At 67.6% G+C, this 55791-nt stretch carries 55 protein-coding genes and 1 pseudogene (2 of these 56 cut by a window edge); 21 read left to right on the top strand and 35 right to left on the bottom strand.

Annotation, left to right across the window (positions count from 1 at the left end):
- Together ABD848_RS04910 and ABD848_RS04905 are read right to left on the bottom strand one after the other, a co-directional pair.
- Positions 1-46: the 5' end (the start) of an ATP-binding protein gene (locus ABD848_RS04910; protein ID WP_344967749.1), read on the bottom strand. 506 nt of this gene lie to the left of the window's left edge; 46 of the gene's 552 nt are visible here — the first part of the coding sequence; it begins with the start codon at positions 44-46; the stop codon falls past the left edge of the window.
- 18 nt (positions 47-64) lie between these two features.
- Positions 65-412: an STAS domain-containing protein gene (locus ABD848_RS04905; RefSeq protein WP_133739892.1), complete on the bottom strand. Its 348-nt coding sequence runs from the start codon at positions 410-412 to the stop codon at positions 65-67.
- Positions 413-703: 291 nt separating this feature from the next.
- On the opposite strand from ABD848_RS04905, the gene ABD848_RS04900 reads away from it, so the two are divergent.
- Complete coding sequence (locus tag ABD848_RS04900; RefSeq protein WP_344967744.1) at positions 704-2932, top strand: DEAD/DEAH box helicase; 2229 nt, start codon at positions 704-706, stop codon at positions 2930-2932.
- A gap of 287 nt (positions 2933-3219) precedes the next feature.
- On the opposite strand, the gene ABD848_RS04895 is transcribed toward ABD848_RS04900, so the two are convergent.
- The 5 genes and pseudogenes from ABD848_RS04895 to ABD848_RS04875 all read right to left on the bottom strand — a co-directional run bounded on the left by ABD848_RS04895 (position 3220) and on the right by ABD848_RS04875 (position 6292).
- A complete protein-coding gene (locus ABD848_RS04895; RefSeq protein WP_344967742.1) occupies positions 3220-3696 on the bottom strand; it encodes a hypothetical protein in 477 nt (158 codons plus the stop codon).
- Between the two features lie 103 nt (positions 3697-3799).
- Positions 3800-4135 (bottom strand): annotated as a pseudogene (locus ABD848_RS04890) (Rv3654c family TadE-like protein); the annotation flags it as partial.
- Positions 4136-4147: 12 nt separating this feature from the next.
- Positions 4148-4519, bottom strand: a complete 372-nt coding sequence (locus ABD848_RS04885) for a TadE family type IV pilus minor pilin (RefSeq protein ID WP_344967740.1) — start codon at positions 4517-4519, stop codon at positions 4148-4150.
- A 1-nt stretch (position 4520) separates the two neighbouring features.
- Positions 4521-4742: a DUF4244 domain-containing protein gene (locus ABD848_RS04880; RefSeq protein ID WP_344967738.1), complete on the bottom strand. Its 222-nt coding sequence runs from the start codon at positions 4740-4742 to the stop codon at positions 4521-4523.
- A 1118-nt stretch (positions 4743-5860) separates the two neighbouring features.
- Positions 5861-6292 carry a PPOX class F420-dependent oxidoreductase gene (locus ABD848_RS04875; protein ID WP_344967736.1) on the bottom strand — a complete coding sequence of 144 codons (432 nt, stop codon included), beginning with the start codon at positions 6290-6292 and terminating at the stop codon, positions 5861-5863.
- Positions 6293-6631: 339 nt separating this feature from the next.
- On the opposite strand from ABD848_RS04875, the gene ABD848_RS04870 reads away from it, so the two are divergent.
- The 7 genes from ABD848_RS04870 to ABD848_RS04840 all read left to right on the top strand — a co-directional run bounded on the left by ABD848_RS04870 (position 6632) and on the right by ABD848_RS04840 (position 13962).
- Positions 6632-7810 (top strand): ATP-binding protein, encoded by a 1179-nt coding sequence (locus ABD848_RS04870; protein ID WP_344967734.1) that lies wholly within the window; start codon positions 6632-6634, stop codon positions 7808-7810.
- A complete protein-coding gene (locus ABD848_RS04865) occupies positions 7807-8835 on the top strand; it encodes a ParA family protein (protein WP_344967732.1) in 1029 nt (342 codons plus the stop codon). Before ABD848_RS04870 ends, ABD848_RS04865 begins: the two co-directional genes overlap by 4 nt.
- 210 nt (positions 8836-9045) lie before the next feature.
- Positions 9046-10359, top strand: coding sequence for a hypothetical protein (locus ABD848_RS04860; RefSeq protein WP_344967731.1), 1314 nt, complete (start codon positions 9046-9048; stop codon positions 10357-10359).
- Between the two features lie 352 nt (positions 10360-10711).
- A complete protein-coding gene (locus ABD848_RS04855; RefSeq protein ID WP_344967729.1) occupies positions 10712-11266 on the top strand; it encodes a sigma-70 family RNA polymerase sigma factor in 555 nt (184 codons plus the stop codon).
- Entirely contained in the window at positions 11263-11976 is a 714-nt protein-coding gene (locus ABD848_RS04850; protein ID WP_344967727.1) for an anti-sigma factor family protein, read from the top strand. Before ABD848_RS04855 ends, ABD848_RS04850 begins: the two co-directional genes overlap by 4 nt.
- Before the next feature lie 816 nt (positions 11977-12792).
- Entirely contained in the window at positions 12793-13110 is a 318-nt protein-coding gene (locus ABD848_RS04845; protein WP_344967725.1) for a helix-turn-helix domain-containing protein, read from the top strand.
- A gap of 207 nt (positions 13111-13317) precedes the next feature.
- A complete protein-coding gene (locus ABD848_RS04840) occupies positions 13318-13962 on the top strand; it encodes a class II aldolase/adducin family protein (RefSeq protein ID WP_344967724.1) in 645 nt (214 codons plus the stop codon).
- Positions 13963-14029: 67 nt separating this feature from the next.
- Here the strand turns inward: ABD848_RS04840 and ABD848_RS04835 are convergent, their stop codons facing one another.
- The 7 genes from ABD848_RS04835 to ABD848_RS04805 all read right to left on the bottom strand — a co-directional run bounded on the left by ABD848_RS04835 (position 14030) and on the right by ABD848_RS04805 (position 19925).
- On the bottom strand, positions 14030-14320 hold the full coding sequence (locus ABD848_RS04835; RefSeq protein WP_344967723.1) for a helix-turn-helix transcriptional regulator: 291 nt from the start codon (positions 14318-14320) through the stop codon (positions 14030-14032).
- A 75-nt stretch (positions 14321-14395) separates the two neighbouring features.
- Positions 14396-15271, bottom strand: coding sequence for an ABC transporter permease (locus ABD848_RS04830; RefSeq protein ID WP_344967721.1), 876 nt, complete (start codon positions 15269-15271; stop codon positions 14396-14398).
- A gap of 1 nt (position 15272) precedes the next feature.
- A complete protein-coding gene (locus ABD848_RS04825; RefSeq protein WP_344967719.1) occupies positions 15273-16241 on the bottom strand; it encodes an ABC transporter ATP-binding protein in 969 nt (322 codons plus the stop codon).
- Positions 16242-16679: 438 nt separating this feature from the next.
- On the bottom strand, positions 16680-17036 hold the full coding sequence (gene crcB / locus ABD848_RS04820; RefSeq protein WP_344967717.1) for a fluoride efflux transporter CrcB: 357 nt from the start codon (positions 17034-17036) through the stop codon (positions 16680-16682).
- Positions 17033-17551: a fluoride efflux transporter FluC gene (locus ABD848_RS04815; protein ID WP_344967715.1), complete on the bottom strand. Its 519-nt coding sequence runs from the start codon at positions 17549-17551 to the stop codon at positions 17033-17035. The genes crcB and ABD848_RS04815 overlap by 4 nt, the downstream gene beginning before the upstream one ends.
- A 153-nt stretch (positions 17552-17704) precedes the next feature.
- The gene (locus ABD848_RS04810) at positions 17705-18469 is read right to left on the bottom strand and encodes an alpha/beta fold hydrolase (protein ID WP_344967712.1); all 765 of its coding nucleotides are present in this window, start codon (positions 18467-18469) and stop codon (positions 17705-17707) included.
- Between the two features lie 553 nt (positions 18470-19022).
- Positions 19023-19925, bottom strand: coding sequence for an ArsR/SmtB family transcription factor (locus tag ABD848_RS04805; RefSeq protein ID WP_344967710.1), 903 nt, complete (start codon positions 19923-19925; stop codon positions 19023-19025).
- Positions 19926-20763: 838 nt separating this feature from the next.
- Here ABD848_RS04805 and ABD848_RS04800 point away from each other — a divergent pair.
- Entirely contained in the window at positions 20764-21615 is an 852-nt protein-coding gene (locus ABD848_RS04800; protein ID WP_344967708.1) for an SURF1 family protein, read from the top strand.
- Here ABD848_RS04800 and ABD848_RS04795 read toward each other — a convergent pair.
- On the bottom strand, positions 21582-21944 hold the full coding sequence (locus ABD848_RS04795) for a DUF3817 domain-containing protein (protein WP_344967706.1): 363 nt from the start codon (positions 21942-21944) through the stop codon (positions 21582-21584). The genes ABD848_RS04800 and ABD848_RS04795 overlap by 34 nt on opposite strands.
- Before the next feature lie 81 nt (positions 21945-22025).
- On the bottom strand, positions 22026-23591 hold the full coding sequence (locus ABD848_RS04790) for a glycosyltransferase family 2 protein (protein WP_344967705.1): 1566 nt from the start codon (positions 23589-23591) through the stop codon (positions 22026-22028).
- Positions 23592-23959: 368 nt separating this feature from the next.
- On the opposite strand from ABD848_RS04790, the gene ABD848_RS04785 reads away from it, so the two are divergent.
- The 3 genes from ABD848_RS04785 (at position 23960) to ABD848_RS04775 (ending at position 26551) form a co-directional block, all read left to right on the top strand.
- Positions 23960-24676, top strand: a complete 717-nt coding sequence (locus ABD848_RS04785) for a WbqC family protein (RefSeq protein ID WP_344967703.1) — start codon at positions 23960-23962, stop codon at positions 24674-24676.
- A 109-nt stretch (positions 24677-24785) separates the two neighbouring features.
- Positions 24786-25499: a PIG-L deacetylase family protein gene (locus ABD848_RS04780; RefSeq protein WP_344967701.1), complete on the top strand. Its 714-nt coding sequence runs from the start codon at positions 24786-24788 to the stop codon at positions 25497-25499.
- Between the two features lie 62 nt (positions 25500-25561).
- Positions 25562-26551, top strand: coding sequence for an NAD-dependent epimerase/dehydratase family protein (locus ABD848_RS04775; RefSeq protein WP_344967699.1), 990 nt, complete (start codon positions 25562-25564; stop codon positions 26549-26551).
- Between the two features lie 29 nt (positions 26552-26580).
- On the opposite strand, the gene ABD848_RS04770 is transcribed toward ABD848_RS04775, so the two are convergent.
- Both ABD848_RS04770 and ABD848_RS04765 read right to left on the bottom strand, forming a co-directional pair.
- The gene (locus tag ABD848_RS04770) at positions 26581-26964 is read right to left on the bottom strand and encodes a DUF202 domain-containing protein (RefSeq protein ID WP_344967697.1); all 384 of its coding nucleotides are present in this window, start codon (positions 26962-26964) and stop codon (positions 26581-26583) included.
- On the bottom strand, positions 26961-27329 hold the full coding sequence (locus tag ABD848_RS04765; RefSeq protein WP_344967695.1) for a YidH family protein: 369 nt from the start codon (positions 27327-27329) through the stop codon (positions 26961-26963). The genes ABD848_RS04770 and ABD848_RS04765 overlap by 4 nt, the downstream gene beginning before the upstream one ends.
- A gap of 238 nt (positions 27330-27567) precedes the next feature.
- On the opposite strand from ABD848_RS04765, the gene trxA reads away from it, so the two are divergent.
- Positions 27568-27942, top strand: a complete 375-nt coding sequence (trxA, locus tag ABD848_RS04760) for a thioredoxin (RefSeq protein WP_344967693.1) — start codon at positions 27568-27570, stop codon at positions 27940-27942.
- Positions 27943-27984: 42 nt separating this feature from the next.
- Here trxA and ABD848_RS04755 read toward each other — a convergent pair whose 3' ends face one another.
- From ABD848_RS04755 to ABD848_RS04740, 4 genes are all read right to left on the bottom strand, one after another.
- Positions 27985-28701 (bottom strand): spermidine synthase family protein, encoded by a 717-nt coding sequence (locus ABD848_RS04755; protein WP_344967691.1) that lies wholly within the window; start codon positions 28699-28701, stop codon positions 27985-27987.
- Positions 28702-28985: 284 nt separating this feature from the next.
- Positions 28986-29840, bottom strand: coding sequence for an ATP phosphoribosyltransferase (gene hisG / locus ABD848_RS04750; protein WP_344967689.1), 855 nt, complete (start codon positions 29838-29840; stop codon positions 28986-28988).
- 94 nt (positions 29841-29934) lie between these two features.
- Positions 29935-30198, bottom strand: a complete 264-nt coding sequence (locus ABD848_RS04745; protein ID WP_425567432.1) for a phosphoribosyl-ATP diphosphatase — start codon at positions 30196-30198, stop codon at positions 29935-29937.
- Positions 30199-30358: 160 nt separating this feature from the next.
- Positions 30359-31177 (bottom strand): SDR family NAD(P)-dependent oxidoreductase, encoded by an 819-nt coding sequence (locus ABD848_RS04740; RefSeq protein WP_344967684.1) that lies wholly within the window; start codon positions 31175-31177, stop codon positions 30359-30361.
- 345 nt (positions 31178-31522) lie between these two features.
- On the opposite strand from ABD848_RS04740, the gene ABD848_RS04735 reads away from it, so the two are divergent.
- Positions 31523-32215 carry a class I SAM-dependent methyltransferase gene (locus ABD848_RS04735; protein ID WP_344967682.1) on the top strand — a complete coding sequence of 231 codons (693 nt, stop codon included), beginning with the start codon at positions 31523-31525 and terminating at the stop codon, positions 32213-32215.
- 185 nt (positions 32216-32400) lie between these two features.
- On the opposite strand, the gene ABD848_RS04730 is transcribed toward ABD848_RS04735, so the two are convergent.
- From ABD848_RS04730 to ABD848_RS04720, 3 genes are all read right to left on the bottom strand, one after another.
- Positions 32401-33234: a class I SAM-dependent methyltransferase gene (locus tag ABD848_RS04730; RefSeq protein WP_344967680.1), complete on the bottom strand. Its 834-nt coding sequence runs from the start codon at positions 33232-33234 to the stop codon at positions 32401-32403.
- A 48-nt stretch (positions 33235-33282) separates the two neighbouring features.
- Complete coding sequence (locus ABD848_RS04725) at positions 33283-34155, bottom strand: SURF1 family cytochrome oxidase biogenesis protein (protein ID WP_344967678.1); 873 nt, start codon at positions 34153-34155, stop codon at positions 33283-33285.
- Between the two features lie 159 nt (positions 34156-34314).
- Entirely contained in the window at positions 34315-35400 is a 1086-nt protein-coding gene (locus ABD848_RS04720) for a chaplin (RefSeq protein WP_344967676.1), read from the bottom strand.
- Between the two features lie 803 nt (positions 35401-36203).
- Between ABD848_RS04720 and ABD848_RS04715 the strand changes: the two genes are divergently transcribed.
- On the top strand, positions 36204-37385 hold the full coding sequence (locus ABD848_RS04715; protein WP_425567431.1) for a CapA family protein: 1182 nt from the start codon (positions 36204-36206) through the stop codon (positions 37383-37385).
- A gap of 257 nt (positions 37386-37642) precedes the next feature.
- Positions 37643-38230 carry a pyridoxamine 5'-phosphate oxidase family protein gene (locus tag ABD848_RS04710; protein WP_344967961.1) on the top strand — a complete coding sequence of 196 codons (588 nt, stop codon included), beginning with the start codon at positions 37643-37645 and terminating at the stop codon, positions 38228-38230.
- A 210-nt stretch (positions 38231-38440) separates the two neighbouring features.
- On the opposite strand, the gene add is transcribed toward ABD848_RS04710, so the two are convergent.
- A complete protein-coding gene (gene add / locus ABD848_RS04705; protein ID WP_344967674.1) occupies positions 38441-39484 on the bottom strand; it encodes an adenosine deaminase in 1044 nt (347 codons plus the stop codon).
- 190 nt (positions 39485-39674) lie between these two features.
- On the bottom strand, positions 39675-41153 hold the full coding sequence (locus ABD848_RS04700; protein WP_344967672.1) for an aldehyde dehydrogenase (NADP(+)): 1479 nt from the start codon (positions 41151-41153) through the stop codon (positions 39675-39677).
- Positions 41154-41796: 643 nt separating this feature from the next.
- Between ABD848_RS04700 and ABD848_RS04695 the strand changes: the two genes are divergently transcribed.
- Positions 41797-42369, top strand: coding sequence for a TetR family transcriptional regulator (locus ABD848_RS04695; protein ID WP_344967959.1), 573 nt, complete (start codon positions 41797-41799; stop codon positions 42367-42369).
- Between the two features lie 364 nt (positions 42370-42733).
- Complete coding sequence (locus tag ABD848_RS04690) at positions 42734-43609, top strand: alpha/beta hydrolase (RefSeq protein ID WP_344967671.1); 876 nt, start codon at positions 42734-42736, stop codon at positions 43607-43609.
- Between the two features lie 16 nt (positions 43610-43625).
- Here the strand turns inward: ABD848_RS04690 and ABD848_RS04685 are convergent, their stop codons facing one another.
- The 3 genes from ABD848_RS04685 to ABD848_RS04675 form a co-directional block, all read right to left on the bottom strand.
- Positions 43626-44999: an FAD-dependent oxidoreductase gene (locus ABD848_RS04685; RefSeq protein WP_344967669.1), complete on the bottom strand. Its 1374-nt coding sequence runs from the start codon at positions 44997-44999 to the stop codon at positions 43626-43628.
- A 124-nt stretch (positions 45000-45123) separates the two neighbouring features.
- Positions 45124-45885 (bottom strand): sulfite exporter TauE/SafE family protein, encoded by a 762-nt coding sequence (locus ABD848_RS04680; protein ID WP_344967667.1) that lies wholly within the window; start codon positions 45883-45885, stop codon positions 45124-45126.
- A 256-nt stretch (positions 45886-46141) separates the two neighbouring features.
- On the bottom strand, positions 46142-46927 hold the full coding sequence (locus ABD848_RS04675) for an ABC transporter ATP-binding protein (protein ID WP_344967665.1): 786 nt from the start codon (positions 46925-46927) through the stop codon (positions 46142-46144).
- Positions 46928-47428: 501 nt separating this feature from the next.
- Between ABD848_RS04675 and ABD848_RS04670 the strand changes: the two genes are divergently transcribed.
- The 3 genes from ABD848_RS04670 (at position 47429) to serB (ending at position 50478) form a co-directional block, all read left to right on the top strand.
- A complete protein-coding gene (locus ABD848_RS04670; RefSeq protein ID WP_344967663.1) occupies positions 47429-48064 on the top strand; it encodes a GAP family protein in 636 nt (211 codons plus the stop codon).
- Positions 48065-48485: 421 nt separating this feature from the next.
- Positions 48486-49121, top strand: a complete 636-nt coding sequence (locus ABD848_RS04665; protein WP_344967957.1) for a DUF1707 SHOCT-like domain-containing protein — start codon at positions 48486-48488, stop codon at positions 49119-49121.
- Positions 49122-49233: 112 nt separating this feature from the next.
- Entirely contained in the window at positions 49234-50478 is a 1245-nt protein-coding gene (gene serB / locus ABD848_RS04660) for a phosphoserine phosphatase SerB (protein WP_344967661.1), read from the top strand.
- 64 nt (positions 50479-50542) lie between these two features.
- On the opposite strand, the gene ABD848_RS04655 is transcribed toward serB, so the two are convergent.
- The 5 genes from ABD848_RS04655 to ABD848_RS04635 all read right to left on the bottom strand — a co-directional run.
- Positions 50543-51013, bottom strand: a complete 471-nt coding sequence (locus ABD848_RS04655; RefSeq protein ID WP_344967659.1) for a SixA phosphatase family protein — start codon at positions 51011-51013, stop codon at positions 50543-50545.
- A 188-nt stretch (positions 51014-51201) separates the two neighbouring features.
- Entirely contained in the window at positions 51202-53607 is a 2406-nt protein-coding gene (locus ABD848_RS04650) for a sodium-translocating pyrophosphatase (RefSeq protein ID WP_344967657.1), read from the bottom strand.
- A 678-nt stretch (positions 53608-54285) separates the two neighbouring features.
- Entirely contained in the window at positions 54286-54780 is a 495-nt protein-coding gene (locus tag ABD848_RS04645; protein WP_344967655.1) for a DUF309 domain-containing protein, read from the bottom strand.
- Positions 54777-55691, bottom strand: coding sequence for an alpha/beta fold hydrolase (locus tag ABD848_RS04640; protein WP_344967653.1), 915 nt, complete (start codon positions 55689-55691; stop codon positions 54777-54779). The genes ABD848_RS04645 and ABD848_RS04640 overlap by 4 nt, the downstream gene beginning before the upstream one ends.
- Before the next feature lie 45 nt (positions 55692-55736).
- Positions 55737-55791, bottom strand: partial view of a phage holin family protein gene (locus tag ABD848_RS04635; protein WP_344967651.1) — the end only. Its footprint extends 386 nt past the window's final position; the window shows 55 of its 441 coding nt (coding positions 387-441); its start codon lies beyond the right edge, outside the window; the stop codon is at positions 55737-55739.

Here is a 55791-nt window from a genome sequence, read left to right as displayed (position 1 = left end):
GCACGTGGGCCGGTAGCGCACTGATCGTGAGCTGGACGATTGCCATCGCTCGCTCGTTACGTGACTACTTCGACTTACGCTTGTCGATGGCTTCTCGCACCGACTCGTATATACCGAACACCTTGGTCAAGCCGGTGATACGGAAGATCTTCAGGATGCGCTCCTGAGTGCAGACCAGATCGAGCGTACCGTCGTGAGCTCGCACGCGCTTCAGACCGCCGACGAGGACGCCGAGCCCCGTCGAGTCGAGGAACTCCACCTTCTCCATGTTGACGACGAGGTGGAAGTTGCCTTTGTTGACCAGATCGATCAGTAGCTCACGCAGCCGGGGCGCGGTGTAGACATCGATCTCACCTTCAACGACGACGATCTCGGTGTCGTCCTCGGTGTAGTGATCAAGCTTCAAATCCACTAGTCCTCCAGCGCCGAACCGCGACTCATCGCCGCGAGTGATCTCTGCCGGGCGTTACCCCACAGGGCGGCATTCAACCACGCCTGGCCGCTTCTTCCGCGTGCTAAGCACAAGAAAACCACGACATCGCGCGTGTGTTCCCTCAGATGACACACTGAAACCGATATCCATGCAGCGGTTCTTCAGTCCTCAGCCATACGACGTCTGCCGAGGGGGTGCCGAGTGAGTCGGGCGAACCGGTGGGAGTCGGCACTCCAACGGCTGTGGCGTGACAATACCCCGAATTCCCGGTTGACACATGTGGAGAACCTGGTTGGCAGCCGCGGGGTAAGCGAAGAGTGGCCAGCCTGGACACCATCCTCCCTGATCGAGCGGCTTGCCGATACGGGGATCACCGCTGCCTGGTCACACCAGGTAGTTGCCGCCGATCTCGCTTATACCGGCAATAATGTGATCATAGCTACCGGTACGGCATCCGGGAAATCACTCGCCTTCCTGTTGCCTTGCGCGGCGGCTGTCACCGACGGCGGCACCGTGCTCTACCTCGCTCCCACCAAGGCACTAGCCGCCGATCAGCTTCGTGCCCTGGAGGAACTTCTTCCCTCCCCTATGGTCGCCGCTTCCTACGACGGCGACACCCCCGGGCCCGACCGCGCCTGGATTCGCAGCAACGCCGATTACGTGCTGACCAACCCCGACATGTTGCACCGGGCCATCCTCGGCCGCCACACCGCGTGGTCGTCCTTTCTGCGGCGGCTGCGCTACGTCGTGATCGACGAGGCCCACCACTACCGGGGAGTCTTCGGCTCCCACGTCGCCCAGATCATCCGGCGGCTACGCCGCGTGTGCGAGCGCCACCACGGGCGGCCCACGTTCATTCTGGCCTCGGCTACGACCGCCGAGCCTGCGGAGAGCGCGAGTCGCCTGACCGGCCTGCCGGTGCGGGCGGTCACCGCCGACGCCTCGCCGCGCGGCGCGCTGAGCTTCGCCATGATCGAGCCGGAGTTGACCGATCAGGTGGGCGAGAAGGGGGCGCCGCTGCGGCGCACCGCCACAGCCGAAGCCGCCGATCTGCTCGCTGGTCTCGTTGCGGAAAAAGTGCGCACCCTGGCGTTCGTGCGTTCCCGGCAGGGCGCCGAGATTGTTGCCCTGTCGGCGCAGCGGGCGCTGCGCGACGGGAAGGCTCACGAGCTGGCCCGCTCGGTGGCCGCTTACCGGGCGGGATATCTGGCCGCCGACCGACGCCAACTCGAACGTGACCTGCGTTCGGGTGAGCTGATGGGGTTGGCGGCCACCAACGCGTTGGAGTTGGGCGTCGACATCACCGGGCTGGACGCTGTGCTGGTGACGGGCTGGCCCGGCACGCTGGCCTCGCTGTGGCAGCAGGCCGGCCGCGCCGGGCGCGGCGGCAGCGATGCCTTCGCCGCCTTTATCGCCCGCGACGACCCGCTCGACACCTACCTTGTCCACCATCCCGAGGCTGTGTTCGGCCGGTCGGTGGAGTCGACGGTGCTCGACCCGGACAACCCCTATGTCCTGGGGCCGCACCTGTGCGCCGCCGCCTCGGAGCTGCCGCTCACCGAGGCGGACCTGCCGGTGTTCGGCCCCGCCGCCGAGGCGGTATTGGCCGATCTGGTTGACCGGAAACTGTTGCGCAAACGGCCGAGGGGCTGGTTCTGGGCGCGCCGAGATCGCGCCTGCGACTTGGCCGATATCCGGGGCAGCGGGGGGCCGCCGGTGCAGATCGTCGATACCGACACCGGCCAACTGCTGGGCACCGTCGACGAGGCAGCCGCGCACGGCACGGTGCACGAGGGCGCGGTCTACCTGCACCAGGGGCAGGCACACGTGGTGGACACGCTCGACCTCGACGAAGGGGTGGCGCTGGTGCGCGCCGCCGATCCCGAGTACAGCACGTGGGCCAGGGACGTCACCGAGATCGAGATCATCGCCACCGAACGGGAACAGGACTGGGGCGACCAGGCCACGGTGTATTTCGGTGATGTGCGGGTGACCCGACAGGTGGTGGCCTATCTCAAGCGTGACGTGCGCACCGGCGCGGTGCTGGGGGAACGTCCGCTGGAGCTGCCCGAGCGCGTCCTGCGCTCGCGCGCGGTGTGGTGGACCGTGGGCCAAGAGATCGAGGAGCGGCTGCGTGGCGAGGGAGTGGAGCTGCGGGGCGCGGCCCACGCCGCCGAACACGCCGCGATCGGGCTGCTGCCGCTGTTTGCCACATGTGACCGATGGGACATCGGCGGTGTGTCCACCGCGCTGCACGCCGATACCGGCCGGCTCACCGTGTTCGTCTACGACGGCCACGAAGGCGGAGCGGGCTTCGCCGAGCGCGGCTACGCCGCTGCCCGAGCCTGGCTCACCGCAACCCAGGAAGCCATCGCCACCTGCGAGTGCCTGGACGGCTGTCCCTCGTGCATCCAGTCGCCCAAGTGCGGCAACGGCAACGAGCCGTTGAGCAAGGCAGGGGCGCTGCGGCTGCTGGAGGAGGTACTCGCCCGCGCGTGAGCGCACCCGGCCCACACGCCCCACAGGCACAGGAGGCGAGGAGCGCGGATGCGCCGCCCCGGCCGGCGGTCCCCTCCCCAAGCGCGCGGCGATACGGGGACGCCCCCGGCAGCGTGCGCTGGAGGGCGACTCCCCCCGTCCCCGCAGGGCCGGCGGAGCCGACCTGTGGCCGGCGGCGGTTTCGGCAAGGCAGCGGGGGCGGGCTCGCGATACCCCCGAAGGTGGGGCCACATCCCACCAGGAGCCGGGTGTCACGAGCGCCATGCCCTCCGGATCGGGGCGGCTTCTTAGTCGGACGAGCGGCGTTGCCCCCGGTAAAGTGGTGGAAACCGCGGCCACCCCACGCTCAGCCGTAACGCCAGCCCCAGCGCGGCCACAGCGGCGAGGGTCAGCGCCGCAGTGAGCGCGACGAGACCGTGCGCGCCGCCGCGGGGCCAGGAAGCCGGTAGCGAACCCTCGTAGTGCGACTGCGGCCCCTCGACGGGCGACGCCGAGACGGTCGAGGCGTCGCGCGCGGACACGGGTTCGCTCGGCTCGGCGGGTAAAGCTGCCGGAGTGGGACGGTGCGCGCCGCTCGCGGAGCGGGGGCGCGGCGCCTCGGCCGGCCCCACAGCGATGGGACTGGGCAAGGAGGCTTCCGCCGGGCTTGGCTGCGTCGGGTGCGGGCCGCGGGCGGACTCGGCTCCGGCGTTGGCCGGTGCGGCATAGGAGCAGCAGGCCAGGACGGCGATGGCGGTCAGGCGTGGGAGCGGGCCGGTGGACATGACGCTGCGCGACCTCCTGTGCGGACGGTGCAACCGCTGTGGATCGAGCGGCGGACGAAGGCACGGGGGCGGGGCGCTGTACCGAGCGAACGGGACCGGCGCGCGCCCGCCCGATGGCCGGCTCAGACCACCGCCGCGCGGGCACGGTGACCGTGACGTCGATGGTGTGGCCCGACAGCCGGCAGGCGGTGAGCCGGGCCCCGTTGGCGCGGGCTGTCTCGCCTGCCACGGCGCAGGCACGCTGCCGCCCTTGGGCGGCCCTTTCGGCTCCGGCGAGGGCGGCCAGATCGGCGGCTGCGGCGGCCCGGTGGCGGTCGACGCGGATACTGGCCACGAGCAGCACCGCCACGGCGCACCACCAGACCAGGGCGCACAGGGTGATCGTCCACACGGTGGCCGAGCCGGACTCGCAGCGCGACAGAGGGCGGACAGTGGGCATAGGGCGGCCTCCTCAACGTTTCACGGAGGGTTCCATGGGCACGCTGGCTCGGCCGCTTACCCGAAGTGGTGAGCCGATCAGTGGCCCCAGTGACACCGGCGCCGAGACCCGCACGCGGGCGAGCCCGGTGGCCGCGCCGATGTCGATGGCGGCACCGGCGGGAGCGATCGAGGCGGTGCGGGAGCGTACCGAGGCGGTATCGTCGCCTCGGGCGAGGGCGCGCGCTCCCGCCCGCGCGGCGTCGACACATTCCAGTTGCACGGCCGCGGCCGTGATGGCCGCCAGCGCGGTGGCCAGGAGCAGCGCCAGGCTCGGCAACGCCACCGCCAGTTCGGCGGTGACGGTTCCCCGCTCCTCGCGCGCCCCGCGGTGCCGCCCACCCACGTCAGCCGCCGACCTGAAGGGCGTTGGTGACCAGCGACGTGATCGTCTCTCTCACCTCTGAGCTGGTCAGGACCGCGTACAGCACAGCGGCGAACGCACAGGCGGCGACCGTTCCCAAAGCGTACTCAGCGGTCGACATGCCGTTCTCGCTGGCTGCCCGCCCGGCCCACAGGGTGTGGAAAACCCGGCCGGTACTGGCTCGAACGGCGTGGATGAGGGACATGGCGGACTCCTATGGACGGCGCGGACGGAGGGGATCTCCGACTTGAAACCAGCATGCGCCGCAGAAAAGCGCGCCGGGAAGCGCGATTTTCTTTGCTGTGGATAACCCACAAGGTTTTCCACAGGATGTGGAAAATAGTGTCATGACTGTGCGAGTGACCCAGCGGTTTCCACCGGGTGGCCATAACCCAAAATCCCAGCGTCCTGAATCGGTTGGCTGCCTCACCACTGGTGCGCCGCCAAATTGCGCGCAGCGCCAAGGGCGAGCAGGGCCAAGACATATACCGGTCTCGCCTCGCCGCCGCGCACCCCTCGGCACCACCGGCTGTGCGGCTGGTGAAATCGGTGCCTCATGAGCATCCACGCGCCCGGGGAGAGGAGAAAGAGAAGGGGGCACGTGAGCCTGTGGATTCATCGTGGCGGGCGCTCGACAATCGCCCCGGTGCTCCCCGCGAGGCGCCGCATCACCGTGCGACCATTTTCGGGCTACGTTCCTTCCGCTCGCGCGTCCGCGCGCGGCGATGAACCCCGTGACCGTACCGCCGCGTCCGCCCCTGGCCCGCTGCGGATTCGTCGGTGATCCGCCCGAGCGTGGCAATCGGCATCGCGTGGGCGCACGCATCACTCGTCGCGGAAACGAATCTTGGCGGGCAGGCCATACCCTCAGACCGATATCACCACATCGCCACATTGACCGCCGGATGCCTGCCATTATCGGTCAGCGGGCCATTCTCGGCCACCGGGACGGGGACGGTGACGCACGCGGTACGAGTCCTGAACTGTACGGAAGTCTCCGGCGTTGCCTGGATAAAGAGCGAGAATACGCAGATATCCGCATTTCGCGGAAGCGAAATCTTTCCCGATCGAGTCGTGGTTAAACCCGCGATCCCCGGCCGATTCCGCAAGAGCGGCGCCGGCATGTGGCAGGGCCGCTGTCGGGCACTGGCAGTGGCCCTGCCTTCTCTGGAGTCTCTTGCTGTGGCCTCAGGTCAGCGCGACCCCGCCTCGGCAGGCTGCTCCGGGCTGTGGGAAGCCTTGCGCGGTGGCTGCGGGGGAGAAGGGAGGAGGGGGAGGAACGGCCCTCCCACTGCTTTCCGCTGTTTCCCGTTTCACCACCGACTACTGGCGAACCGCCCCGTAGGCGTAGGTCAGCCGTAGCCGCAGCACCAGCCGCCGTTCCTCCACCATGGCGGCGCGGTACTCGTCCCAGTCGGGGTGCTCGCCGGCGAGGGTGCGGTAGAGGTCGATGAGTTCCTCCGCGGTGGCGTCGTCGGGGGAGGTGGTCACCGGTGTCAGTTCGGCGTCGCCCTCGGCCACTGCGTAGCTCCAGCCATCGGCGCTGCTGACGTACAGGCTGGCGCGCGGGTCGCGGCGCAGGTTGCGGGTCTTGGCGCGGTCGTCGGTCAGCGACACCCGTACCAGCCGCTCGGCGGGGTCGTAGGCGTAGATGATGTTGGACAACTGCGGTCGGCCGTCCCGCTTGAGCGTGACAAGCGCACCCAGCTTGTGCTGGGAGATCAGGTCGAGGTAGGGGGTGAAGGCGTCGGACATGGGCACGCTCCATGGTCATGTGGCCGGTCGGGTGGAACACGAGGGAGCGTCCACCCCGCCACGGCGGCAGCCGTTGGTGAGCGACGCACCCTCCTCAAGCTGGGCAACATGGCGTGCCGCCGTGCTCTTCCTCGCCAGAGCCGGAACCTATGCACTCTTTTTGGCGGTAGGAGAGCCGTTGGCTCCCGTACGCCAGGATGTGCAATGCACCCCGACGCGCCGGGGTGAGACAGTGGCCCTGCCCCACCTAAGCTCGTCGCCTGGGGCACACGGAGAGATCGCGGTTCGCGGCCTGTGCGTCCTGGCTGAAGAGATCGTGTCGCACTCGAACGGATACACATGGAACACGACCTGGCCCAGGAGCTGGGAACGCAGGAGAGCTGCACCCTGGAGTTCAAGCGCAGTGCCAAGGACCGAGACGCGATCCGCAAGGCGATCTGTGCCCTGGCCAACGATCTCACGGGCAAGGGCGGCGGCGACCTTGTCATAGGGGTCCGCGACGATGGAACCGTCGAGGCCGAGGTCGACACCTCCGACAAAGCGCTGCTCGCCCTCGCTCAGATCCGCGATGAGGGAACGATCCTGGACCGTCCGTCCCTACGGGTGGAAAGCGCGCTTTTCCACGGTGAGCCGGTGGTGTGGATTCACGTCGAGGCGTCACGTACACCGCCTGTACGCCTCAACGGAATCGCCTGGGTACGTCCGGGACCGCTAACCAAACACGCATCGAGCGAGGACGAGCGTGTGCTCATCGAGCGGCGGCGCAGCCAGTCGTTGCCTTTTGACAGCCATCCTGTGCCGGGCAGCGGCGTCGACGATCTGGACTTGCGGCTGTTTCGCGGCACCTATCTCCCCTCCGCTGTGGACCCCGAGGTCATCGAGGAGAACGGGCGCCCTGAACGACAGCAGCTCGCTTCGTTGAACCTGGTTTCCCCTTCAGGTCCGGCGACGGTGCTCGGGCTGCTCCTGCTTGGGATGGACCCGAGCCGCTTCCTCCCCGGCGCCTACACTCAGTTCGTCCGCTACGAGGGGGGTGCGGAGGACAGCGCGGTCATCGACGAGCAGGAGCTACGGACGAACATTGTGGACACCGCCGAGCGGTTGGAGACGATTCTCAAGGGACACATCCACACCCAACTCACCGATGTGAGCGGTTTCCGCGAGCAGGCGTGGCCCGACTACCCGGTCGCAGCCCTGCGCGAGGTGTGCATGAACGCGCTGATGCACCGCAATTACGAGTCGTCGAACGCCCCCACCATGATTAAGTGGTTCGTCGATCGGGTGGAGGTGGCCAACCCCGGCGGCCCCTACGGTCAGGTTCGGGAAGACAACTTCGACCGGGTCAACGACTATCGCAATCCCTCACTCGCGGGGGCGATGAAGAATCTGGGTTATGTCAACCGGTTCGGGCGCGGCATCAGCCGGATGCGGGCAGTTCTGGAGCGTAACGGCAACCCCGCACCGGTTTTCGACGTGAGTGCCCACTCCTGGGTGGTCGTGGTGAGGAGTGGCCGGTGACGTCCATCGCGCTGTTCAACAACAAGGGAGGCGTGGGCAAGACCACCCTCGTCTACCACCTCGCCCACATGTATCAACGGTTGGGCAGGCGGGTCTTGGCCGTTGACCTTGACCCGCAGGCCAACCTCACCTCGATGTTTTTAGACGAGAACGATCTGGCGTACTTGTGGGACGAGACGGACTCCACGTTCCAGCTCCAGCCGGCGCTTTTCTCGAATCTGCCCTCCCAGAGCCCGGGGACCATCGCTGAGGCGGTCACGCCGATCATCGAGGGGACTGGGGACGTGGAGTTGATGGCTCCCACCGAGATCGTCGAGGGGCTGTCGCTGCTGCCGGGCGACCTCGAACTGAGCCGATTCGAGGACGAACTCTCACAGTCGTGGGGACGCAACTTCAACGGTGATCCCAAAGCGCTGCGGGCGACGACCGCTTTCTACCGGATCATCCAGTCTGCGCGACGCGAAATCGTCCCCGACGTCACCCTCATCGACATCGGCCCCAACCTCGGCGCGATCAACCGTGCCGCTCTGTTGTCCTCCGATACTGTGCTCATGCCGCTGGCAGCCGAACTGTTCTCCCTGCGGGGATTGCGCAATCTCGGCCCCACTCTTCGCCAGTGGCGCAAAGACTGGCGGGAGCTAGTGGTGCCCCGAGCGCCGCAGCAGATCGAAGTGCCAGCGGGAACCATGACTCCGCTGGGGTATGTGATCATGCAGCCCACCGTCCGGCTCGACCGGCCGGTGCAGGCATACCAGCGCTGGCTGGAGCGGATTCCGCTGGTCTACGACAAGTTCGTCCTCGGCAATGAGCCCCCCTCGGCCAAGCCCACACACGAGATCGCGACCATCCGTAACTACCGCAGTCTGATGCCGTTGGCCCACGACGCCCGCAAGCCCATGTTCGAGCTGCGCCCAGCCGATGGCGCCATGGGAAGCACGCAAGCCTACGTCCAGACCTGCCGCAGCGAATTCGAGGATCTGACCCGAAAGGTCGACGCACGGCTGGCTGGGCTGCTCCGGGAGTAGTGTCGCGAGACCTCCCCCGGCATCCGCCGAGTCGTTACCGCTGGATACGACACTTTCCATCCGGTTCGCCGAATCCGTCGAAATTTTGCTGAACCACTGTGCCACCGGCTCCGTGTCCCTACTGACAACACGTAAGCGCGCCGCCGACACGCGGTGGGAACCGGTCCCGGCCGCGTGCCCACACTGTGGCCGCAACGAAAGGACACACGGATGCGACGCACGAGCAGGGTCCTCCCCCTCCTCACGGGAGCACTCGCCCTGGCACTGACCACAGGCTGCGGTGCCGTGGGGGACGCTCTCCCGCTGGAACAGTTGAGTCAGGAACAGGACACGGGTGCGGCGGCCGACGGACCGACCGCCGCGCTACAGGTGGCACAGAACGAACAACTGGGTGAGATCGTCACCGACCGGCAGGGCTACACGCTCTACCGCTTTGACGAGGACTCGGCCGACCCGTCGCAGGCGACCTGCACGGGTGGCTGCGCCGAGACATGGCCCCCGGTGCAAAGCGCCGACGAGGTGTCCTTCGAGGGCGGTGACGAGTCGCTGCTGGGCACTGTGGCGCGGCCCGACGGCACCGAGCAGGTCACCCTCAACGGCTGGCCGCTGTACCGCTACTCCGGCGACGAGGCCCCCGGTGACACCAACGGCGAGGGTTTGCAGGACGTCTGGTTTACCGCGGCCCCCACAGGGGGCAAGGCCGCAGCGCAGCAGGCCGGAGCTGAGGACGGGCAAGGCGGTGGGGAAGCCGCTCAAGCCCAGGAGGCGCTGAGCATCACCGGCCACGAACAACTGGGTGAGATCGTCACTGACAAGGACGGCTACACGCTCTACCGCTTTGATAAGGACTCGGCCGACCCGTCGCAGGCGACCTGTACGGGTGGCTGCGCCGAGACATGGCCCCCGGTGACGAGCACCGGCGAGGTGGACTACAACGGTGACACATCGCTACTGGGTACGGTCGAGCGCCCCGATGGCAGTACCCAGGTGACGCTGGGCGGCTGGCCGCTGTACCGCTACTCCGGCGACGAGAAAGCCGGCGACGTCAACGGTGAAGGCGTGAACGACACCTGGTACGCCACGAGCCCGCTGGGCACCAAGGCCAAGGACGAAGGGTGGACCACCGGCTACTGCCCGGCCGGGTTCAGCACCTACGACCACCCCGAGTACGGCACGATCCTCGTCGACGACCAGGGCTACACACTGTACCGGTTCGAGAAGGACACCCCCGAGCCTGCCACGTCGAACTGCGCCGGCGAGTGCGCCAAGAACTTCCCGCCGGTGCTCAACATGGCCCAGTTCACCTACGACGGGGTGGACCCCGCCGACTTCGGTGCCGTGGCGCGCCAGGAGGGCCTGGAGCAGGTGACGGTTAACGGCTGGCCGGTGTACCGCTTCTCCGGCGACAACGCCCCCGGCGACGTCAACGGCCACGACCCCGACACGTCGTGGTTCGCGATGACCCCCACCGGTGGAAAGGCCACCAAGGGCGGCGGCGACAACGGTGGCGACGGGGGTTACTGATCCCGCGCCGGCGCGGACACGTTCGCGCCCCGTCTTCGCTGCGCCGGAGGCCGCTGGGCGGTCTCCGGCACAACGGACCCTCGTGGGCCCCGTGGGCCGCGGCGCCAATCGCTTCCCCGCGGGGTCCACTCTCCTCCTCCTCGTGTCACGCCCATGCCCCGGCTCCCGGCGCCACAACCCCCTCCACGTATCACGATCCGTTTACGAGGATTTGCGTGCTCTACCCCGAACCGAGATGCTAAATCTTCGTCAATGAGCGGCGGGTGCACCATCCCCACACGGGTGTGTCGGGCAACGAGTCTTCGTGACTCCGCTGGCGCTGCTCAGGCGCCAGTTAGGAGGGAGGAGATGGATGGCGGGTTTCAGGCCGCGCCGCGGTCGGCGGTCGAGCGGCGACGACGCGCTGATCAGGTCGCTGTACAACGAGCACGGCCGCGCACTGTTGGCCTATGCCGCCAGACTCACCGGAGATCAGGCGGCGGCAGAAGACGTACTCCAAGAGACGCTGATTCGGGCCTGGCGCAACCCTGACGCTTTGGTCAACGGCAAAGGGTCGGTGCGGGGTTGGCTGCTCACCGTCGCCCGCAACATCGTCACCGATCGAGCCCGTGCCAAGAGGGCGCGTCCCACCGAAGTCTCGGAGAGCCCGGCGAATACCCCGGTGAGCCGCGACCATTCGGAGTCGGTGGTGGATATGGTCACCGTTATGGCGGCCCTCGATTCCCTCTCCGCGGACCACCGTGACGTGCTGGTGGAGGTCTACTTCCGGGGACGCAGCGTCACCGAGGCCGCGGAAGTGCTGGGTGTGCCGCCGGGTACTGTCAAATCACGTTCGCACTATGCTCTGCGTGCGCTGCGCAAGGAGTTCGGGGGCCGCGAGGTTGCGCTGAAGGGGGTGGCGGGATGAACGCCGCGTCACACGATAACCAGTTGCTTGGTGCTTACGTGCTCGGCACGCTGGACCCCCAGGAGATCTCGGGCATGGAGACCCATCTCGCCGACTGCCCGGCCTGTCGCGACGAACTCGAAGAGTTGCAGGCCATCCAGGAGAGTCTCGGCGAGTTGCCTCCTGAGGCGCTGCTCGACGGTCCGCCGCAGGGCGGTGAACTGGCGTTGCAGCGCACTCTGCGCCAGGCCGACGAGGAACGTACCTCGCAGCGGCGGCAGCGCTGGCTGCGTATGGCTGGGGCGGCCGTGCTCGTCGGTGTTTTGCTGGTCGGGGGTGGCGCTGCGGCCGGGTACGTGTTGACAGGGGGCGCCTCGCCGTCGGGGCCGGACGCTACGGAGCTACCCGAGTTGGCTTCGGGCAGTATCGTCGCCTCGAACGAAGACCCACAGACCGGTGCGCAGGCCACGGTACGGCTCCAACCGGCTGTTGCCTCAGCCGAGGTCCAGGTGGACACCGTGATCACCGGCATTCCAGCGGGTGAGGAGTGCGAGGTTGTGGTGCTCTCCGACGACGGCACGGGCGAAGTCGCGGCAACCTGGACCGTTTCCCCCGAAGCCGCGGCCGGTTCCAGTAAACCGAGTGGCGTCACCAGCATCGCCAAGGAGGACATCGCCTCAGTGGTGGTGCGCAATGTTGAGGACACCGAGTTCGTGGCCGTTCCGTTCTGAGCGTCGGCGACGCAGGAGCCCCATGCCGAATGGTTCTTCCCGGGAATCGCCTGTACCGGGTACCGGCCCTGCGACCTGTGGGCCGAGATCGAGCACGCCCGCCGGCAGTGGGAGGAGGCAGCCCCCGGCCGCGACCGACTCAGCGACACCCCAGCCCCGCCCGGGGGGCTTTTCGTGTATTCGGTTAGCTCCGCGCCGCGGTCGCGAACGTTTCCGTGGGGTGCGGGCAGCCATGTCCGCGAGCGGCTCCGGTCTTGCGTAGGGCCGATGGTTCTCTCGCGCGCCGGCAAGCTCTTTCCCGGCCTTGCCGGCGCGCGGCGAACGGGGTGAAGAGGGGGCGATTCAGGGGGCACCGTCGTCGGGCAGTATTGGCTGCCTCGCGACACCGTGGTCGTCGGCGGGACCGCCGCTGCCGGAAGCGTCCTAGGTATCGAGTTTGTAGGCAATGGGCTCTGGGGCCGGCGGCGGCATGACTCCAGCTCGTAGGGACCCTCCCGCCCGCAGCGGCCCAGTCGGCGATCTTTTCGGCAGGGGCTGCCCCGTGCGGTTCGCCGGTAGCTGGCACCGGTTCGGCGCCGCTGATGGTCTCTCGGAATTAGGGCGTCATGTGCGCGTCATGAATATCGGGCCAAGATGTCTTTTACAGATAACAACACGGTCGTCCGTCATGTGCTCTCACCGGGCAAACATGTACGGCGACCTGGCGCCACCGGCGCGATGAACGGGCCTTCCCCGTTCATGGTGGTGTTTGCCGTGTGCCCCGGTGCCTCTGCCGGGGCACACGAAATCCCCTATCCCCCAACGAGAGGACTCTCGATGCCCCGTCGACCTCGCTATGAGCCCAGCGCCTACATTGACCGCTTCGAGCGAGGCATGAGCATCACCGAAATCGCTACCGATCTAGGGGTCTCCTACGACACCGTCCGGCGTACCCTGGCCCATGCCGGTTTTGCCCGCCGTGGTCCCGACCCAGCCGACACCTCCGAGTACGTCCACCGCTACGAGCAGGGCGAGAGCATCCGCCAGATCGCGATCGACACCGGTGTCTCCTACGGCGCTATCCGGCGCGCGCTCCTCGCCTCCGGGGTGACGCTGCGTCCCCGGGGCGGGAGACGGCAGCGCCGGCACACGTGACCCTCACGTTCTCCGCTACGGCCGGGCGAAGGTCGCCGTGTCCTCCCTCTGGACAAGGGCCAGGGCCACATGGGTAATCTATTTAGGTGTGCCTAACCGTAGTCGCGGCTATTCGGCTGCGGTTGGCCCCGGGATGTCCGCAGCGTTTGCGCGACGGTCATGGCGGGGCCATGGCTCTTTCGCCCGCCACGACGTTTTGAGGGGACCATGCTGCTGGAGCAAGAGCGTCGAGACCTCTGCCTGGCCGCCCGTCAGATGGCCGGAACCGGTCTGGCCACCGGGGAGTCCGCCACGATCAGTGCGCGGACCGGCGAGCTGATCGTGGTGACGCCCGCCGGGGTCGCCTTGGACCACCTAGAGCCGATCGACTGTCCCGTCTTGTCCACTGACGGCCGCATCCTTGAGGGGCGTCGTCAGCCCGCCGCCGAGACCACCCTCCACACGGGGGTGTACCGCGCCACCGACGCGGTCGCCGCCGTACAGGCCCACTCGCCCGACGCGGTTGCGGTGTCGGCGACCCTGGCCGAACTGCCTCCGGTTCACCACGCTGCCGCGCGGTTGGGCGGGGCGGTCCCGGTCACCGACTACGCCACATACGGCACCGCTGAACTTTCCGACCAGGCCAGTAAGGCGCTCAAGGGTAAACGGGCCGCCCTACTGTGCAACCACGGCGCCCTGGCGTTGGGCCACAGCCTGGCCCAGGCCGTCGAGCACGCCCACCTCCTGGAGTGGCTGTGCGGAGTCTACATCCGTGCCCGCTCGCTGGGGGAACCGCGTGTGCTCTCCGAGGACGAGCTAGCCAAGGTACGCCAGCGCGACACCTACGCCTGGGCCGGCCCCGACATTCTCTAGCCCCGTCCGGGGCTGTCTCCTGCCGCGCTGCGGTGGTCGGGCCGATTGGGCGCCGTCGGCTTGGCGTTCAACCGTGCTGCTCGGTGCTGCCGATCCGGGGAAAGGGGGTCAGCGAGAACACCACCTCCACCGGCACCTCGAAGTACTGCGCGATCCGCAGTGCCAAGTGCAGGCTGGGGCTGTACTCGCCTCGCTCCAGGTAGCCGACCGTCTGGTAGTGCACCCCCAGTGCTTCGGACAGGTCGCGTCGGGAGATGCCGCGTTCGGCGCGCAGCATGGCGATGCGGTTGTAGATGGCCTCGCCCGCTTGCTCGGACTTTCCCCGCGCCGAGGCACCTGATTGTCGACTTCCGGCCATGGCCGTCCATCCTAGGTCCATGACGCCGGACCCCCTGCTGTGACCGGGATCTGGCGCTCGCCGCTGTTGGTTCAGTCATGCCACACGCTGCATGGCCTTGTGGCGGCGCTGCTCCACCACGGCCCCCGACTCGCGCCGCGCCATGCGGCGCAGTACGAACGGGGCGATGAGCAAGCCGGCCACCGCCCACGCGCCCAGGACGCCGGCCGCCTCCAGATGCCGCCACGATTCCCCGATCTCCACGCTGGCCAGCGCATCGGGCAGGAACGCCGAACGCATGCTCATCGCGAGCCAGTAGACGGGAAACACCTGAGCGAGCACCTGCACCGCCTCGGGCATCACGTCGATCGGGAAGAACACGCCAGAGATCAGGCACACCACCATCAGCGGCAGCACCGTCACCCCCATGGCGGCGCGCGGGCTGGGCAGCAGCGATCCCAGGATCGCGCCCAACGGCATGGTGGCCAGTATCCCCAGCGGTACGCTCCACAGCAGTACGAGTAGCCCGCTCGTATCCCCGGAGGGCAGACCGTCGAAGACCAGTATCGAGGGCACCAGGAAGACCAGCATGCTCAGCAGCGTCATCGCCGACACGCACAGCACTTTGCCACCCATGTAGCCGGTCATTCCCCGGGGCATAGCCTTGGCTCGCAGCAGGGTGCCGTCCTCACGCTCAGCGGTGAGGAATTGCGCCGTCGACAACACCGACCCGGTCACCAGCAGCATCGCCACCACACCGGGCACCGTGACGGCCAGGTAGGACAGGGAGGTGCCTGCGATACCGGGCATGTCGGCGCCATCGAGGAACGGCCGCTGGAACATCAGCACGAACAGGAAGACCAGGCTGAAACCGAAGTAGTTCCACAGGTCCTGCGGGCTGGTGAAGGACTGGCGGAACTCGATCCAGCCGCGCCGCAGCGCCAATCGGATGGCGTGAACTCTCGGATTCATATCACTCCTCCTCGAAGCTGGTCGTGTCGATGTCGTCGGCTTCGCCGCTCTCGTGGCGTTGCACCAGCGTCATATAGGTGTCCTCCAGCGTCGCCCGGCGGATGTCCAGGTCGGCGACGTCATCGCCGTACTCCGCAAACAACCCGCGCACGAACCCGGTCACGTCGGATGTGGCGTGGACGTAGCGTTCGCCGTCGATGCTCCAGTGCACCTCGGATTCGCGCGAGACCCGCCGCGCCAGCTCGTCGGGGCTGCCCTCGGCGACGATGCGGCCTCCCGCCAGGATCAGGATGCGGTCGGCGAGCTTCTCGGCCTCGTCAAGGTCGTGGGTGCTCAGCAGGATCGTGGTGTCCTCGAAGTCGGCCAGGTTGTGCACGACGTCGTGGAATTCGCGACGGGCCTCGGGGTCGAAACCGGCGGTGGGCTCGTCTAGGAACAGCAGTTCGGGGCGGCCCACGATCCCGATCGCGACGTCGAGACGTCGCCGCTGCCCACCGGACAGTGAGTTGACGCGCTTCTCGGCGTGTTCGCTCAGCCCCACCCGGGCTAGCAGTTCCGTGACGTCGCGCGGGCGGGGACGCAGCGGCGTGGAGTGGGGCTGGTAGTAGCCACCCATGTGGGCCAGAAGTTCGCCCACTTTCCACTTGCCGTGGTCGCGCCAGGACTGCAACACGATGCCCAACCGGGAGCGCCAGTCCTCGTCGCCGTGGGCCGGGTCGACGCCGAGCACGCTGACCTCTCCGGCCGAACGCATCCGGAAGCCTTCCAGGATTTCGATCGTCGTTGTCTTCCCGACCCCATTGGGCCCTAGCAACGCCACAACCTCGCCGCGCCGCGCGGTGAGGTCCACTCCGTCCAGGACGTCCACCTGGCCGTAACGCATCCGCAGGCCACGCACGTCCAGGGTGACCTCGGTGTCGGCGGATCGGGGGGAGTGAGTGGCCACACGTGTCTCGTCAGCCACGGTCATAGTTCTCCGCTCTCCACTACGTACTACGTAATTACTGCTTCAATTGATAGCACTCATGCTACATATAACGAAAGAGGTGTTGTCGATAAAGTAGGAAATACCTCGCTCACCAGCACTAATGGCAAAGAGTCCCACCGGACAGCACAGCCGTTCCCCGCCCGCCGCGCACCAGCGGGCACCCGCGGAGCCGATGACCGAAACGAGAGCGGCGGATGAAGTACGGCGGCCCCTCCGTGCGGGGCCGCTGGGCGGTTCCAAGAGGAGTGTGGCGCCCCGGGGCGCCGCTTCGCGGCGGCAGGGAGCGTCCCGTTCCCCGGAAAGAGCCGGTTGTGCTCACCGGCTGGCCACGAGCAGGTGGTGGCTATAGCCCAAGAGTCGTGGCGCGGGCGAGGAGGCGGGCTCCGGCCGGGACACCTCGGCGGTTGCGCGGCGAGCGGCTCAGAGTGCACCGCCCACGGCGGCTCCGCAATAGGCGGTTCCCAACCCGGCGGCCAGGCTGACGACCGCGTTGAGGAGGGCCAGGGTGCGTTCGCCGTCGCGGGCCAGTTGCACTGTCTGGTAGCCGAAGGTGGAGTACGTGGTCAGCGCGCCCAGCGTTCCGGTCCCCAACAGCGCGCCGACCTGGTGGGGCAGTGGGGCCGCTAACAGCAGTCCCAGACCAAAGGAGCCGATGACGTTGACCACGCACGTTCCCCACGGGAACCCGGATTCATGCCGTGTCTGCACGAACCGGTCGATCAGGTAGCGCAGTGGAGCCCCGACGGCAGCACCGAGCGCCACGAGCAGCGGGGTCACCGGTGCCGCCCGATCGGCGTAGGGGCCTCACGCGGGTGCGAACGGCGCCGCAGTACCGACTCGGCCAGCACCGAACCCGCCCATACCGCTAGGAGCGCGCTGGCGAGTGTGCCCGCCAGATAGCTCAGCGCTGTCGCCACCTCCCCGCTCTCCACGAGCCGCGCGGTTCCCGTCATCGCTGTGGCGAATGTCGTGTAGCCACCCAGCACCCCGGTGCCGAGGAAGGGGCGAACCAGCCGCCACCGCGGCCCAGCTCCGGCGATGGCGACCATCAAGATCCCGATCGCGAAACAGCCCACGACGTTGACCACGTACACCGGCCAGGGAAACGTTCCCGGCACCGGCGGGAGCGTCTGCGCCACCCCCCACCGGGCGAGCGCGCCCAGCGCACCGCCGACCGAGACGGCCAGTAAGACGGGCCCCAGCCGCTCGGGGGGCTCACCACGCGACCGGGAGGCGCCCAGATCGACATCGGGGGCGACGGGTTCGGTTCGCGGGTCGGGCGTATTGGGCACAGTCGTCTCCTATCAGCGTTTCCGCACACTGACAGGGACCGTTGGCGCTATCTTCGTCGCGGTTTCGCCCCCGCGTGCTCGAAGGTCGCACTCGGCGGGCACGGTGGGCCCCACCACCGCCAGCGATTGTATCGCCTGCCTCCGATAACGGGTTCAGTGCACTACATACTTCCGCAGCAGTTCGTTGACCCGGTCACCCTGTTCGATATTGGCCAGGTGCGCGGCCCCCTCGACGATCTCCAGTTGCGCCTCGGGGATGCCGTCGGCCAGCCGCTGTCCGTGCCCCGGCGGAGTCGCGGGGTCGTGGGCGGCGGAGATCACCAGTGTGGCGGCGCGGATCTGGCCGAGCTTGTGGCGCTGGTCGGCGTTGGTGAGGGCGTCGCAGCAACCGGCGTAGCCGGTCGTTGCGGTGGCGCCGAACTCCTCACCCAGCCGCGTCACCGTACCGGGGTGGGAGATGGTGAAACCGGGGGTGAACCAGGGGCGGGTAGCTTCTTGCTGCACTTCAGCCATGCCGCCGGTGCGGACCCGTCGCCCGATGCGGCGCCAGCGCGCCGCCGGCGGGCACGCGGTCGTGCAGAGCAGGGCCATACGCCGGACCCGCTCGGGCTCGGCGGCGGCCAACCACAGTCCCACCACGCCGCCCAGCCCAGCTCCGATCACCGAGAACCGCTCCTGGTCGTAGGAGTCGAGCAGGTCGAGGATATCGCCGCCCAGCTCCGCGATGCTGTAACTGCCCTCAGGCGCCGGTGAGGCGCCGTGGCCGCGGTGGTTCACTCGGAGCACCCGCGCGCTGCGCGTGAGTTCGGCCATTTGAGGGGCCCACATCGACCACTGTGTTCCCAACGCGGGCAGCAGGATCACCACGGGAGCGTGGCGTGGCCCGTCGAATCGGTGCTGCAAGGGAACCAGGGCCATATGTAACCTCCGGGAACGGCGGTTCAGCAAAGCTTACCCGTATCCAGGCCCCTGCTTCAGGGCTTTTCGTGGAAGTCGGCGTTCCAACCCCGTGCCATCGCCGTACCAAGTCAGTCACAACAGTTACCCCCTCCCTGTGTGAATGTGATGCCTATCACTTTCTTGGTGGAAGAGTAGTCACGGATAGGAGATCGCGGGGTGGTGGCGTCCTGCCCCACAGGTGCCGGCGCTGAGGCTGTGGCTTGCGTCGCTGGTGCGCCGTAGCCGGGGCGGCTACCTCTTCAACGGGGCCTTACCCTCAAGCGAGAGGAGAACTACCAGGTCATCCCGTGGCGTGATGGAGCTGCGTCCAAGCACAACGTTGGCAACACCAAGGCCGGCGAGGTAAAGATCCGGCAGTACAGCCCCGGTAGGGCGGCCACCCTGCTCGGGATGTCCCTGCCCGATTCCCCGCGGCTGTTCCCGCTGCTGCGCCAGCTTGCCCGGCAGCAGGGCTGGCCCACCAAGAAGCCGAAGCGCTGAGACGCGCGGCAACCGGGCGCGAGCGCCGGTCTTACCTTGACGGGTACAGCAGTTCCAGGCCAAGGGTGGTGAGACTTTGGCGGACCGTGTTGCCGTGACGTTCGCTGGCCACCAGTCCGGCCTCACGCAGCAGCGTCGCGTGCTCGCTAGCCGAGGAGGGGGAGATGCCGACTTCGCGTGCGAGTTCGCCCCTGGTCTGCTCGGTGCACAGCGACCGCAGTACCGCGGCGCGGGTCTGGCCCAGTAACCGTCCCAGTACCTCGGTCGTGGGACCTGTTCCCGCGGCGGCTTTGGCTAGGAAGGACACTGGTGGGTGTTCGAGGGGCACATCAGCACGGGCGGTAGCGAACTGTCGAGGAAGGTGACCGGGTTTCTCACGCAGCAGAACGCTGGTACCAGCAGCAGGCCGCGTCCGCTCAGGTGCAGGTCCTGCTGTACGCCGTAGTTGATCTCTACGGTGCTGGGCAGTCTCGTTCCGGTCGGTGCCTGCCGTGCAAGGGGAGCGATCGGGGGACGTTTCGGGGGTACCCTCCCGGGCCAAGCGTGCGCTGCGTTCGACGACCCCGTAGATGTAGCTCCGGTAGGGGCGCAGCGCGACGTCGAAGTAGCTGTTGAGCGCTTGGCCCAGCCAACGCATCGCTGCCGTGTCCTTGCGCATGAGCGCATTGGTCCAGGTGGGGCTGTTCCCCTGTCCGTAGCGCAGGTCCAGACTGAGGAAGTCCGGCGAGTAGCCTTCTGGCGGCACCAGTTCGAGGAGGCGTCTGCCGTGGTGGAGCAGCCGGTGCAATACACGTTGCCGCCACTGGCCAAAGACGAGTCCCTCGGAAGCCTCCCCGAGCATGTACAGGCTGAGCACCATCTCCCACATGGGCTCAGGCCGGGAGGCGATGCGTAGCCGCTGCCAGTCCCGGTCAGAGAAGTGAATCCGCAGCATCCCGTCCGTTCCCGTTCCTCTGGCGGCCCGCTGCCGGCAAAGTGCTCACGGCAATCGTGGTGAGGCCCGTAGGGGGCGGCGACATTGGTGTGGGGCCCTCGGCGTGTTCGCCGGATAATCCATGAGTCCCGCCGGAAGCGTGTCCCAGAACGCCCGAAGCTGGCGTTGCCGAACCCGGTCACCGACAAACCGCCCTCCAAAGCAGCGGTTCCCCAGCTTTAGGTATCGCCGTTCGAGGTAACGCCACTGCCCTGGGCAGTGGCTATGGCGGCTGCGTGACGAAAGTCATGCCGCTGCGACTGCCGCGACGCGGCGCCGATCCCTGCCGGATGGTGTCCTGCACGCTTACGGTCGGCGATACCGGAGGCGTGACATGCGGGCCTGGCTGACCTGGGGAAACGGGGGTACGTGCGGCCGTCCCGTGCGGCCCCGGTTTCGGCGGTGATGGCTGTGACGCTTGCGCGGCGCGGGGTTTCGGACTGCGGGCCGCCGTATGGCGGCGGTACGCGCGTCGCCAGGAAAGGGGTGCCCGGAAATGCGCGAGGGCCGCCCCCGTGTCCCCCCTCAAAATCACGGAGACGGCCCTCGCCTCGGGAGCGGTCGCGGACTCCTCCCCCCTGGAGTCGCGACCTTTGGAAGGTCCGCGAGCGAGATTCGGTCTTTCCTCTCTCGCTCTGGTACGTACATTACCCATCCTGATCTGCTGTAACAACCCTCAGTCACAGAAAATTACTTAAAGTAATTTCCATTCATAGTTCTACTCCTGACCAAGCGGACAGCTCGGACGGTAAACGGGGGGTGAGGTGGGAGGGGCCAGCGCTCCCCATAGCCTGGGAGCGTGCGACTTTCCCTGCTGCGACCTCGCTGGTTGGCCATTCACCTAGCAGCGTTGCTGATCGTGTGCGGCTGCGCCACATTGGGGTACTGGCAGTTCCTCCGAGCCCAGCAGCCCACTCTGGAGCAGGTCACTAACCAGGCGCAGGATCTCGCCGCGGCGCGCGATGTCACCACCGTGCTGCACCCCGGGGAGTACATTCCTGCCTCCCTGGAGAACCAGGCCATAACGGCGACCGGTCGCTACGACACCGAAGCGCAGTTGCTGGTACCGGCCCGCCACGACGGCGAGCGCGGCTACTACGTGATCGTGCCGCTGGTCACCGCTGCCGATACCGCTATCACGGTCAACCGGGGATTCATCGACGAGGCGACCGCCGCGCAGGGGCCACCCCCAGCCGGCGAAGGGCGAATCACCGTTCGGGGGTGGCTGCTATCGCCGCAGGAAGAGGGCGCCGAAGGCTACTCGGCGATGTCGGTACCCGACGGCCAGGCCGCACGTATCGCCCCGGCGCTGTTGGTCAACGAGTGGCCCTACCAGCTCTACGCCGGCTACCTCAACCTCGCTGACCAGAACATCCCCCCCTCGGCTGCGGCCCGGGCCGCCTTGCAGCCGGTCGACCCGCCCGAGCCGCCGACCGAGATCGACTGGGACTGGGGCAACGTCAGCTACGCCGCCCAGTGGTGGGTCTTCGGCGGTGCCGCCATCGTCTTTTGGGTATCGCTGGTGCGTCGCGAGCTCCGCAGCGGTGAACCAGCCCACGAAGAGGGTGAGCACGCCGGCGGGGACGGCGAGAGCAGCCCCTCGTGCGCCCCGCAGGTTCAGCGCTTCGGTGCCTCGGCCGACTCCGACTGACCCCCCGCGGAGCCGGCCGCCAGTGCCGCTTTCTCCTGCCGTGCCACGCGGCGCTCCACGAAGAAGCCCAAGAAGGGGATCGTCCCCGCGATCATGACCCCTACCGCCTTAGGCGCCCCCCAGCCACGGCCGATCGCCAGCCACAGCACCGCCAGCACGTAGACCATGTAGATGTAGCCATGGGGAATGGCGATTGCAGGCATCAGCCAGGTCTCGGGATCGAAGAGGTATTTCGCCGGCATCGCCACGAACGTGAGCAGGAGCAGCCACACGCCTGTCACATAGGCGAGTACGCGGTAGATCGCGAGTGAGAGACGCTTGCTATCCACGACTAAGGGCACCTCGATGATCGGACCGATTTTGCCCTTTGAGCCTATGTGCTGTCCCGCGTCCCTCCGCAGCGGGGCGGGTCACGACGCGCGGGAGCGGCCAGGGCTCTTCCACCGGCCGTCGGAGACCGTGGTCCATGCCTGCGGGATGGTCCGTAGCGCGATATAGGAGTCGATGAGGCGCATCGGCAGGAAGAACATGCCATAGATCAGGTAGCTTGGCCGGCGCCGAATCGTCGCCATGAGGCAGGTGAGGATGTAGTCCGGTATGAGCAACCCCACCGCGATCGCCGTCAGGGGAAGCAGCGCGCCGACCGCGCTGTAGCCGGCGGAGTACCACCCCAGTTCGAGCGCCGCCCCACCAGTGAGCGGGGGCAGCAGCATGAACACGCCCAGCGCCGCGGTCCCCAGCAGCAGGACAGCCACCAACACGATCTCCACGATGTAGAAGAACAGCGCGAACCAGAACAGGCTGGGCCACATGCCGTGGCGCCGCACCGTCTGCCAGAACCCCAGCGACCAGCGCCGGACCTGGCTGACGTAGTCGCTCAGGGTGAAGGGGTCCTGGCAGTAGGCCCTGGTCCCGGGGTTCATCGAGATCCGTCCCAGGCGCTTGTGGTGCACCTCGAACGTCATGTTGAAGTCCTCGATGACCAGACCCTTGGGGTTAATGTGGAGCTGCTTGAGCACGCTGCTGCGGTAGGTGCTGGCGAACCCGGGCACGATGAAGGTCGTGCTGGTGTAGCGCCAGGTCTGCCCGAAACGGATCAGGTACTGTAGCAGCCAGTAGAGGCGGTCGCGGTAAGCGGAGATGAGCCGCCCGAGCAGTGAGCGCTCCTTGGGTTTCCACTCGGCGACGACGAACCCGGCCACCGCGGCGACCGTGGGGTCGGCAAGCTGGCGCCGCGCACCCTCAATGTACTTCTCGTCCAACTCGGTGTCGGCGTCGAGAATCACCACGCCGTCGTAGTTGTCGGTCAGGTCGAACTCGGAGATGACGGCCTCGATCGCGCCGGCCTTACCGCGGTTGGACAGCAGCTCCAACACGTTGACACCGGTCTCGGCAGCGATATCGGCGGTGGCGTCCCGGGAACTGTCCGAGACCACGTAGATGTCCCACCGGTTGAACAGTCGCAGAGCGGACTGGATGGCGGCGTCGATCACCGGCTCCTCGTTGTGGGCCGGGATGATCACGGCCAGCGACATCGGTGCCGGCTCGCCGGAGTCGGTGCCGCTGGCGCTCGCATCGGTGGGGCCGGCGAGCGCGCCGGTACCACCAGCGCCGCCGGCGCTCGCTAGGGCCTCCCTCGAACTTCCGGCGCCAGCCGTGGCGTGGACCAGCACATTCGTACCGTGACGGTCAGCCGTTCGCACCCGACCGCTGTGGACCGCTGCGGCCCCCCTGCGCTGCTGCGAGCCTCGGCGCGCCAGCACGGCTCGGACGGAGTCGTCTCCCAGTCGGAGCAGGCCGATGAACCCCCACACCAGCAGATTCACTCCTAGGGCGAGCCATAGCAGCAGCATGGTGGGCGTGCCCGCACTGGCGTTGTCCAGCGCGTATCCGAACCACCGGACGAAGAGGACGACTGCCAAGGACAGGGCTATGAGCCCTGCCAGCCAACTTCCAATGAAACGCGCAGTGCGCACAGGCGGGCCTCCGAGGTGAGCGGGTGCGGACTAACGGCACGGGTGCAGGCTGACGGCATCTGACAGAGCCGGCGTTAAGGTGACGTCCTACGTGACAGAAGAGTTCACGTGACATGGCGTCCTAAGTAGGCCACATGAATCTTATGTCCATGCTTGCCACACTCGGAACCCATTGATCCAATACCGGGAGGAGATTTTTCGCAACCTGATCTATACGAGTTTTATTCGTATTTGCTACAGAGATCGTTACTTGGCCGGCCCTGCGGTTGTATCAGTGTCTCGCGTCACGAAGACGGAATGACTCTCGGTGGTTAAGTCTTCGTGATTTTTACAGAGTGTAAAAAAATTATTGCGGAGAGGAAGCTACCGTGCGCGTCGCCATGCACCAGCCGCACTATCTGCCTTGGCTGGGCCTCATCGACAAAGTTGATCGCTGTGACCTGTTTATCGTCCTCGATCACGTGCAGTTCGAGCGCAAAGGATGGCAAAACCGTAACTACGTGGCTTCCAAAGATGGTCCGCTCCTTCTCACGGCCGCGGTCGTGCAACGCAGCCGCGACGAGCGGATCCTCGACAAGGCCCTTGACGATTCGCAGCCATGGCGGGAAAAGCACCGCCGTGCCATCGCTGAGCACTGCTATCGCGCCGCTCCCTACTGGAAGGACTACGCTTCCAGCATCCTCGAACTCTACGAAACCCCCTGGCAGGGTCTGACCGATCTGGCCATGGCCTCGACTCGGCTGATCCTCGACGCCTTCGGCATCGACACTCCCATCCTCTACTCCAGTGAGATGGGTGAGTTCCCCGGCCAAAAAAGTGAACTTTTGGCCCAACTCTGTGCCAAAGTCGGCGCCACGACCATGCTGTCCGGTGACGGTGCGCGAGGATACGTCGACCTTGAGGTCTTTCGGCGCTACGGCGTCGACGTCGAATGGCAGAACTTCCAGCATCCGGAGTACCCGCAGCACAACCGCGCTAACGCCGAGTTCCTACCGCGGATGGCAGCTCTGGACATGCTGTTGAACGTCGGCCCGGGAGGTATCGAGACGCTGCGCGCCGCGCGCTCCTCCGAGGTCGATGAGTAAGCCGCGCATCGTGCGTGGCAACCATAACGGGCGCGTGGACGTCTGTGTCTTAGCAGGACATATCACGCGCTGCCTGGAATCGGCACTCTTTCAACCATGAGGACGTGGCATGATGATCGACTGGTCCCGCGAGCGGGTGCTCATCTTCGCTCCCCACCCTGACGACGAGACGTTGGGGTGCGGAGGTCTCATGAGCAAGGCCAGGCAGGCCGGCGCTGAAGTGTACGTGCAGTTCATCACCGTCGGCGACACCGCTGATGTGTCACCCAAAGGTTTCTCCAGCGCCGATGAGCGCCACGGGGAGATCAAGAAAGTCGCCGACTTCTTCGGATGGCGCGACTGGCACATTGCCTTTCCCGGTGATGAGTACCACCTCAAGCTCGACCGGTTGCCTCGATTCGAACTAGCCAACGCGATCGAGCGCCACAGTCCGCTGGCTATCTCCGAACTGGAGCCCAGTATCGTCATCGCGCCGCACCGCACCAGCTACAACCAGGACCATCAGGTCACCGCTGAAGCCATCCACACCGCACTGCGGCCTTCCAACACCAAGCAGCGCCACCATCCGCGCCTGGCGTTGACCTACGAGGAGGCTGCTGACCAGTGGCGTTACGATATGGCGCCGTCGCCGCAACTGCTCGTCGAGCTGAATGAGAACAATATCGACGACAAAATCCTCGCCATGCGGCTCTACGGTACCCAGATCCACGAGCATCCCCACACCCGTTCCGAGCAGACACTGCGCAGTCTCGCCACGCTACGGGGGATGCAGGGCGGGGTCGCCTTTGCCGAGGGCTACCACGTCATGCGCTGCCTCGCCTAAGGCCACCACTCACCTGGTTCACCAAAGATGGTCCACGAATGCCTTTTGGAGGAGGAAACACGTTGCAGGCCGTAGTCACCGGCGGCGCCGGGTTTATCGGTTCACATTTGTGCGACTACCTGATTGCCCACGGGCATGAGGTAGTCGCACTCGACGATATGTCAACCGGGTCGGAGGACAATCTTCAGCAGCTCGTTGGCAATCCTTCGTTTGAACTTGTCAAGGGATCTATTCTTGACAAAGAGCTGGTCAACGACCTCATCTCCGGCTCCGACACTGTGTTCCATCTGGCGGCCGCCGTGGGCGTGCACACCATTGTCGACAATCCTTTGTCGTCGTTGCGTACCAATCTGCATGGCACGGAGAACGTGGTCGAAGCGGCTGCGGAACACGGCGCGCGCTACATGGTCGCCTCTACCAGCGAGGTCTACGGCAAGAACGATTCCGACGGCCTCACCGAAAACGCCGACCGCATTCTGGGCTCCCCGCTGAAGAGCCGGTGGTCCTATGCGGCGGCGAAAGGGCTCGATGAGCTGGTCGCCTATGTCTACGGAGAAGAGACCGGGCTGCCCTGCGTCATCACGCGGTTTTTCAACATCGTCGGTCCGCGCCAGACCGGCCGCTACGGCATGGTGGTCCCCAGGTTCGTCTCCCAAGCGTTGGCGGGCGAACCTATCACCGTCTACGGTGACGGCCGGCAACGGCGCTGCTTCGGATCGGTCTTCGACATCATTCCCGCCGTCGTGGAATTGCTGGAGAACCCCAGCGGCCACACGCAGGCGGTCAACCTCGGCGGCATGGAAGAGGTGTCGATCAAGGGGCTGGCCGACCGGGTCATCCAGCTCACCGGCTCCAGCAGCGAAATCCGTTTCATTCCCTACGAGGACGCCTACGGCGCAGGCTATGAGGACATGCAGCGCCGCATGCCCGACACCACTCTTGCCAGGCAACTCATCGGCTACGAGCCGCAGCGCTCGCTCGACGACATCATCATGTCGATCATCGAACACAAGCGCGCTGACGCTGAGCCCTCGCCGGCTGCCATCCGCTGAGGACGCCATGCCCAGCGGTGTCTGCACCGTCAGTTCAGCGCCGCGGTCACAACGACCGCGGCGCTGAGCAGCGCCACGGCCAGGCTCACCACGATCAGCGCCCATGGCCGGGCCAGTGGGGCGGCGGGGCGCCCGGTGGCGTCATCGTGTCGACCGTGCTCGGTCGAGCGCCAGCGCCGGCGCAGGTGCATCAGCACAACAGCGCAGACGACGAGCACGCCCAGCGCCGGGAACAGTCGTGCCACTGTGATGGCCGTCGCGCCGGGCGAGGTCAGCGCCGCAGAGAGCGTGTCGACGAACGGGTCGCGCACGTAAAGCAGCGTGGTCACGATCACTAGGATGAGTGTGCGCTGCCACGACATCAGCGTGCGCTCGGGCTGTAGCCCAGGATCGGGGCGGACTCCGCGTCTCACGGCCAGAAGTTCCCTACGAGTACCACCGCGCAGACCACCATCACCCCGACCGTGGTGACGACCGGCAGGCTGCTTGTGGGCAATGGCCGGCCGTGGCGCATCGCGCGTTGCACGCGATACCAGCGCAGCGGCGCGTAGACCGTGATGACGACGGCCAGCCCGGCCAGCGCCAGCCCCACAGCCAGCCGCAGCCCGGGACGCCACTCCAACGGGACCAGGTGCAGCACCGCCACCGCGCCGGCGATCAGCCCAAGCGCCGTACGAATCCAGGCCAGGAAGGTGCGCTCATTGGCGAGGGTGAAGCGGTAATCGGGCTCCTCGCCCCCGTCGTCACCCTGGCCTCGCGCGGGCGAGGCAGCCGGCATCAACCTCACCACCCTTCCCCAAGTCGGTGTCTGCGCAGCTCACAGCCTCTGTCTATAGTCACCTGACGAGGGTAGCCAGGATCTCTTTTTCCGCCCAAGTCGGTATTGACCAGGTGTTTTGTCGGGTTTTTGGCGGGGCGGGTCGTCGGCTTGCCCACCCTGGGGAGCGTATGGAAGAAAACAGCGAGCACGACCGCTGTAGCAAAGACGAGACCCAATCCGCTCGCAGGAGAGCCACGTGGCAACCATCGAACTAACCAAGGACAACTTCAACCAGACGCTCACCGAGAACGACTTCGTGCTCATCGACTTCTGGGCGTCCTGGTGCGGCCCGTGCAAGACGTTCAGCCCAATCTTCGAGAAGGCTTCCGAGCGGCACACCGATCTCACCTTCACCACCGTCGACACCGAAGCCCAGCAGGAGCTCGCCGCCAGTTTCGACATCCAGTCGATTCCCACCCTGATGGTGGTGCGCGACAAGACGGTCATCTACGCTCAGCCGGGCGCCCTGCCCGAGGAGGCGCTCGAGGACCTGATCCAGCAGGCCCGCGACATCGACATGGACGAGGTCCGCAAGGAGATCGCCAAGCAGCAGGCCGACGGTCAGGACTGAGGACACGCCGGTGTGGGCCGTTGGCCCCTGTCAGCGGCCCGTTCAGCCCGCCGCGTCCTCCAGTGTGTTGGCGCGGCGGGCCAGGTACACCACATCGGGCTCGCCGCGGCGCGCCGCGATTTGCCGCTCCTCCACCGGCTCACCGAAGACCTCCTCAAGCACGTCGGCGAACCCGGGAGCGCGCGTCGCGCTCCAAAACGTCACCGCGCCGCCTGGGCGCGTGAGACGCCACACCTGCCGTAGCGCGGCAGGCTCGTACAGCCGAGCGTTGCCCTCCGTCACCGTCCAGCCAGGACCGTTGTCGACGTCGAGACAGATCGCGTCAAACGTCTCCTCGGCCCGCTCCAACCACGCCAGCAGATCGTCTTGGGTGACGGAGAAGCGAGGGTCGGCGGTCAGGTTACCCGCCACCGGTGCGAGGTGTGTCGAATGCCATGCCACGATCCGTGGCTCAAGTTCAAGGGCGTGTACCCGCCCTACCCGCGGATCGTCCAGCGCCGCGCGGGCCGAGAACCCCACCCCTAGTCCGCCGATCAGCACGCTCACACCGGTGCGACCGGCGGGGACGGCCGCCAGCGCGTCGCGGACCATCGCCCGTTCCGAAGCGCCGTCGCGGGTGTCCATGAGGAACACCCCGTTGCTGATGATCTCGAAGTGCTCACCGGCTCGTCGCAGGACCAGTTCTCCCCCGGTCGCACCGGTGCCGCGCTCGACCACGGCCGGCTCGTCAGCCGGTACCGCGGGGTGCTGGATTCCCACGGCGAGACCTCCGCTCGTCGCTAGCCCGACTCCGGGCTGTGTTTATGGGTCCGTCCGTCGCGAGCGGCGCACACTCAGGCGGGGCCACCGCTCCTAGCCCGCCGCTGGGGCACCGGGCGGCGGTGGCCCCGCTCTACGAGGGACCGGTGCCGAGTCGCACGGCCGAGGAAGGAGCGCCCCTACTGGCCGGACTTCGCCCGAGGATCGGCCAGCGGGACCCCTAGGGGCCGGCGACAACGCGGCGACAGCGGTGCTGGGGCGCCGCACGGCAGGACAGTCGATCCCTAGAGTCGGCAGGCGTAGATGTCGGTCACCAGGATGGCGCGTGCCCCCAGCGCCCACAGGTCGTCCATGATCTGCTGTGCCGAGCGCCGTGGCACCATCGCCCGCACCGCCGACCACCCTTCACGGCGCAGCGGGGAGACGGTGGGCCCCTCCATCCCCGGGGTCAGCGCGACAGCCTCTTCCAGCCGCTCGGCCTCGACGTCGTAGTCCATCATCACGTAGTCGCGGGCCACCAGCACACCACGCAGCCGGCGTAGCAGTCCCTCGACCTTGGTGTCCTCCTCGGCGCCCTGTTGCCGAATGACAACGGCCTCCGACTCCAAGATGGGGTCGCCGAAGATCTCCAGTCCGGCGTTGCGCAGCGTGGTGCCGGTAGAGACGACGTCAGCCACAGCGTCGGCCACCCCGAGCTGGATGGAGCTTTCCACCGCACCGTCGAGGGGGATCACGCGAGCATCGATTCCCCGCTCGGCGAAGTAGCTTGAGAGCAGGCCCGCGAACGACGTTGCGACCCGCTTGCCCTGGAGATCCTCAACGGTCATGGTGCGTCCACCGGGAGCGGCGAACCGGAAGGTGGAGCCGCCGAACCCCAGCGGCAGGATCTCCTCGACCGCCGCCCCCGAGTCGAGGAGCATGTCCCGGCCGGTGATCCCGGCCTGCAAGATCCCCTCACCGACGTAGACGGCGATGTCGCGCGGGCGCAGGAAGAAGAACTCGGTTTGGTTATCGGGGTCGACCAGTACGAGGTCGCGGCTGTCTTTGCGCTTGCGGTAGCCGGCCTCGCTCAACATGGCGCTGGCGGGCTCGGACAGTTGCCCTTTGTTGGGCACGGCGATACGGAGTTGATCGGCCACGTGGTTTTCCCTACTCGTCGACAACGGGTCTGATAGCGGACGTCGGTCTGGGCCGGTCTCGTGGACGGCGCGGATCGCAGCCTCCGAAACCGGCCTACAGATGCTTGTAGACGTCCTCCAGGCGCAGGCCGCGCGCCAGCATCAGAACCTGAAGGTGGTAGAGAAGCTGCGAGACCTCTTCGGCGGCGCGGTCGTCCGACTCGTACTCCGCGGCCATCCAGACCTCAGCGGCCTCTTCGACGACCTTCTTGCCGACCGCATGGACACCGGCGTCGAGCGCGGCCACCGTTCCCGATCCCTCGGGACGGGTGCGCGCCTTCTCGGACAGCTCGGCGAACAGCTCTTCGAAGGTCTTCATGGTCACTTTCCTCGACGGTTTGCCGCCCTCTAGCGTAGGCGCCTCTCGCCCCTGCTCGGCCACGGCCATACGGACAGGCCGTCGAACAGCGGCCCACCACGGGGAGACATCGAACTCAACCTCGCGTGACGGTGCTACGGCTAGCCGAGTCGCTGCCCGTTCAACTAGTGACGATGGCCCGGGCCACCGGACGTGGCAGCAGCTTGAGCAAGACACCGGCCGCCTTGTACTGCATACCGGGCACGACCGCCCCTGTTCCCCGTGCCCAAGCGCGCAGCGACTCGGTCACCACCCGCTCCTTGGACACGAACGCCACCTCTGGCAGCCCCCGCTCTTGGACAGCGCGCGTCATGTCGGTGCGTACATAGCCGGGCAGTACCGCCGTGACGTGCACGCCGTCCTTGCCGGCCTCCGCTGTCAGCGACTCGCTCAGTGACACCACGAACGCCTTGGTGGCCGCGTACACGGCACCCTCCGGGGAACCCGAGAGCAGGCCGGCCACGGAGGCGACGTTGATGATGCCGATCGGCCCGCTATGGTCTCCGCTGCGCCGCCGTTGCAGTTGGACCGGAAGCACGGCCCGGGCGAGCCGGGTGACGGCGCCGATGTTGAGGGCGAGCATGCCCTCGATCGAGGCGAGGTCCTGATGGGCGAAGGGACCACCGCTGCTGCAACCGGCGTTGTTGACCAGCACGTCGATGGGGGCCGCGGTCTCGCCGTCAGCGCGCAGCCGCTCTTCGACCGTGGCCAGGTCCGCGGGGTCGGCGAGATCGGCGGGGCGGGTCTCGACGGCGACGCCGTACTCTTCGTGCAGCTCCGCAGCGAGGGTTTCGATGGCCTCAGCCCGGCGGGCGACGAGCACCAGGTTGCAGCCGCGTCGGGCGAGTTGGCGGGCGTACTCCGCGCCGATCCCGGCCGAAGCTCCGGTGATCAAGGCGGTTCGGGCGTTTCGGGAGGTTCGGGCGTGAGACGGACGCATGACCACACATGGTACCGCGGCCTATAGCCGCTTTCTCAGCCGACGCGAGCGGCACAGCCGAGGCAGGAGCGGTGAGGCTCGTCGGTGCCGCCTTCGAGGTAGCGCCGCTCCCGAGCGCGGGGCGGGTAGGGCGCGGTCGCGGCGCTGCCCGCTGGGGCTGGCCGTCGACGAGGACGACGGATGTGGCTGACGGAGGAGTACAGCAAGGGGGCGCCGGCGGATCGCGGGCGATCGCCCACGTGTCGGCAGCGGGTGGGCCGCGGCCATGGGCTTTATGGCCGCTGTCTGCGAGCGGTCGGCGCGGGCTAAGCGCCACTGGGGCTTTTCTTAGTACCGTGTTGGCCCATGACAGCCCTACCACGCTCTTATGACCCCCAGCGTCTCGGTGTCTCGCTGCGCGATGCCGGACTGTTCCTGCGCCAAGCGGTGCGGACGTTTCGCGCGACGGGGGCGATCGCCCCCAGCGGCCAGGCGCTGGCCGGTGCGCTGACGCGCTATATCGACCAACGTCCCGACCAGGACTCGCCCATCGCGATCCTGGAGCCGGGGTCGGGCACCGGCGCCGTTTCCCGAACCATCGCCGCGCACATGCGAGAGGGTGACACGCTCGACATGGTCGAGCCGAACGCGGAGTTCGTCGAGCGCCTCAACGCGCTGGTGGGAACCGACCCCAGCTTCGCGGAGGTGGCCGACCGGGTCACCGTTCACCAGGGCCTCGTCACCGACCTGGGGACCGACCGCCGTTTCGACGTCATCGTCTCTGGGCTCCCCTTCGCCAACTTCACCGCTGACGAAGTGCGCGAGATCATGGAGTACTACTTCCAGGTGCTGCGCCCGGGAGGCTACCTCTCCTTCTTCGGCTACCTCTACACCAAGCAGGTCAAGGCGATCATCGCTCCCCGGGAGGACTACCTGCGCCAGGCACGGTCGAGTTGGGTGGTCCAGGACTGGGTGGATCGCTACGGCGTCGGCAGTGAGCGGGTGTTGCCCAACCTGCCTCCCGCCTGGATTCACCATCTCCGCAAACCCGTTGACTGACATGGCTTGAAGGCGCTGCCCCGGCGGTGTGCCCCCGCTATCGCCGGGCGACGGGTTCCACGCTGCGGCCTTGGGTGGCATCGGGTGCCACCCAAGGGTTTCCCTAGGCGCGGCCGGCCAAGAAGAGCCGGTGTCGTGGGCGTGCGCCACCGGCGTTATCTCGCCGCCCCACTGGCTGCCGACTTTTATCGACGGGTTCCCTTTGTTGCCACGAAGATCGCGGTGCCCGGCAACAGGCGGCCCCGCAGCGGGCTCCACCCGCCCCAGACGTGCTCGTTGTCCTCGGGCCATTCGGGTTCCACCAGATCCACCAGGCACAGCCCGGCCGCGGTGATGGCCCGTACCCAGTCGCCCAACGTGTGGTGGTGCTCCACATAGACGGCTCGGCCCGCCGCATCCTCCTCGACGTAGGGACGTCGATCGAAGTAGGACTCGCGCGCCGTCAGTCCGTTCTCGCCGGGATCGTCGGGAAACCCCCATCTGACGGGATGCGACACCGAAAACACGAGGCGCCCCTCGGGGCGCAGCACCCGCGCGGTCTCGATAAGCGCGGCCTCGGCCACCGGCAGGAACGGGAACGCGCCATAGGCTGAGCAGGCCACATCGAACACCGCGTCGGCGAAGGGCAGCCGCTGCGCGTCGGCCTGTGTCACGGCAAGGGGGTGGCCGCTGTCGGCGTCGATCCGGCGGGAGTGCTGCAACTGCCGAAACGAGACGTCGACTCCGACAACCTCGGCCACGCCCACCGATCGCAGCCAGCGTCCGCACTGCCCGGCGCCGCACCCCACTTCCAGGACCCGCCGGCCACGCAGCCACTTTGGATCGCCGAGCAGCCGGGCTTGGGCCTCGTCCAGCCCCTCCGGTCCCCAGACGAAGCTGACGTCCCCCAGGAAGGCGCCGTGCTCGGCTTGGTAGTCGTCGGCCGAGCGTTCCCACCAGGTCCGGCCGGCGCGGGCGCTTTCCTCGGAGCCCGCCGGCCGACGCGCCACGCGAGCGACATGGTCAGAATCGTCAGACATAGGAACATGCTGGCACGGCCATCGACCGTTGACGATCACGGGCGTGGCTCAAGCGCCAGGCCGGTGGCGATTCCCGTGGCTCACAGCCGCGCCGTTGGCGGCGGCTGCGGAAGCGGAGGCAGCGCTGCCATCGGCCACTGTCGCGTCCGGATCGCCGGAGGCGTCGCCGGTAGGTGACCCCTGGCGGGAATCGTGGATCTCCCGGCGGACCAGTACCCCCCAACCGACGATCGCCACGGCGGTGAACACCCACCACTGCACGGCGTAGGACAGGTGCATGCCGGTGTTCACCTCGGGTGGGGCGACCGGTTCGGGAGCCGGCTCCGCGGCGGGCTGCTGTTCGGTCAGCTCCACGAAACCGCCGTAGAGCCGGTAAGGGAGCCGCTCGGCCAAAGCGTCGGTCTCGATGATCATGATCTGGCCTTCGGGCAGCCCCTCCCGCGGCCGGATTCCGGTGTTCTCCGGCGTCTCGCTGTACTGGATTCGGCCGGTGACCGTCACTGTCCCCTCGGGGGGCGGCGGCACGTCGGGCTGGCGGGTAGCGGCGGGGGGCTGGTCCACCCACCCCCGGTTGACCAGGACAGCGGCACCGTTGTCGGTCACCAGCGGTGTGACGACGTACAGTCCCACCCCGGCCGCGCCGTCGCGGTTGCGCACGAGCAGTTCGTGCTCGGCGTCGTAGCGTCCCGTGGCGCTGACGGTGCGCCAGCGTTGCTGTGGGGCGACCTCGCCGCCGATATCGGTGATGTCGGTCAACGGGACCGCTTCGGCGCTGAGGTTGGCTTCCTGGGTGGCCGCTTGGGCCGCCTTGTCCTCCCACCGGCTGTACTGCCAAAACCCCAGGGCAATGAAGCTGGGGATGATGGCCAGGACCAGCGCGTGAAACGCCAGCATTCGAGGTGAGACGAGCGCACGAAGCACACTTCGAGACTACGAGATGCCTGCACCGGCCCGTTGGCGCCCCGCGGGAAACCAGGGGGCACGAGCGGGAGGGCGGTGGGAGCGCGACGTGACGCGGCCCCCGGGTGGGCGCCCGGGGGCCGGATGTCGTTGCGGATAGCTGCCGCGCGTCGGCCCGGGTTAGGCCTCGGCGCTCGGCGAGGCCGCGGCGGCGCGCTTCTTGCGGCTGAAGTACATTGCGGCGCCGCCACCGCCCAGCGCGGCCACGCCGGCGGCGACCAGGCCGCCCAGCGCCGCACCGGTCACGGGCAGCCCGCCACCCTCGGTGGTGGACTCGTCAGCGACGGGGGTGGGGCTGGGGCTCTCACTGTCGTCGCCCTCGCCTTCGCTGTCGCCGTCTTCGTTCTTTTGCTCGTCGGTGCCGTCGTCAGAGGGCTGTGGGCTGGGGCTCTTCTCGCCTTCCGGCTCCTCGCCCTCGTTGCCGCCGTCGTCGCCCTCGCCGCCGTCGTCGTTGGAGTCGTCGCCGTCCTCGGGCTCTTCGTAGGAGATCTGCTCCAGGCATTCGGAGTTGCTCGTGCCCAGGACCGAGACGGCGTTGCCGCAGATCTCGGTCGCGGCGTCGACCGGAATGTCGACCTGGTTGCCGCTGGCGACGCCGCCGGAGCCGTCGGTCTCCTGGCCGCCGCCCTCGTTATCGGGGTTTTCCTGCAACGCCTTGATGACCTTGGTGCACTCGGCGTTGGAGACACCAAGGATGCTCAAAGAGTTGCCGCACAGGTCGAGTGCGATGTCGATGGGGATGTTGATCTGGTTGCCGCTGGCGACGCCGCCGGAGCCGTCGGTCTCCTGGGAGTTCTCCTCCGACTCGGCGATCTTCTTCACTACCTTGGTGCACTTGGCGTTGGAGAGCCCCCCCACGGCGGCGCTGTTGCCGCACAGGTCGAGTGCGATGTCGATGGGGATGTTGATCTGGTTGCCGCTGGCGATACCGCCGGAGCCGTCGGTCTCCTGGCCGCCGCTCTTGTCGCTGTTGGCGTAGAGGATCTTGGCGACCTTGGTGCACTCGGCGTTGGAGATGCCGAGAACCGCCAGGGAGTTGCCGCACAGGTCAGCGACGATGTCGACGGGCACGTTCACCTGGTTGCCGCTGGCGACGCCGCCGGAGCCGTCGGTCTCCTGGTCGGCGAAGGCAGCGGGGGCCATTCCTGCCGTCAGCCCGGCGGACAGCAGGGCTACGGAAGCGGAGGCAGCGAGTTTCTTACGCATGTGTTGCAGGCACGACCTTTCGCTGATTTCTCGTAAACAAAGGTGGTAAGCGCAGACCACAGCGCCACTGCGAGCGGGATCAGTAGCCACGGGCCCGGAAGAAAACGCGGCGGAATTTCCGTATTCCATCGAGGCCATCGGGAGGCGGCCATATGGGTCTTAGCGCACCCGAATATGTCTGACACAGCACTCTGCTGTGCCGATCACTCCGTCACGTTAGCAGCTTCGCGGCCGTGAGGAAGATTTTTTCGGATGATTCTCGCCAGACATGGGGGGAATGAACGGAATGCCCGCTCTCGTTGTTGCGCTTCTCCGCTCAGAACCTTGTTTTGCGAGGTCAGTATGGGTCTTAGTGGAGGTGCTGGATTTTTACTATTCTCGCTAGTAAAAAGAATCAGCAGCTCATGCGTGGTGTACTAAACTTCTTCGCATAATAGTTTTTTATGGACTTGTGGAGAATGTCCAATTCTCTGGTGGAGAAGGCGGCGGGGTGCACCGTCACATTCGGGGACTGTCCGGGAGCCGCTGTGAAGCGGCTAACCCCGCGGCTGGAGCCAGGGTCCTGCGCCGCCATAAAACCGATCAACGGTTGAGTAACGTCCTCACCATCCTGACCTGGGGCCCCTGTCATCATGGAGACCCACGCGGGCGCCTGTAGGAGCAGGTCTGCCAGCCGGTTAAGGCCGCCGGCGAGAGCGTGACCCCGCGGCACCACGACACCGCGGTGCAACCCGCAGCGCGTACCCTCTGGTGCGCCGAACACGCGCCTGTCCGATTCGTCCCTATATCAGCAGGAGGCCCCTGTGACTGTCCCTCGTCCGCTGCCTGCCTTCCCCCCGCGCTCGCGCGACGTCCTGCGCGTGGGCACGCTCGCGGCCGTCCTGACCCTCGCCGCGGCGTGTGGCGCACCGGCACCCGAGGAGACCGACGACGAGACCACGCCCGAGTCCAGCGAGCCCACGGCTGCCAGTTCCTCCCCTGAGCCCTCTCCCATGGAGCCATTCACGATCGCCTTCGGCGGTGACGTCCACTTCGAGGGCATGCTCGCCGACCGGCTCGCCTCCGACCCCTCTACTGCGCTCGGCTCGGTCAGCAGCGTGCTCAGCGAGGCCGACATCTCCATGGTCAACTTGGAGACCGCCGTTACCACCGGTGGAACCCCCGCCCCAGGCAAACAGTTCCTGTTCCGGGCCCCGGCGACCTCCTATGACGCTCTCGCCGCGGCCGGGGTCGACGTCGCCACCGTGGCCAACAACCATGGCATGGACTACAGCGAGAGCGGCCTGCTCGACACGCTCGACAACGCCGAGGCGGCGGGCTTCCCTGTCGTCGGGGCGGGGCGCGACGAGGCGCAGGCCTACGCCCCCCACATCATCGAGGCCGGCGGGGCCAAGGTCGCGCTCATCGGTGCCACCGACGTGCTCAACGACAACCTGATTCCGGCGTGGACGGCGGGACCGGACAAGCCCGGCCTCGCCTCGACGAAGGGGGAAATGCTGGAGCGGGCGGTTCAGGCAGTCGAGGAGGCCGACCAGCAGGCCGACGCGGTTGTCGTGTACCTGCACTGGGGGCTTGAGGGGGACCACTGCCCGCTGCCGCACGCGCCCGACCTGGCCCAAAGCCTCGTCGACGCCGGCGCCGATGCGGTAGTGGGGGGTCACGCCCACGTGCTCAGCCCCGGTGGCTACCTCGGTGACTCCTACGTGCACTACGGTTTGGGCAACTTCGCCTTCTACAACTTCAGCGGCCCTACCGCCGAGACCGGGGTGCTGCGGCTGACCATGCGCGGGGAAGAGATCGTCAAGGACGAGTGGCTGCCCGGGCAGATCCAGGGCGGCGTGCCGGTGCTCTACGAAGGTGCCGCCGCCGAGCAGGCGCGTCAGACCTGGGAGGGCTACCGCGCGAGCTGCACACCGAACCTGACCGCCGAGCCTGCCGGCGCTGGCGGCTCCGCAGCGCCAGAGGCGGCCACGTCAGACAAGTAGGTCGGGGCGGCGCGGCGTGCTCGTGGGCGACCACCGACGTCGCGGGGCCCACAAACCGGGCAAGACTTCTCTTAGCTCTCTTTGGCTTCTTATGTCATTAAGCTCCGCGAGAGTAGTTATACATGGCAAAATCGGCCCGGATTTTGGCGTGTACCGGAAGGGAAATCATGCCCGAGTTCGGAGACCGTGGAGCCGGTCTCGGCACAGCGGGACCGGACCTGCTCCACCGCTGGCCCGGCTCCACCGGAGAGCACCGCATGCAAGAGCTGTTCGGTAGCAGCGACCGGGCGAGACGCTTCTACCGCGATCAAGTGCTGGATCACCTCAACGAGGCGATGCGGGAATTCGTCGCGCGGCAGGATATGGTCTTCGTGGCAACCGCCGACGCCCAGGGCGCCTGCGACTCCAGCCTGCGTACCGGCCCTCCCGGATTCGTGCATGTCGTCGATGAACGGACGCTGGCCTACCCGGAATACCGCGGAAATGGGGTGCTGGCCAGCGTCGGCAACATGAGCGAGAACCCCCACATCGGTCTAATGTTCCTCGACTTCGAGCGCGACCGCATCGGGCTGCACGTCAACGGCACCGTCACCATCTTCGACGAGGCCGAAATGCGCCGGCATACGCCCGAACTCCCCGAACCGGCCATCCCCGGCCAGCAGGCCCAGATGTGGGTGGTGACACGGATCGAGGAGGCCTACCTCCACTGCCGCAAGCACATTCCCCACATGCGGCGGGTATCGGAACGCGAGGCTGAGGACTGGGGGACTGACGACACCCGCCGCAAGGGCGGGGACTTCTTCGCCGCCAAGCAGACACCGAGCCCGTGGGACGGGCGGGAGTAGGGTCGCCCCGCCCACGGCAGGGGCAGCGCCGCTGGGTTCTGTCGTTTGGACGGCCTGAGGTGCGGGGGTTGTGAAGGGTGTTCTTCGTTGGCTCGTGCCTCGATCGCCGCGCGATCTCGCCAGCCTGCGGGGCGGCAGCGGGGGCGCTCCCCCGCTTTTCGCCCACCGCCGGCCCTCACCGCCGTTGCCAAAAACAGAACTAGCCTCTCGTCAGCCGCTCAGGGCCGGCCGCCACCGTGTCATGACAGCGTCGATCTCCGCGGCGAGACTGCGCTTGTCCGCCTCGTCCATGTAGGACGCGGCCACTGCATTGCGGGCCAGACCGGCGAGATCCTCGGCACTGAGCCCGAGTTGGTGGGCGATGCGGTACTCGTTGTGCAAATCGGTGCCGAACATCGGCGGATCGTCGGTGTTGAGGGTGACCATCAGACCGGCTTCGAGCATGCGCGGCAGGGGGTGGTGCTCGATCGCGTCGATCGCTCGGGTCCGCAAGTTCGACGTTGGAGCGATGTCGAGGGGCAGTTGGGTCTCGCGCAGGTAATCGAGGAGCCGTGGGTCGCTCATGCTGTCGATACCGTGCCCGATCCGTTCGGCCCCCAGCTCCTCGATGGCCGCCCACACCCGTTCGGGGCCGCCGTTCTCCCCGGCATGGGGCAGGCTGTGCAGCCCCGCGGCGCGAGCACGCCCGAAAAGCTCGGCGAAGGGGGCGCGCTCCACCTCCATCCCCCCGATACCGAACCCGATGACGCTGGAGGGCCCGTCCCGCAGCACCGCGCCGAGCGTGCGCTCCCCGACGTCGAGCCCATAGTCGCCGGCGAAGTCGGGAATCCAGCGCAGCCGCACCCCGTGGTCACGCTCGGCTTCGCGGCGGGCGTGCTCCAGACCGGCGAAAACGACATGAGCTGGAATGTCCCGGATCAGGTGTCCGAACAAGCTCACGTGCAACTCGGCGTAGCGCACGTTCTGGGCGGCCAGGCGCTGCGCCACGTCGGCCGTCAGCAGCGCGAAGTCCTCTTCGTCGCGCAGCAGGCCGATCGACGCCAGGTAGACTTCGATGAAATGCGGGAAATCGCGGAAGGCGTACCACTCGGCGAGTTCTGTGAGAGTGGCCGGCAGGTCGGTGGCGCCGTGTTTGCGACTGAGCTGTAGCACCGTGTCCGGCTGCATCGAGCCTTCCAGGTGCACGTGGAGTTCCACCTTGGGAAGCTCGCGAATGAACGCCTCAAGCGGCGATTCCGATGATGACAGTCCCATAACCCGAAGTTACCGGGTTTGTCCCTAGAGCGCTGCGGTCTTCCCGACGTGGGGGAAACGCCGGTGGTGAGGCGGGCTCGCGTGGGGCGGCACGCCGCCGTGCCCCAGCGCGACGGCGCACCTTTTCACCCCGCGGACGGTCGCGGGGCGAGCGCGACGATCCCCCTCGTGCCGGGACGTCGCCGCCCCCTCAGGAGAGGTGCAGCGCGCCGTTGACCCGCCGGGGCACCCCCAGGGGGTTCTCGTCGCGCACCGCTTCGGGCAGCAGCGCATGTGGCACCGACTGGTAGCTCACAGGGCGCAGGAACCGCCGCAGCGCAGTCGTCCCGACCGAGGTGTGCAGCACCGACGTCGTCGCAGGGTAGGGGCCGCCGTGTGTCATCGCATGGGTCACCGAAACCCCGGTGGGCCAGCCGTTCCACAGCACCCGGCCGGCCTTCTCGGTGAGGTGGGCCAGCAGGCGCGGTGCCACACCCGCCGTGTCCTCCTCTTCGGCGTGAACCGTGGCTGTGAGCTGGCCGACCAGCGATTCGGCCGCCTCGATCAGTTGCTCCTCGTCGGTGTAGGTCGCGACGAGGGACGCGGGACCGAAGCACTCTGCCAGCAGCGTCTCCTGGTCGAGCAGCAGCGCGGTCGCGTTCGTGCGCAGCAGGGTGGGTCGCCACGGTGCGTCCTCAGTCGAACCTTGGGCGAGCACCTCCACGCTGGGGTGTGCGGTGAGGTTCGCCAGCCGGTCGATATAACCGCCGCTCACCGCATCGTTGAGCATCGGGGCGCCGGGGCGCTGGCTCACATCGGCGGTGACGGCGGTCAGGTCGGTGCCTTCCGGCAGCAGCACGACGCCCGGCTTGGTGCAGAACTGTCCCACACCCAGCGTGAAAGAGTCGGCGTAACCGCTCAGGATCTCCCCGGCCCGCGCTTTGGCCGCGGCCCGGGTCACGAACACCGGGTTCAGGCTGCCCAGTTCACCGTAGAAGGGGATCGGGTCGGGGCGGGCCGCGGCGAGGTCGTGCAGGGCGCGCCCGCCGGAGGCCGACCCGGTGAACCCCACCGCCTTGGTCTGGGGGTGCTGTACGAGGCGCTGGCCGGTCTTGGTGCCGAACACCACGGCGAACACTCCCTCGGCGGCGCCGGCGTCGTGCAGGGCCTTGGCGACCAGTTCACCGGTGCGTGCGGCCAGGCGAGGGTGACCGGGGTGGCCTTTGACGATCACGGGGCAGCCGGCCGCCAGTGCCGCGGCCGTGTCGCCGCCGGCCGTGCTGAAGGCGAAGGGGAAGTTGGCGGCCCCGAAGACGGCGACCGGGCCGAGCGGAACGAGCATGCGCCGGATGTCGGGGCGTGGTCCCATTCCCCAGGTGGAGTCGGCACTGTCGATGGTGACTTCGAGATAGCTGCCCTCGTCGAGAACGTCGGCGAACAGCCGGAATTGGAACGTGGTCCGGGCGAGCTCGTTGCGGCACCGGGACTCCGGCAGGTGACTCTCGTGCTGGGCGAGGGGCACCAGCTCATCGGCCGCCGCGTCTAGCGTGGCGGCCACCTGGCGCAACATGGCGGCACGGTCCAGGGGGCGCAGCGCTCCGAAGGTGGACGCCGCATCGGCCGCGGCGGCCATGACGCTGTCGAGCCCCGCCACACTCGTGTCGGGAATTGTGGCCGCATTATCGGTCATGTAGTTCTACCTCCGGAACGCACGTCTTGGGGGACCTGCTCAACTCGCTCGCGGCCATCCTATCGGAAAGCGCTTACCTGGAATATGGCGTTCTCCTGCCGACGGGGAGAGCACGGCGCGGTGCGAGGCCATCGCCGCGCGCCCACCCACCATTGGCAGACGACCAGGGAACCTTTTGCTGAGATTCGTCCAGCGCGCAGCTACCGCCGCGCCACTGCTCCCGCAGCCACCATGACCTCTTTCGGGCCTATCGGAAGGAGATCGTCCGACTGCCGTAATTCGGGCGCGGCGTCGTACAAGGCTGATATCCGCCTTCAGCAAGGGGAAGTCGCTGCTTACCACTTCCCATAGGGATATCGAGATCTCACGCCAACCCGCGGGCAAGTCCGGAAGTGGCCAAAACGAATTGGACTGTTCCCGCCAGGCTTAAAGCCAGAATAGTACGGGAAACAGAGGAATTGAGGAAAGGCATCATAGAGACGTGACGACTACTTCACGCAGTTCCACGTCCGCTGCCTCCCACGAACGAGCCGTCCCCGAGGCAGGGGGAGGCGAACAGGTGGCGGGCAGCTCTCGTGCCGAAGCACCGGAATCCTCCCTTGCCCATGCTCCGCTACGCCGGCTTCCCGCTCAGCAGCGCAGTATGGCTCGGGTCCAACGGATGCTCGATGCCTGCGCCGAACTCCTCGACGAAGGTGGCTACAGTGAGCTCTCGACGACGCGAATCGCCGAGCGGGCGGGCGTGGCCATCGGCTCGGTCTATCAGTTCTTCCCGGACAAGAAGGCGATCACCCAGGCGCTGGGGCTGCGTTATCTCGACCTTTTCAGCGTCCGGGTCGGCGAACGGCTGGCCGAGCGTCACTTCAGCCGCTGGACTGACGCCATAGACGCGGTCGTCGACGAGTACATCGACATGCACCGCAACGTTCCCGGCTTTGGCAGTCTGCACTTCGGTGACGTCGTTGACATCCGGCTACTCGACGGGGTAGCCGACAATAATCGCATCATCGCGTTGCGTTTGCGTGAACTGGTCACCTCGGTCGCCGGCGTTGAAGACTCCGAGGAACTCGACCGTGCCATCAGGGTGGCGGTCGAATCGGCCGATGCCACCCTCAAACTCGCCTTCCGACACGTTCCCGAGGGCGACCAAGATCTCATCGAAGAGACGAAACTCCTGGTCCGGAGTTATCTGGAGCGGCACTTCGGATCGAATTAGCCAAGATGACTGTGTCGCTTCGCACAGTGCGGTAAAAAGGAAGATACGGTACTTTGCCGTCCGGCATCTGAATAACGCGATCCTGCCGGCAGCATGGATCGGGCGGGGCGAACGGAGGGACAGTCGTTCCCGCGCCCCCGTCCCGCATACGGTTAGCACTCAGCACGCGCCACGGGGGAGCGAGAGATGGCGCCGTAGTGGAGGGCTCCGGATGCTCGGGCGTCTCGACGTCTCCGTACGACCGTAACCGTAGATGTTCCTCCTTACCCACGTACCTGCCGTATGCCATGAGGTTCGCGTCGCCTTCGCCGACTCCGCACCATACCCGGCGTCGGCTGTTTGACCAGGGGGAAGGACCCGCACAGTGGTAGCTGACAGCACACTCACCCGACCGTTGACCGGCACAGCCGCGGGTGTGCCGTTTCTGGCGGTACCGCCCGCCGACGGTAGCGAGCCGGCCCCGGCCATCGTCGCGTTGCACGCATTCGAACCGCCGCGCAGCGAGGCCGCACTCGCGGGAACACTGCCGCTGGGATCGCTGCCGGCGTGGCGGTTCTACTTCGGACTGCCGCTGTTCGGCGGCCGGCTGCCGGAAGGAGGCGTTCCCGAGGTCAACCGCCTAGGCCAACTCGACTACCTCATGCGCCTTTACGGCCCCGTCATCGAGCAGGCCGCAGCGGAGATCCCGAAAGCCATGGCCGACCTCGGTGAGCGCTTCCCCATCAGTGATGGCCCTGTCGGTCTGGTCGGCGTAGGAGCCGGGGGCGCCGCCGCACTGCTCGCGCTGGCCGAACGGCGCGTGCCCATCAGCACCATGGCCGTGGTCAACCCGATCATCGACCCGACTCCGGTGCTGCGGGCGCGGGAACAGCGGCTGGGCGTCAGTTACAACTGGACCGAACAGTCGCGCGAAGTGGCCGCTTGGCTCGACTTCACCGGCCGCGCCCAGGACCTCGCCTCGGCAGAGCCCTCGCCGCCGCTGCTCATCGTCACCGGCCAGCACGACGAGGTGATCCGTCCCGAACACGGCCAAGCCCTCCACGACGCTATAGCCACCCACTCCCCGCGGGGAGCGCTACGCCACATCGTCATCCCCGACCTCGCCCACACGATGGGGCCAGAACCCGGCCTGGAGCCTGGCCCGCCAGCCCCGGGCAACGTGCTTACCGACCGCGCGCTCACCGAGTGGTTCCAGACCCACCTGGTGCCGAGAGCACCGGTCGCGGCCAGATCGAACTGACGAGGGGCGCCGCCTCTCACCGGCGTTCGGCGAGTTTGCGCGCGGCGATCAGCACCGGGTCCCATACGGGGGCGAACGGTGGTGCGTACCCCAGATCCATGCCGGCCATATCGGCCACCGTCATCTCGTTCCACAGCGCCGTAGCGAGCACGTCGATACGTTTTCCAGCGTTCTCACAGCCGACGATCTGGCCGCCCAGCAGCCGCCCGCTACCGCGTTCGGCGAGGAGCTTGACCGTGATGGCTCCCGCGCCCGGGTAGTACCCCGCGCGGGTGGACGACTCCACCGTGACCGTGTCGAACATGTAGGCGGCACGGTGGGCCTGGGCCTCGTTGAGGCCAGTGCGGGCCACCTCCAGGCCGCAGACCTTGGTCAGGGCGGTGCCCACCACGCCGGGGAACCGCGCGTAGCCTCCGCCGATGTTGTCGCCGGCAACGCGCCCCTGTTTGTTGGCGTGGGTGCCCAAGGCGATGGCTACGGGAGCGCGCGAGACCCGGTGGAAGGTCTCGACACAGTCGCCCGCCGCCCAGACCCCCGGCGCCGACGTGCGCATGCGCGCGTCCACGGCGACTCCTCCGGTGGGACCGATCGCGATGCCGGCGGCGCGCGCCAGGTCGCTGTTGGGGCGCGTTCCCAGCCCCAGAACCACGATGTCGGCCTCGTGGCCCCCGCCGGCAGTGTGCACCGCCCGAACCCGGCCCTCTGGTGCCTCGAAGCCCGTGACCGGCGTGTTCGGATGGAAGTTCACCCCCATCTCGCGCAATGCTTCGCGCACCAGCCCTCCCATGTCGGGGTCGAGTGTGCTCATGGGCTCGGGGAGCGCCTCGATGAGGTCGACGACCATCCCGCGCTGGAGAAACGCCTCAGCCATCTCCAGGCCGATATAGCCACCGCCGACCACGACCGCGCGGCGGGGAGCGCGTTCCTCGATCTCGGCGCGCAGCTCGATCCCGTCAGTCAGGGTCTGTACGCCGAACACCCCCTCGGCATCGGCGCCGGGCAGGTCGGGACGCCGGGGGAGGGCGCCGGTGGCGAGCATGAGCTGATCGAAAGGCTCCTCACCGGCGCTACCGTCGGCGTGCGCGGTGCGGACGACCCGCCGGTCAAGGTCGATCTTCGTGACCTCGCAGCGGGTGCGCACCTCGATATGGTGCCGGTGGGCGAAAGTCGCGGGATCGCGTACCACCAGGTCCTGGGCCTCAGGGACCGTCGCGGCGACAAAGTAGGGAATCCCGCAGGCCGAGTAGGACGTGTGCTCTCCCGCTTCCAGCGCCAGGATCTCCAGCTCCGCGGAGCTCTTGTGCCGCCGTGCCTGCGAGGCCGCGCTCATCCCCGCCGCGTCGCCCCCGATGACGACCAGCCGTGACTGGCCGTTGCTCCCTCGCCCCATACTGGCTCCCCCACTTCGACGATCGCCTGCCGGCTTTCCCGCTCTATGGGATCATCCCTGCCGCTTTATGCCGAGTAGCTTTCGAGCCCGGTCGGCGTCGGGGCGCTCTCGGGAAGTGCTCGCGTTACGCGAAGAGCTCCACGAGGAGTTGGGCGGCTGCGGTGAGGCCGACGAGGACCACGATGACGCGCAGCACCAGCGGCTTGAGTCGCCGCCCGACGTGGGCGCCCACGTAGCCGCCCACAATCGATCCCACGGCGATGAGGCCGGCCGCCCAGTAGTCGGGAACGGCGAAGATGAGGTAGAACACCGCCGCTGTGGTGTTGACGGTTGCGGCCAGCGCGTTCTTGAGCGCGTTGATCCGTTGCAGCCCTTCGTCGAGGGCGATGCCGAGGATGCTCAGCAGCACGATCCCCTGGGCGGCGGCGAAGTAGGCGCCGTAGGTGCCGGCCCCGTAGATCCCCAAGGGCAGCCACGGGCCGCCGTGGGGCCGGGACCGGCCGCGAGCCCGTGCCCACGCGCTGAGCCGCGGCTGTGCCAAGATCAGAACGCACGACAGCGTGATCAGGACGGGGACGACGGTGACGAAGACCCGTTCGGGCAGGTAGAGCAGGAGGGTCGCCCCGGTGATGGCTCCCAGCAGCGACATCCCGGCCAGCCGCAGCAATCGGCCCCACTGGCCCGCCAGTTCCCGCCGGTAGCCGAACGTGCCGGCCCAAGTGCCCGGAGCCAGGCCGATACTGTTGGAGATGGTGGCGGTCACCGGAGGGTAGCCCAGCGCTAACAGCACCGGGAAGGTCAGCAGCGTCCCGGAGCCCACCACGGCGTTGACACCCCCTGCGCCGATCCCAGCGGCGAGCACAGCCAACGCCTCCCACATGCTCATGGGTTCCCCGTTCGGTCACACCGCGCCGGCAGGGGGGCACGCGGCGGGCGCGCCCCCGATCCCGGTAGCGACGGGGCGACGCCGTGGCGGTGAATGGCCGGTAGGGGCATTGGTGGGGCCTCCTTCGTAGGCGTGACGCGGGATCGGGGCTCGGAAAGCGCGCGAGGTGCGGCGGGTCGGCCACCGACGCGTCCCCCGCTTCCGGCGGTGCTCGCCCGCGGTGTGGCGTGTGGGGGCAGGCGGGACGCGCCCCACATCACACTGCTCGGGCACTCCACCGCTGGCCGTCGTGCTCGACCTTGAGGGGCAGGCCGAACGTTGCGCTGAGGTTGTCGGCGGTCATAACCAGTTCGGCGGGGCCGGCGTCGACGATGCCGCCCTCGCGCAGCAGCATCACGTGGGTGAACCCGGCGGGGATCTCCTCCACGTGGTGAGAGACCACGACGAGCGTGGGGGAGTCGATGTCTCCGGCCAGTTCGCCCAGGCGGCGCACCAGGTCCTCCCGTCCGCCCAGGTCCAGGCCGGCGGCCGGCTCGTCGAGCAGGAGCAGTTCCGGGTCGGCCATCATGGCCCGGGCGATCTGTACCCGTTTGCGCTCCCCCTCCGAAAGGGTGCCGAAGGTGCGGTCACGCAGGTGGTCGGCGCCCCACTGGGCGAGCAGCGTGTGGGCGCGGTCGAGGTCGGGCGCGGCGTACTCTTCCCGCCACCGCCCCAGGTAGCCGTAGGAGGCGCTGACCACCAAGTCCATCACGCCCTGCTCCTCTGGCACCTGGTTGGCGAGTGCGGCGCTGGCGAACCCGATGAGCGGCCGAAGTTCGAAAACGTCGCTCTTGCCGAGGCGTTCTCCCAGCACCTCCACGTCGCCGTTCGTGGGAAAGAGGTGCGTCGCGGCGATCCGTAGCAGTGTGGTCTTGCCCGCCCCGTTAGGGCCGATCAGTGCCCAACGCTCGTCCTCCTCGACGGTCCACGTCACGTCGCGCAGTAGCTCCGTATCGCCACGGCGTACGCCCACGTTGTTCATGCGCAGCACATGCCCGTTCATCGCTCTCCTCCATCGCCCCGGACTGCGCACGGTGCACGGCCTCCGGCGGCATATAATATACAATCGTTTTTGTATTCGTTCTAGGCTGGGTCGACGCCCTGACCCCATCGGCCCGGCAGCGCGGCCCTGGGGCGAGCGAGACGCCGTGGGCCGGTCGGACGGGGACGGCCGGCGCAGCGGTGCCGCGCTCACCCTGAGGAAAATACGGGCACGACAGCCGAGCCCGCCGCGTTCTCGATGGCACCGCTGGGGGCGGTGGGACGGCGCAACTCAACATGGCGGCGATCGATGCTCTGCGGCTGCTCTCGTGCGGCTGGGGGAGCGGGTGGTGCTGGCGCCCGGCGGCGACCGGCGGGGCTCAATCCTATGTGGGAGGTTCCCCGCGCCCCCACCCTGCCGCCTGTGCGCCCCCGCCGAACCCGCCCCCTGGGGGATGCCGGTTCCGGCGGGCCATCACGGGTAGTGCCCTCCCATGATGTGGCAGCCGCGCATGGAGACCCCATGGTCGCCCAGATTCTTCCGCTGGCCATCACCATGATGGCGGGGCCGCAGATCATGTCCGCGGTCATCCTCGTCACCACTCAGCGCCCGTTCCGGCTGTCGCTGGCCTTCCTGGCGGGGGTCGCCGTCGCCGTCGCGGCTGGCGTCACCCTCGCCTACACGATCGTCGCGGTCGTGGGGGACGTACAGCCGTTGGGAGAGCCAAGCGAGCGCACGGCACTGGGAACTATCGCGCAGTTCGCGCTCGTCGTGGCGCTGGTGCTGCTGGCGCTGCGCAACTACCGCAACCGCGCCACGGCCGAGCCGCCGTCGTGGCTGACGGGGCTCATGGAGGCCACACCTCAGCGGGCCATGGCCGTGGGCCTGCTGGTGATCCTGCTCATGCCCTCGGACATCCTGGTGATGCTCACCGTCGCCACCAACCTGGTTCACCACGGCGCTTCCCCGCTCGCCGCCCTACCGTTTCTGGTGCTGACCCTGCTGGTCGCCGCCCTTCCTCTGTTGGGGCTCCTGCTCTTCCACCGCCGCGCCCAACAGGGCATGTCCCGAGTGCGCGCCTGGATGAACTCCTACGCTTGGCTCATCAACATCGTCGTCTGCCTGTTCTTCGTGGTGCTCATCCTGGCGAACGGGTGAGCCCCGCCCGGCTGAGCCGCGTGAGTCGAGACGCGCGTAGCGGGGCGGAGGCTTACGCCGCCGTCGCCGGCTGTATCCGGGGAACCTCAGGGTCGGCTCCCGATCCGCGGGCCACCGGCGGAGTCGATACTCGACACCATGACCGATGCGAGGCCCGAGACGTTCCGGCGCGACCCTCCCCTCCTGATTATTCGTGGGGCCCGCGGCCCCGATCGTGACAACGGGAGCGGAAGCCGCGGCCACCGCCTCGGGGACGCTAGCGTCGAAGCGAACGTGCCGATCATGGTGGTTTCGGAGCCGCCGCTGCGCGATGACGCGCGTGTCCAGGTCCGCGTAGTCGGGGAAGAGCCGAAGTAGTAGGGCGGTAGGCGCGCCCGCCGCACGAGACCGTGCGGGGCCAACGAAAGGAACAACGATGGCGATGGAGCCTGAACACATCCGCGCATCGGACGCCGAGCGCGATCGTGTCGCCAAACGGCTCGGGGACGCGCTCGCGGAGGGGCGGCTCGCCCAAGAGGAGCACGCCGAACGTCTTGACGCCCTGTACCGGGCCAAAACCATGGGCGAACTCATCCCCCTCGTCCGGGACCTCCCCGCCGAGTCCGCCTCGCACGATGAACGCGACCTCAGGACCGAAAAGGGTATGCCCGACATCTCCTCAGAAGAGGCGCGGCAACTCGCGGCCACCAGCCAGGGCCGCGAGAACATCGTTGCCGTGTTCGGGGGAGCCGAGCGCAAGGGCCGCTGGCTCGTTGAACCGCGCACCAACGTCTCCGTGCTCTTCGGCGGGGTAGAGTTGGACCTACGCGATGCAGTGATGGCCCAACGCGAAGTCATCGTGCAGTGCGCCGTCATCTTCGGCGGCCTGGAGATCGTCGTCCCGCACGGCGTCCGTGTGGTGAACAACACAACGGCGATCTTCGGCGGTACAGACACCAACCGCACGGACTCCGTGATCGGTCCCAACGCTCCCACCGTCCGGATCACCGGAACCTGCCTCTTCGGTGGGATCGAAGCCAAGGCCAAGGCGCCAAAACGCAAGAAGAGGCGCAACTAGCTCACCCGCAGGCTGCCGTAAGGCCACACAAGGTGGCTGGGGGGTGAACACTCGACAATCCCACTGGGCCGCCCTACGGCGGCGAGAGCGTGCAGAGTAACTTGGACTCGTCATGAGACACATCGAATCCACGCTCTTGGTCACGGTAAGCGGGCGCGACAGACCCGGTGTCAGCGCCCGGTTGCTGAGTACGCTGTCGGTCTTTCCCATCACTCTGGTCGATCTCGAACAGGTGGTCATCGGCGGTCGCCTCGTGCTCGCCGCGCTCCTGTCGGTCGACGAACGTGTCGCGCCCGGTGTCCGGCGCGAGCGCGTGTTCGAGGAAGTTCGTGGCGCTGTCGAGAAGACGTGCGTCGACATCGGAATGGAAGCGGGGTTCGTCAGCGGCGACGGCATCGACCGCCTTCGTTCGGGCACCGACGAAAGACTGTGTGTCACCCTCCTGGCCGATCCACTGCGGCCCGGCGCCCTCGGCGCCATCGCCTCATGTGTGGCGCGGGCGGGAGCCAATATCGACCGGATCGAGCGGATGGCGAGCTACCCCGTCACTTCGCTCGAACTGGTGGTTTCCGGAGGCGACGACGCGACGCTGCGCAACGACCTCGCCATGGAGGCCGCCAATCAAGGCATCGACATCGCCGTGCAGCCTTCGGGGCTGCACCGTCGCGCCAAGCACCTGGTCGTCCTCGACGTCGACTCCACCCTGATCCAGGGCGAGGTCATCGAGCTGCTCGCCGAGCACGCCGGTTGCGCCGAGGAGGTCCGCCAGGTCACCGAGGAGGCCATGCGCGGCCAGCTCGACTTCGAGGAGTCGCTGCGGCGCCGGGTTGCGCTGCTCAAAGGAGTCGACGCCTCGGCCATCGAGGCGGTGCGCGACAACCTCGTCCTCACCCCTGGTGCTCGTACCCTCATCCGCACCCTCAAGCGGCTCGGCTACGAGTGCGCCATCGTCAGTGGAGGATTCACCCAACTCACCGACGCTCTCGTGGAACGGCTGGGCCTCGACTACTCCGTGGCCAACACGCTGGAGATCGTCGACGGCAAGCTCACCGGCGGTCTGACGGGACCCATCATCGACCGCAAGGGCAAGGCACTGGCCCTGCAACGCTTCGCCACCGAGGCGGGGGTGCCACTGTCGCAAACCGTGGCCATTGGCGACGGCGCCAATGATCTCGACATGTTGCAGACCGCCGGCCTTGGAGTCGCGTTTAACGCCAAGCCGGTAGTCCGCGAGCAGGCCGACACCTCGGTCACCGTTCCCTATCTCGATACGATCCTCTTCCTGCTCGGAGTCACCCGCGAAGAGGTCGAAGCCGCCGACCGCGAAGCCGAGCGCGAGGCCGACGGCGAGCAATGACGCCTCCGCCCTCCGGCGGAGATTTCCGGTGCGGGCCCGCGGCGTGAGGCCGACGTCTCGGCCCCTATGTCAGCAGGCGGCCCGTGCCGGTGCCGGGGGCGGCGTACAGCCACGACACCGCCATCTCGACCACCGCCACCCCGGCCGTGGACAGTGACACGGTCTCCGGTCGCTCGAAGAACGTGGCGGCGAGCTCACTGATCGTCGGATTGTGCCCGACCACCATGAGCGTCGCCACCTCGGGGTCGACCATGTTGATCAGCTCGAAGATGTCGTCGGGAGCGCCGGTGTAGACCGGTTCGGCGTAGTCCACCGTGGGAGCACTGGGCAGCTCGGCCACGACGTGATCCAGCGTCTGCCGCGTGCGCTGCGACGGGGAGCAGATCACGTGATCGGGCACGGTCTCCTCCCGGCCCAACAGCGTGCCCACCGCCGTGGCTTGGGCGCGCCCCTTACCGGTGAGGGCGCGGTCGACGTCGGCGACCCCCGCTGTGTGCTCGGCTTTGGCGTGGCGTAGCAACAGTAGCCGACTCATGGCGCGAGCACCGTCGCTATGACAGCCAGGGCGGCCAGGATCAGCAACATGCCCCCGAGCGAGGCGACGAGCCCTTTCGTTCCGGTCATACGCCCAGTCTGCCACGGGCTGTGGCCCGCGGCCGGTGTGTGCGCCCCGTGTCGGGCACGGGCACCGGCCGCGGGTGTGGCCGGAAGCGGCCGGTGGGGCTAGCTCTGCGACCCGCCGTCGCTGGTGCGCGCCGCCTCGCGCCGGCCAGCCTCGTCGGTGCCCTCAGCCGGGGCGTGGGGCACCGGATCGGCGGAGTCCACCGCCTGTGTAGGGGTGTTATCGCCTTCGGCCGCGGGCATGGCTGCGCTCATGCCCGCACCGCCCGAACGGCGCTTGGACCACACGATCGCGCCGATGATGAGCACCACGGCGATCACGGTCACCACCAGGCGCAGCACCGGCGCGTCCGCGTAGATCACCACACTCGGGGCGATGATCAGCGCCACGAGGTTCATGACCTTCAGCAGCGGGTTGATGGCCGGGCCGGCGGTGTCCTTGAACGGGTCGCCCACGGTGTCGCCGATGACGGTGGCCGCATGCGCCTCCGAGCCCTTGCCACCGTGGTGGCCGTCCTCAACGAGCTTCTTGGCGTTGTCCCAGGCGCCACCGGAGTTGGCGAGGAACACGGCCATGAGCGCACCGGCAGCGATGGCGCCGCCCAGGAACGCGCCCAGGGAGGTGTAGCCCAGCGCGAAGCCCACCGCGATGGGAGTCAGCACCGCCAGCAGCCCCGGCGTGATCAGTTCCCGCAGCGAATCACGGGTGCAGATGTCGACCACGCGCCCATATTGTGGCTGCTCGGTGCCGTCCATGATGCCGGGGTGGTTGTGGAACTGCTGGCGCACCTCCTGCACCACACGGCCGGCGGCCCGCCCCACAGCCATGATGGCCAACGCCGAGAACAGGAACACCACCGAGGCACCGATCACCACGCCCACGAGCGCGTCGGGCCGGTCGATGGACAGGCTGAACGTGTCGGCGGCCGGCCCCAGCGCGCCTTCCACCGAGGTACGGAAAGCGCCGAACAGGGCAGTGGCGGCGAGCACGGCGGTCGCGATGGCGATGCCCTTGGTGATGGCCTTCGTCGTGTTGCCAACTGCGTCGAGGCTGGTGAGCACGTCGGCGCCGGAGCCTTCGACGTCGCCCGACATCTCCGCGATCCCTTGGGCGTTGTCGGCCACCGGGCCGAAGGTGTCCATGGCCACGATCACCCCCACGGTGGTCAACAGGCCGGTTCCGGCCAATGCCACCGCGAACAGGCTGATGGTGATGTTGCCGCCGCCGAGCAGGAACGCGCCGTAGACCGCTCCGGCGATGAGCAGCGTGGAGTACACGGCCGACTCCAGCCCCACCGAGACGCCGGACAGCACCACGGTGGCTGCGCCCGTCTCGGAGCTTTCCCCGACCTCCTTGACGGGTCGGCGGTTGGTTTCGGTGAAGTAGCCGGTCAACAACTGGATCGCGGCGGCCAGCACCAGCCCGATGAGGACCGCGCCGATAGCGATGAGGCGGGGGTTGCCGTCTAGCGCGGCGATGTCGTCACTGACGCCGTCGAGGCTGGCGAAGCTGTTCGGCAGGTACAAAAACGCCGTCCCGATCACCAGCACCGCGGAGATGATCGCCGAGATGAAGAACCCGCGGTTGATGGCCGACATGGCGCTGCTGTCCCTGGCGCGCGGCGAGACCACGAAGATACCGATGATCGCCGTGATGACCCCGATCATGGGTACCAGGAGCGGGAAGACCAGCCCTTCGGCGCCGAAGGCGACACGGCCCAGCACCAGCGAGGCCACCAGCACCACGGCGTAGGACTCGAAAAGGTCGGCGGCCATGCCCGCGCAGTCACCGACATTGTCGCCCACGTTGTCGGCGATGGTGGCGGCGTTGCGGGGGTCATCCTCAGGGATACCCTGCTCGACCTTGCCGACAAGGTCGGCGCCGACGTCGGCTGCCTTGGTGAAGATCCCGCCGCCGACACGCATGAACATCGCCAGGAGCGCCGCGCCGAATCCAAAGCCTTCGAGCACGATCGGGGCGTCTCCCCGATACACCAGCACCACCGTTGCCGCGCCCAGCAGGCCCAGCCCGACGGTGAACATGCCGGCCACACCTCCGGTGCGGAAGGCGATGCGCATCGCTTTCCGCTCGCCTCCGTCGCGTGCGGCGGCGGCCACGCGCACGTTTCCGCGTACTGCCAGCCACATTCCGATGAACCCGGTCAGTGCGGAAAATGCGGCGCCAATGGCGAAAAACAGTGATCGCCCGATACGGACCGCGTCCGAGTCGGCTGGAAGTAGGAGCAGTAGAAGGGGAATGACGATGACGAAAATGATCAGAGTGCGGAACTGGCGTTTGAGATACGCCGCGGCCCCCTCCTGAACGGCTCGCGCGATGTTTTGCATGCGTTCTGTCCCCTCTCCCGCGGACAGCACCTCACGCACCAGTGCACCGGCCACGGCCAGGGCGAGTACCGCCACAGCCAAGACCACGACGACCAGCGTGAGGTTCGTGGGAGCGAGGGGCAGAACCGGGCCGCTCTCAGCGGCGAGGTCGAGCCCAGACAATCCGTTCTCCTCCAGACGGGCACGTTAACTATCCCCGCCGGCTCGCCGTGCGCCGGCGGCCGTCCCAAGAGACGGCCGGCACGCCCGGTTCGCCGTATGGCGAGGTTTTATGGGTGCCATCACTTCAGTGTGTACAGCTCACCGTCTCCGTCGCGCCGAACGGTTGCGGTGTGCCGGGGATTCTACGCACCACTGTGAAGAAATGTGAGGGCCGGAGGGCACTTTCCCGGGGATTCGCGGGATATGTGATCACCCGGTGATACGAGAAGTGCAGCAAAAATAGCGGAAAAAATTATTTATTTTATTTCGTAAAAAAGGATATTTTATCTGGTAATGGGGAGGAAGGGTGCATACCGCCTATAACGCAACAAGCCGCACCAATTGGGCGTACAGGGCCGGCGGGGAGCGACAGGGGGTGACAGCAGGTGGCGTTCAGGTCTCTCGCCACAGGCCATGGGGATGCCACACGAGCCGCTCGATGGCCGGGGTGGCTCATCAGCAACGTTGGCGGTTATTTTCTCCTCACGGAGGGCCACGCCCATAAAACCAGCCGACGTGCGCCGCCGCCACCCAAAACCGATCATCGCGGACCAGTGACCGCCGTCCGACTCTTTCAGGGGCGCAGCCGAGCGCCGGCCCCACGCGCGCTCGGTGCGCTCGGTGCGCTCCGACTAGGACTCAGCCAACGCCACCGGGCAGAGCCAGTCGCAACGCCGCGGGGTCAACCTCGGCGGCGGGGTCGGTGTCGAGCCGCTCGGCCATGGCACGGCCGTGGGCAGCCACGCCCACGGCGTCCACACCGTGGGGTGCGTTGATCCCGTAGGCGGCCACCCGGTCCGCACCGCGGCGCAGCAGCCGCGCCGCTCCCTGCGGGTTGCCTCGCTGGGCGTGCGTGAGCCCCACCGCTACCTGCGCGAGACCGCGCCACAGTTCCCGCTCTCCCTCGGGCGCGTCCTTCCAGACCGCCTCCAGGACCTCGTGAGCGTGGAAGGCGTAGTTGGTGTCGAGTAGTCGTTGCGCCTCGCGCAGTCCCTCCTGCGGAGTGAAGGTCGCATCGTCGGGCACGCGAGGCACCCCGGCCACGCCATGGGGCAGTGGTCGACCGTAGCGGTCGCGGGGCCGCTGGTTCTGGGCTCGCCCTTCGGGGTTGCGGTCTCGGTCGCCTGCGTTCATACGTCCCACTCGTCGGTGTCGCGGAGCCAATTGGTCAGGAGACTACCCACACGCTCGGGACGTTCCTGGTGGGGAAAGTGTCCGGCGCCCTGAATCAGTCGCCACTGGTAGGAGCTATCGACATAGCGTCCCGAACCCCGCGCCGCCGCCGGCGGCACAAACGAGTCGAGCGAGCCGTGCAGGTGCAACACGGGCATCCGGATCGGCCGGCGCATCCGTCGCATGTAGCGGTGCCCGTCAGGGCGCGCCTGCGAACGGATCAGCCATCGGTACGGCTCCAGGGCGCAGTGCGCCACCTTGGGAAGCTGCATCGCTTCCCGGCACAGTTGCTCGGTCACCGGATCGGGCCAGCCCGGGCGCGACCACCTCCGCAGCATCCGTCCCACGAACGCGGCCTCGTGCGCCCGTAGCCGGCGCTCTGGCAGCATCGGCAACTGGTAGCCGATCATGTGCCGGGTGGCTCGCCCCTGCGTGCCCGCTAGCAGCGCCGTACGCAACCGCGCTGGATGCGGTGTCGACAGCACTGCCAGCCGCCGCACCACGGCCGGAAAGTAGCTCGCCATGGTCCAGCCCAACAGCCCGCCGGTGGCGTGGCCCACCACGGTCGCATCCGCCTCACCGAGGGCGCGCACCAGTCCGGCCGCGTCGGAGGCCAGCGTAATCGGGTCATATCCCCGTGGCGGCTTGTCGCTGCCGCCGTAGCCACGCAGGTCCATCGCGACCGCGCGAAACCCCGCCTCGGCCAGCGCCGGCAGTTGATGGTGCCATGACCACCAGAATTGGGGGAACCCGTGCAGCAGCAGCACCAGTGGGCCCGTGCCGGCCTCAGCGATGTGGAAACGGGTACCAGCGGCGCTGACCGTCCGATGCGTCCACGGTCCCTCAACCATGATGGCCGATTCCTCAGCCATGCCTCACCCCGTTGTGGCCCCGCGGAACTGGACCTCTCGTCCTGACTATGCTTCGGCCTCGGCCGACCGCTCGCGCCGCAGCGCCGCCATGGACGCCGCC

It is taken from the genome of Salinactinospora qingdaonensis (assembly GCF_039539445.1).
GTDB classification, from domain to species: Bacteria; Actinomycetota; Actinomycetes; order Streptosporangiales; family Streptosporangiaceae; genus Salinactinospora; species Salinactinospora qingdaonensis.
Note: the sequence above shows the minus strand (reverse complement) of the source record. Positions and strands in the feature narration are given on the sequence as shown.

What these genes read in the sequence shown, in the direction of transcription:
- ABD848_RS04895 (WP_344967742.1), bottom strand. Translation starts at nt 3,696, where the DNA reads ATGTCCACCGGCCCGCTCCCACGCCTGACCGCCATCGCCGTCCTGGCC.
- ABD848_RS04880 (WP_344967738.1), bottom strand. Translation starts at nt 4,742, where the DNA reads ATGTCCCTCATCCACGCCGTTCGAGCCAGTACCGGCCGGGTTTTCCAC.
- ABD848_RS04875 (WP_344967736.1), bottom strand. Translation starts at nt 6,292, where the DNA reads ATGTCCGACGCCTTCACCCCCTACCTCGACCTGATCTCCCAGCACAAG.
- ABD848_RS04870 (WP_344967734.1), top strand. Translation starts at nt 6,632, where the DNA reads ATGGAACACGACCTGGCCCAGGAGCTGGGAACGCAGGAGAGCTGCACC.
- ABD848_RS04860 (WP_344967731.1), top strand. Translation starts at nt 9,046, where the DNA reads ATGCGACGCACGAGCAGGGTCCTCCCCCTCCTCACGGGAGCACTCGCC.
- ABD848_RS04855 (WP_344967729.1), top strand. Translation starts at nt 10,712, where the DNA reads ATGGCGGGTTTCAGGCCGCGCCGCGGTCGGCGGTCGAGCGGCGACGAC.
- ABD848_RS04850 (WP_344967727.1), top strand. Translation starts at nt 11,263, where the DNA reads ATGAACGCCGCGTCACACGATAACCAGTTGCTTGGTGCTTACGTGCTC.
- ABD848_RS04845 (WP_344967725.1), top strand. Translation starts at nt 12,793, where the DNA reads ATGCCCCGTCGACCTCGCTATGAGCCCAGCGCCTACATTGACCGCTTC.
- ABD848_RS04840 (WP_344967724.1), top strand. Translation starts at nt 13,318, where the DNA reads ATGCTGCTGGAGCAAGAGCGTCGAGACCTCTGCCTGGCCGCCCGTCAG.
- ABD848_RS04835 (WP_344967723.1), bottom strand. Translation starts at nt 14,320, where the DNA reads ATGGCCGGAAGTCGACAATCAGGTGCCTCGGCGCGGGGAAAGTCCGAG.
- ABD848_RS04830 (WP_344967721.1), bottom strand. Translation starts at nt 15,271, where the DNA reads ATGAATCCGAGAGTTCACGCCATCCGATTGGCGCTGCGGCGCGGCTGG.
- ABD848_RS04825 (WP_344967719.1), bottom strand. Translation starts at nt 16,241, where the DNA reads ATGACCGTGGCTGACGAGACACGTGTGGCCACTCACTCCCCCCGATCC.
- ABD848_RS04810 (WP_344967712.1), bottom strand. Translation starts at nt 18,469, where the DNA reads ATGGCCCTGGTTCCCTTGCAGCACCGATTCGACGGGCCACGCCACGCT.
- ABD848_RS04805 (WP_344967710.1), bottom strand. Translation starts at nt 19,925, where the DNA reads ATGCTGCGGATTCACTTCTCTGACCGGGACTGGCAGCGGCTACGCATC.
- ABD848_RS04780 (WP_344967701.1), top strand. Translation starts at nt 24,786, where the DNA reads ATGATGATCGACTGGTCCCGCGAGCGGGTGCTCATCTTCGCTCCCCAC.
- ABD848_RS04765 (WP_344967695.1), bottom strand. Translation starts at nt 27,329, where the DNA reads ATGCCGGCTGCCTCGCCCGCGCGAGGCCAGGGTGACGACGGGGGCGAG.
- ABD848_RS04745 (WP_425567432.1), bottom strand. Translation starts at nt 30,198, where the DNA reads ATGAAGACCTTCGAAGAGCTGTTCGCCGAGCTGTCCGAGAAGGCGCGC.
- ABD848_RS04740 (WP_344967684.1), bottom strand. Translation starts at nt 31,177, where the DNA reads ATGCGTCCGTCTCACGCCCGAACCTCCCGAAACGCCCGAACCGCCTTG.
- ABD848_RS04735 (WP_344967682.1), top strand. Translation starts at nt 31,523, where the DNA reads ATGACAGCCCTACCACGCTCTTATGACCCCCAGCGTCTCGGTGTCTCG.
- ABD848_RS04730 (WP_344967680.1), bottom strand. Translation starts at nt 33,234, where the DNA reads ATGTCTGACGATTCTGACCATGTCGCTCGCGTGGCGCGTCGGCCGGCG.
- ABD848_RS04720 (WP_344967676.1), bottom strand. Translation starts at nt 35,400, where the DNA reads ATGCGTAAGAAACTCGCTGCCTCCGCTTCCGTAGCCCTGCTGTCCGCC.
- ABD848_RS04710 (WP_344967961.1), top strand. Translation starts at nt 37,643, where the DNA reads ATGCAAGAGCTGTTCGGTAGCAGCGACCGGGCGAGACGCTTCTACCGC.
- add (WP_344967674.1), bottom strand. Translation starts at nt 39,484, where the DNA reads ATGGGACTGTCATCATCGGAATCGCCGCTTGAGGCGTTCATTCGCGAG.
- ABD848_RS04700 (WP_344967672.1), bottom strand. Translation starts at nt 41,153, where the DNA reads ATGACCGATAATGCGGCCACAATTCCCGACACGAGTGTGGCGGGGCTC.
- ABD848_RS04695 (WP_344967959.1), top strand. Translation starts at nt 41,797, where the DNA reads ATGGCTCGGGTCCAACGGATGCTCGATGCCTGCGCCGAACTCCTCGAC.
- ABD848_RS04685 (WP_344967669.1), bottom strand. Translation starts at nt 44,999, where the DNA reads ATGGGGCGAGGGAGCAACGGCCAGTCACGGCTGGTCGTCATCGGGGGC.
- ABD848_RS04680 (WP_344967667.1), bottom strand. Translation starts at nt 45,885, where the DNA reads ATGAGCATGTGGGAGGCGTTGGCTGTGCTCGCCGCTGGGATCGGCGCA.
- ABD848_RS04675 (WP_344967665.1), bottom strand. Translation starts at nt 46,927, where the DNA reads ATGAACGGGCATGTGCTGCGCATGAACAACGTGGGCGTACGCCGTGGC.
- ABD848_RS04670 (WP_344967663.1), top strand. Translation starts at nt 47,429, where the DNA reads ATGGTCGCCCAGATTCTTCCGCTGGCCATCACCATGATGGCGGGGCCG.
- ABD848_RS04665 (WP_344967957.1), top strand. Translation starts at nt 48,486, where the DNA reads ATGGAGCCTGAACACATCCGCGCATCGGACGCCGAGCGCGATCGTGTC.
- serB (WP_344967661.1), top strand. Translation starts at nt 49,234, where the DNA reads ATGAGACACATCGAATCCACGCTCTTGGTCACGGTAAGCGGGCGCGAC.
- ABD848_RS04655 (WP_344967659.1), bottom strand. Translation starts at nt 51,013, where the DNA reads ATGAGTCGGCTACTGTTGCTACGCCACGCCAAAGCCGAGCACACAGCG.
- ABD848_RS04645 (WP_344967655.1), bottom strand. Translation starts at nt 54,780, where the DNA reads ATGAACGCAGGCGACCGAGACCGCAACCCCGAAGGGCGAGCCCAGAAC.
- ABD848_RS04640 (WP_344967653.1), bottom strand. Translation starts at nt 55,691, where the DNA reads ATGGCTGAGGAATCGGCCATCATGGTTGAGGGACCGTGGACGCATCGG.